General features: G+C 51.9%; 55 protein-coding genes and 2 tRNA genes (1 of these 57 running past the window's edge). 33 read left to right on the top strand and 24 right to left on the bottom strand.

What is annotated here, in order from left to right:
• The first annotated feature begins 108 nt into the window (after positions 1–108).
• From MWU63_RS17170 to MWU63_RS17195, 6 genes are all read left to right on the top strand, one after another.
• Positions 109–657 (top strand): hypothetical protein, encoded by a 549-nt coding sequence (locus MWU63_RS17170; protein WP_247078964.1) that lies wholly within the window; start codon positions 109–111, stop codon positions 655–657.
• Between the two features lie 389 nt (positions 658–1,046).
• Positions 1,047–2,372, top strand: a complete 1,326-nt coding sequence (locus MWU63_RS17175; protein ID WP_247078966.1) for a HEPN domain-containing protein — start codon at positions 1,047–1,049, stop codon at positions 2,370–2,372.
• 247 nt (positions 2,373–2,619) lie between these two features.
• Positions 2,620–2,856 carry a DUF3489 domain-containing protein gene (locus tag MWU63_RS17180; protein WP_247078969.1) on the top strand — a complete coding sequence of 79 codons (237 nt, stop codon included), beginning with the start codon at positions 2,620–2,622 and terminating at the stop codon, positions 2,854–2,856.
• On the top strand, positions 2,856–3,293 hold the full coding sequence (locus MWU63_RS17185) for a DUF2924 domain-containing protein (protein ID WP_247078971.1): 438 nt from the start codon (positions 2,856–2,858) through the stop codon (positions 3,291–3,293). Before MWU63_RS17180 ends, MWU63_RS17185 begins: the two co-directional genes overlap by 1 nt.
• On the top strand, positions 3,290–4,969 hold the full coding sequence (locus tag MWU63_RS17190) for a recombinase family protein (protein WP_247078982.1): 1,680 nt from the start codon (positions 3,290–3,292) through the stop codon (positions 4,967–4,969). The genes MWU63_RS17185 and MWU63_RS17190 overlap by 4 nt, the downstream gene beginning before the upstream one ends.
• 528 nt (positions 4,970–5,497) lie before the next feature.
• A complete protein-coding gene (locus MWU63_RS17195; protein WP_247078985.1) occupies positions 5,498–6,973 on the top strand; it encodes a pentapeptide repeat-containing protein in 1,476 nt (491 codons plus the stop codon).
• Between the two features lie 445 nt (positions 6,974–7,418).
• On the opposite strand, the gene MWU63_RS17200 is transcribed toward MWU63_RS17195, so the two are convergent.
• From MWU63_RS17200 to MWU63_RS17215, 4 genes are all read right to left on the bottom strand, one after another.
• A tRNA-Gln gene (locus MWU63_RS17200) sits at positions 7,419–7,493 on the bottom strand.
• A gap of 92 nt (positions 7,494–7,585) precedes the next feature.
• On the bottom strand, positions 7,586–9,094 hold the full coding sequence (locus MWU63_RS17205; RefSeq protein ID WP_246531810.1) for a phosphomannomutase/phosphoglucomutase: 1,509 nt from the start codon (positions 9,092–9,094) through the stop codon (positions 7,586–7,588).
• A 145-nt stretch (positions 9,095–9,239) separates the two neighbouring features.
• Positions 9,240–10,838: a capsule biosynthesis protein gene (locus MWU63_RS17210; RefSeq protein WP_213890690.1), complete on the bottom strand. Its 1,599-nt coding sequence runs from the start codon at positions 10,836–10,838 to the stop codon at positions 9,240–9,242.
• On the bottom strand, positions 10,816–11,475 hold the full coding sequence (locus MWU63_RS17215) for an ATP-binding cassette domain-containing protein (RefSeq protein WP_213890689.1): 660 nt from the start codon (positions 11,473–11,475) through the stop codon (positions 10,816–10,818). The genes MWU63_RS17210 and MWU63_RS17215 overlap by 23 nt, the downstream gene beginning before the upstream one ends.
• 390 nt (positions 11,476–11,865) lie before the next feature.
• Between MWU63_RS17215 and MWU63_RS17220 the strand changes: the two genes are divergently transcribed.
• From MWU63_RS17220 to MWU63_RS17275, 12 genes are all read left to right on the top strand, one after another.
• Positions 11,866–12,348 (top strand): Na+/H+ antiporter subunit E, encoded by a 483-nt coding sequence (locus MWU63_RS17220; RefSeq protein WP_246531809.1) that lies wholly within the window; start codon positions 11,866–11,868, stop codon positions 12,346–12,348.
• The gene (locus MWU63_RS17225) at positions 12,345–12,641 is read left to right on the top strand and encodes a monovalent cation/H+ antiporter complex subunit F (protein WP_246531808.1); all 297 of its coding nucleotides are present in this window, start codon (positions 12,345–12,347) and stop codon (positions 12,639–12,641) included. Before MWU63_RS17220 ends, MWU63_RS17225 begins: the two co-directional genes overlap by 4 nt.
• Positions 12,638–13,003, top strand: coding sequence for a monovalent cation/H(+) antiporter subunit G (mnhG, locus tag MWU63_RS17230; protein WP_213890688.1), 366 nt, complete (start codon positions 12,638–12,640; stop codon positions 13,001–13,003). The genes MWU63_RS17225 and mnhG overlap by 4 nt, the downstream gene beginning before the upstream one ends.
• A 36-nt stretch (positions 13,004–13,039) precedes the next feature.
• Positions 13,040–13,588 (top strand): DUF4040 domain-containing protein, encoded by a 549-nt coding sequence (locus MWU63_RS17235; RefSeq protein WP_348646250.1) that lies wholly within the window; start codon positions 13,040–13,042, stop codon positions 13,586–13,588.
• A complete protein-coding gene (locus tag MWU63_RS17240; protein WP_246531807.1) occupies positions 13,588–14,028 on the top strand; it encodes a Na(+)/H(+) antiporter subunit B in 441 nt (146 codons plus the stop codon). Before MWU63_RS17235 ends, MWU63_RS17240 begins: the two co-directional genes overlap by 1 nt.
• Positions 14,028–14,465, top strand: a complete 438-nt coding sequence (locus MWU63_RS17245) for a cation:proton antiporter subunit C (RefSeq protein ID WP_213890686.1) — start codon at positions 14,028–14,030, stop codon at positions 14,463–14,465. Before MWU63_RS17240 ends, MWU63_RS17245 begins: the two co-directional genes overlap by 1 nt.
• Positions 14,465–15,991, top strand: coding sequence for a monovalent cation/H+ antiporter subunit D family protein (locus MWU63_RS17250; protein WP_213890685.1), 1,527 nt, complete (start codon positions 14,465–14,467; stop codon positions 15,989–15,991). Before MWU63_RS17245 ends, MWU63_RS17250 begins: the two co-directional genes overlap by 1 nt.
• A 12-nt stretch (positions 15,992–16,003) precedes the next feature.
• Positions 16,004–17,470, top strand: a complete 1,467-nt coding sequence (locus MWU63_RS17255; RefSeq protein WP_247078988.1) for a monovalent cation/H+ antiporter subunit D family protein — start codon at positions 16,004–16,006, stop codon at positions 17,468–17,470.
• 10 nt (positions 17,471–17,480) lie between these two features.
• Positions 17,481–17,828, top strand: a complete 348-nt coding sequence (locus MWU63_RS17260) for a hypothetical protein (protein ID WP_247078991.1) — start codon at positions 17,481–17,483, stop codon at positions 17,826–17,828.
• The gene (locus MWU63_RS17265; protein ID WP_213890683.1) at positions 17,821–19,518 is read left to right on the top strand and encodes a Na(+)/H(+) antiporter subunit D; all 1,698 of its coding nucleotides are present in this window, start codon (positions 17,821–17,823) and stop codon (positions 19,516–19,518) included. The genes MWU63_RS17260 and MWU63_RS17265 overlap by 8 nt, the downstream gene beginning before the upstream one ends.
• A 111-nt stretch (positions 19,519–19,629) precedes the next feature.
• Entirely contained in the window at positions 19,630–20,238 is a 609-nt protein-coding gene (locus MWU63_RS17270; RefSeq protein WP_213890682.1) for a uracil-DNA glycosylase family protein, read from the top strand.
• Positions 20,231–21,016, top strand: coding sequence for an SseB family protein (locus MWU63_RS17275; protein WP_213890681.1), 786 nt, complete (start codon positions 20,231–20,233; stop codon positions 21,014–21,016). The genes MWU63_RS17270 and MWU63_RS17275 overlap by 8 nt, the downstream gene beginning before the upstream one ends.
• 18 nt (positions 21,017–21,034) lie before the next feature.
• Here MWU63_RS17275 and MWU63_RS17280 read toward each other — a convergent pair whose 3' ends face one another.
• The 7 genes from MWU63_RS17280 to MWU63_RS17310 all read right to left on the bottom strand — a co-directional run bounded on the left by MWU63_RS17280 (position 21,035) and on the right by MWU63_RS17310 (position 29,437).
• Positions 21,035–21,967: a glyoxylate/hydroxypyruvate reductase A gene (locus tag MWU63_RS17280; protein WP_213890680.1), complete on the bottom strand. Its 933-nt coding sequence runs from the start codon at positions 21,965–21,967 to the stop codon at positions 21,035–21,037.
• 96 nt (positions 21,968–22,063) lie between these two features.
• Positions 22,064–23,203, bottom strand: coding sequence for a rod shape-determining protein RodA (gene rodA, locus MWU63_RS17285; RefSeq protein WP_213890679.1), 1,140 nt, complete (start codon positions 23,201–23,203; stop codon positions 22,064–22,066).
• The gene (gene mrdA / locus MWU63_RS17290; protein ID WP_213890678.1) at positions 23,200–25,119 is read right to left on the bottom strand and encodes a penicillin-binding protein 2; all 1,920 of its coding nucleotides are present in this window, start codon (positions 25,117–25,119) and stop codon (positions 23,200–23,202) included. Before mrdA ends, rodA begins: the two co-directional genes overlap by 4 nt.
• Before the next feature lie 12 nt (positions 25,120–25,131).
• Positions 25,132–25,644, bottom strand: a complete 513-nt coding sequence (locus MWU63_RS17295; RefSeq protein WP_247078994.1) for a rod shape-determining protein MreD — start codon at positions 25,642–25,644, stop codon at positions 25,132–25,134.
• A gap of 4 nt (positions 25,645–25,648) precedes the next feature.
• A complete protein-coding gene (gene mreC, locus MWU63_RS17300) occupies positions 25,649–26,557 on the bottom strand; it encodes a rod shape-determining protein MreC (RefSeq protein ID WP_213890676.1) in 909 nt (302 codons plus the stop codon).
• A gap of 23 nt (positions 26,558–26,580) precedes the next feature.
• Entirely contained in the window at positions 26,581–27,621 is a 1,041-nt protein-coding gene (locus MWU63_RS17305; protein WP_213890675.1) for a rod shape-determining protein, read from the bottom strand.
• Positions 27,622–27,862: 241 nt separating this feature from the next.
• Positions 27,863–29,437, bottom strand: a complete 1,575-nt coding sequence (locus tag MWU63_RS17310) for a 2-isopropylmalate synthase (RefSeq protein WP_213890674.1) — start codon at positions 29,435–29,437, stop codon at positions 27,863–27,865.
• Between the two features lie 293 nt (positions 29,438–29,730).
• Between MWU63_RS17310 and MWU63_RS17315 the strand changes: the two genes are divergently transcribed.
• Positions 29,731–30,396: an SDR family NAD(P)-dependent oxidoreductase gene (locus MWU63_RS17315; protein WP_213890673.1), complete on the top strand. Its 666-nt coding sequence runs from the start codon at positions 29,731–29,733 to the stop codon at positions 30,394–30,396.
• Between the two features lie 68 nt (positions 30,397–30,464).
• Here MWU63_RS17315 and MWU63_RS17320 read toward each other — a convergent pair whose 3' ends face one another.
• Positions 30,465–31,934, bottom strand: a complete 1,470-nt coding sequence (locus MWU63_RS17320) for a 2-isopropylmalate synthase (RefSeq protein ID WP_247078995.1) — start codon at positions 31,932–31,934, stop codon at positions 30,465–30,467.
• Positions 31,935–32,132: 198 nt separating this feature from the next.
• Between MWU63_RS17320 and MWU63_RS17325 the strand changes: the two genes are divergently transcribed.
• Entirely contained in the window at positions 32,133–33,791 is a 1,659-nt protein-coding gene (locus MWU63_RS17325) for an NAD+ synthase (protein ID WP_213890672.1), read from the top strand.
• 11 nt (positions 33,792–33,802) lie between these two features.
• Here the strand turns inward: MWU63_RS17325 and soxR are convergent, their stop codons facing one another.
• On the bottom strand, positions 33,803–34,267 hold the full coding sequence (soxR, locus tag MWU63_RS17330) for a redox-sensitive transcriptional activator SoxR (RefSeq protein WP_213890671.1): 465 nt from the start codon (positions 34,265–34,267) through the stop codon (positions 33,803–33,805).
• 100 nt (positions 34,268–34,367) lie between these two features.
• Between soxR and MWU63_RS17335 the strand changes: the two genes are divergently transcribed.
• The 3 genes from MWU63_RS17335 (at position 34,368) to MWU63_RS17345 (ending at position 37,757) form a co-directional block, all read left to right on the top strand.
• The gene (locus MWU63_RS17335; protein WP_213890670.1) at positions 34,368–34,760 is read left to right on the top strand and encodes a VOC family protein; all 393 of its coding nucleotides are present in this window, start codon (positions 34,368–34,370) and stop codon (positions 34,758–34,760) included.
• A 183-nt stretch (positions 34,761–34,943) separates the two neighbouring features.
• Positions 34,944–36,266, top strand: a complete 1,323-nt coding sequence (gene gltX, locus MWU63_RS17340) for a glutamate--tRNA ligase (protein ID WP_213890669.1) — start codon at positions 34,944–34,946, stop codon at positions 36,264–36,266.
• Positions 36,267–36,359: 93 nt separating this feature from the next.
• Positions 36,360–37,757, top strand: a complete 1,398-nt coding sequence (locus tag MWU63_RS17345; RefSeq protein ID WP_213890668.1) for an MATE family efflux transporter — start codon at positions 36,360–36,362, stop codon at positions 37,755–37,757.
• Here the strand turns inward: MWU63_RS17345 and MWU63_RS17350 are convergent.
• Entirely contained in the window at positions 37,731–38,228 is a 498-nt protein-coding gene (locus MWU63_RS17350; protein WP_348646249.1) for a gamma-glutamylcyclotransferase family protein, read from the bottom strand. The genes MWU63_RS17345 and MWU63_RS17350 overlap by 27 nt on opposite strands.
• Positions 38,229–38,548: 320 nt before the next feature.
• Between MWU63_RS17350 and MWU63_RS17355 the strand changes: the two genes are divergently transcribed.
• Positions 38,549–38,827: a hypothetical protein gene (locus tag MWU63_RS17355; RefSeq protein WP_247078998.1), complete on the top strand. Its 279-nt coding sequence runs from the start codon at positions 38,549–38,551 to the stop codon at positions 38,825–38,827.
• Here MWU63_RS17355 and MWU63_RS17360 read toward each other — a convergent pair.
• A complete protein-coding gene (locus MWU63_RS17360; RefSeq protein ID WP_213890665.1) occupies positions 38,824–39,189 on the bottom strand; it encodes a hypothetical protein in 366 nt (121 codons plus the stop codon). The genes MWU63_RS17355 and MWU63_RS17360 overlap by 4 nt on opposite strands.
• Before the next feature lie 122 nt (positions 39,190–39,311).
• The gene (gene ettA / locus MWU63_RS17365; RefSeq protein WP_213890664.1) at positions 39,312–40,967 is read right to left on the bottom strand and encodes an energy-dependent translational throttle protein EttA; all 1,656 of its coding nucleotides are present in this window, start codon (positions 40,965–40,967) and stop codon (positions 39,312–39,314) included.
• Positions 40,968–41,193: 226 nt separating this feature from the next.
• Between ettA and MWU63_RS17370 the strand changes: the two genes are divergently transcribed.
• Both MWU63_RS17370 and dacB read left to right on the top strand, forming a co-directional pair.
• Entirely contained in the window at positions 41,194–41,796 is a 603-nt protein-coding gene (locus tag MWU63_RS17370) for a nicotinate-nucleotide adenylyltransferase (protein ID WP_213890663.1), read from the top strand.
• 37 nt (positions 41,797–41,833) lie between these two features.
• A complete protein-coding gene (dacB, locus tag MWU63_RS17375; protein WP_213890662.1) occupies positions 41,834–43,327 on the top strand; it encodes a D-alanyl-D-alanine carboxypeptidase/D-alanyl-D-alanine-endopeptidase in 1,494 nt (497 codons plus the stop codon).
• A gap of 200 nt (positions 43,328–43,527) precedes the next feature.
• Here the strand turns inward: dacB and MWU63_RS17380 are convergent, their stop codons facing one another.
• Complete coding sequence (locus tag MWU63_RS17380; protein ID WP_213890661.1) at positions 43,528–43,950, bottom strand: tellurite resistance TerB family protein; 423 nt, start codon at positions 43,948–43,950, stop codon at positions 43,528–43,530.
• Positions 43,951–44,080: 130 nt separating this feature from the next.
• Between MWU63_RS17380 and MWU63_RS17385 the strand changes: the two genes are divergently transcribed.
• The 4 genes from MWU63_RS17385 (at position 44,081) to MWU63_RS17400 (ending at position 49,041) form a co-directional block, all read left to right on the top strand.
• Positions 44,081–45,661 carry a lysine--tRNA ligase gene (locus tag MWU63_RS17385; protein ID WP_213890660.1) on the top strand — a complete coding sequence of 527 codons (1,581 nt, stop codon included), beginning with the start codon at positions 44,081–44,083 and terminating at the stop codon, positions 45,659–45,661.
• A gap of 55 nt (positions 45,662–45,716) precedes the next feature.
• The gene (locus tag MWU63_RS17390) at positions 45,717–46,127 is read left to right on the top strand and encodes a DUF4864 domain-containing protein (RefSeq protein WP_247079001.1); all 411 of its coding nucleotides are present in this window, start codon (positions 45,717–45,719) and stop codon (positions 46,125–46,127) included.
• Positions 46,128–46,305: 178 nt separating this feature from the next.
• The gene (locus MWU63_RS17395) at positions 46,306–48,597 is read left to right on the top strand and encodes a glycosyl hydrolase family 28-related protein (RefSeq protein WP_247079003.1); all 2,292 of its coding nucleotides are present in this window, start codon (positions 46,306–46,308) and stop codon (positions 48,595–48,597) included.
• Positions 48,598–48,723: 126 nt separating this feature from the next.
• Positions 48,724–49,041: an antibiotic biosynthesis monooxygenase gene (locus tag MWU63_RS17400; protein WP_213890658.1), complete on the top strand. Its 318-nt coding sequence runs from the start codon at positions 48,724–48,726 to the stop codon at positions 49,039–49,041.
• 63 nt (positions 49,042–49,104) lie between these two features.
• Here MWU63_RS17400 and MWU63_RS17405 read toward each other — a convergent pair whose 3' ends face one another.
• From MWU63_RS17405 to uvrB, 3 genes are all read right to left on the bottom strand, one after another.
• The gene (locus MWU63_RS17405) at positions 49,105–49,764 is read right to left on the bottom strand and encodes a hypothetical protein (RefSeq protein ID WP_247079005.1); all 660 of its coding nucleotides are present in this window, start codon (positions 49,762–49,764) and stop codon (positions 49,105–49,107) included.
• Between the two features lie 308 nt (positions 49,765–50,072).
• Positions 50,073–50,546 carry a hypothetical protein gene (locus tag MWU63_RS17410; RefSeq protein WP_213890656.1) on the bottom strand — a complete coding sequence of 158 codons (474 nt, stop codon included), beginning with the start codon at positions 50,544–50,546 and terminating at the stop codon, positions 50,073–50,075.
• An 86-nt stretch (positions 50,547–50,632) separates the two neighbouring features.
• Positions 50,633–52,807 carry an excinuclease ABC subunit UvrB gene (gene uvrB / locus MWU63_RS17415; protein ID WP_213890655.1) on the bottom strand — a complete coding sequence of 725 codons (2,175 nt, stop codon included), beginning with the start codon at positions 52,805–52,807 and terminating at the stop codon, positions 50,633–50,635.
• 362 nt (positions 52,808–53,169) lie between these two features.
• On the opposite strand from uvrB, the gene MWU63_RS17420 reads away from it, so the two are divergent.
• Together MWU63_RS17420 and MWU63_RS17425 are read left to right on the top strand one after the other, a co-directional pair.
• Positions 53,170–53,481 (top strand): ETC complex I subunit, encoded by a 312-nt coding sequence (locus MWU63_RS17420; RefSeq protein WP_213890654.1) that lies wholly within the window; start codon positions 53,170–53,172, stop codon positions 53,479–53,481.
• A gap of 106 nt (positions 53,482–53,587) precedes the next feature.
• Positions 53,588–53,664: transfer RNA gene (locus MWU63_RS17425), tRNA-Arg, on the top strand.
• Positions 53,665–54,053: 389 nt separating this feature from the next.
• Here MWU63_RS17425 and MWU63_RS17430 read toward each other — a convergent pair.
• The 4 genes from MWU63_RS17430 to MWU63_RS17445 all read right to left on the bottom strand — a co-directional run bounded on the left by MWU63_RS17430 (position 54,054) and on the right by MWU63_RS17445 (position 57,441).
• Positions 54,054–54,728: an ankyrin repeat domain-containing protein gene (locus MWU63_RS17430; protein ID WP_213890653.1), complete on the bottom strand. Its 675-nt coding sequence runs from the start codon at positions 54,726–54,728 to the stop codon at positions 54,054–54,056.
• A 54-nt stretch (positions 54,729–54,782) separates the two neighbouring features.
• On the bottom strand, positions 54,783–55,265 hold the full coding sequence (locus MWU63_RS17435; RefSeq protein ID WP_213890652.1) for a heme-binding protein: 483 nt from the start codon (positions 55,263–55,265) through the stop codon (positions 54,783–54,785).
• Positions 55,266–55,354: 89 nt separating this feature from the next.
• Positions 55,355–55,963: a response regulator gene (locus MWU63_RS17440; RefSeq protein ID WP_213890651.1), complete on the bottom strand. Its 609-nt coding sequence runs from the start codon at positions 55,961–55,963 to the stop codon at positions 55,355–55,357.
• Positions 55,960–57,441, bottom strand: coding sequence for an ATP-binding protein (locus MWU63_RS17445; RefSeq protein WP_247079009.1), 1,482 nt, complete (start codon positions 57,439–57,441; stop codon positions 55,960–55,962). Before MWU63_RS17445 ends, MWU63_RS17440 begins: the two co-directional genes overlap by 4 nt.
• Before the next feature lie 101 nt (positions 57,442–57,542).
• Between MWU63_RS17445 and MWU63_RS17450 the strand changes: the two genes are divergently transcribed.
• On the top strand, positions 57,543–57,671 hold the 5' portion of the coding sequence (locus MWU63_RS17450; RefSeq protein ID WP_213890649.1) for a hypothetical protein. The gene runs 21 nt beyond the window's last position; only the first 129 of its 150 coding nucleotides appear in the window; its start codon is at positions 57,543–57,545; the stop codon falls past the right edge of the window.

A 57,671-nucleotide genomic window follows, 5' to 3' on the forward strand; every position in this document is an offset into this window, starting at 1 on the left:
AATATCTTCAGCGCATCCTCATCCGAATACCGTTTCCGAGCCATCCCTTCTTCCTCCTGTGACACTCAAATAGTGGCTCAGTTTTAGGGGGCTAGACACGGTGATCAGTTGTCTTCCGACCCTCTTCCGCTGGGTCCACTTCCCACATTTGATCAGCCACGAGCAGAAGCACGCTACGATGATCTGGTCGTAGGTGTTGGATTTGCCCCGCTTGGTCTGAAGGACCTATTTGAAGCCGATATCGAGAAAATACGATATCTCTTTCCGTTTCCGCCGGGCCCCCCAAACTATTTTCGCAATTGGGAGTTTCTCAGGAGTCTCGAAAGTGAAGTTGAGAACCGAAATCTCAGAACTGAAGATCGTTGGCAAGTTCACTCCTTTGATGTTCCGGACGCATTTGAAGCTCTGTGCCGCGTTACAAACGGAGGCGACCGCGCCTGTGCACTTGCGCCACTTGGACCGAAAACACATTCACTAGCAATGTGCCTTTTTGCTCTTGCTCTAGAGAGAGCAGGGCGTCAGCCCGCTCATGTGTATTACACCCAGCCAAGACGATATGCGTTGGACTATAGCGTTGGGACGGCAACATTTGATGGAGCGCCAGACATAAAGGCTTATTGCATAAAGCTAGATGGCCGCCATTTATATGAATTGTAGGTTGGCTTACATACTCACATTTTAGTCGAGGCCACATACCGATGGCTAGGCCAGCTAAGCGAAGAGCACCTCAAGAACACATTGACGCCCAGATCATCAGAAACTGCTTACGCGTCAGCCCACTGGTCAATGCGATACGCATCGCATCTTGGCGGAATTCGTCCGTCCGTTTCGTTCCCATAGTTCGTCTCCTTTGCTGCAATAAATGCTATCAAAGGAGCGGCATCAAACCGCGACAGGTCCACAATGTCTGTTGTTAGATAGTTGCAACACAGAAATTCGTTGGAGGGCAGTCACCGGATTGGGCCGATGTCAACTACAACAATCTCGGTTATACGAACCTGATGAAGTTTTCTTTGAAGTCATGGTGCGACCGCCTAGCACCATTGTTGAGCCAACTCGCAAAAGTTCAAGAACCCTTTCTTGAAGCATATTGGCAGACGGGTTCTTACCCGACCCGCGTGTCATTCAACGGAAAAGATGAAACGCCTTTTCCCAAGGATGACTTGGTCCATCTCTATGATCTCGCGCGCCGTTCCTGCCGATCGGTTGAGAAGAAATACTACAAACCGCTTCTCGATGTGCTTGATCCAGTAAGGGGTATCCTGAGGTCACATCCCTCGCTTTCCAGGGCGCTTGGAACGTTAGCCGGAAATGATGAATTTCATGTCAGGATCTTGAATGGGACATCGCTCACCTGGCTGACACAAATCGTTGCCGGTTTGCTGGAACGTGCGGATGAACACGGCGACGGCGGTATTGTAAGAGCTGCGGACGAACTTGGATCTCTCCTTGAATTGAATTTGACGACCCTAGCAGTTGATGTCCCAAGTGGGCTCGATCAGGGCTATGATCTTCTGCTTTTCCATGGACCCGAAATTCGCAACGAATTTGAGGTTCGAGAAGGCTTGATCGTCAAACCAGCGGCCGAACTATCGGACTATTTGGATCGCGAGTGGATCCGAGATTTTGTCCCAGATGAGATGGACAAGCGTGATTGGCGGCAGATTGGCGCTGTGGTTCAACCGTTCCGTTGGCGTCCATCGTTTCGAAGGAAGACGGATTTTCGGGAAGAGCCACCAAATTGGCCGGCAAGATTTGAGGATGACGCACTCACGTTCTTGGAGATTCTGTCCGTTGCGAACCAAACACCTGTCCTGCCATTTGCACTCATACATGAATGTGTGCACCGATCTGCTTGCGGTTTGCTGGGCTTGGCCCACAGCCACGGCGGCTTGCAGCCAGTACGGCAGGTCGGGCGTCGGCATGACCCATTTCGGACCCCTCCACAGCTACAGACAAACTCAATCGATCTGGCCAAACAGGCCTATGAAAATCGAAAAGATGAGGAATTCGAGCGTCTTGCACCGATCATTCATCGGCTCTCAGAAGCTTTGGCGCGCGTCGGACGTTTTGGAGCAAACGACCGAGTGTTGGATATATCGCAGTCATTGGAATTGATGTTCAAACCCAAAGGCGCTGGTATCAGCAGGCAACTGCAAGATGGGATGGCCGATTTGTTGGGTATCGATGAACCGCATAAAGACGAAATCCGCGCCGCTATCAAACAGGTCTATGATGTCCGTTCAGCAATCGTGCATGGCGCAACTGACGCCAGGCGCAAGCGGCATTTGGAAGGCCGCCAAAAGGCATTTGTCAGCGGCTTCAATCTAACCCAGCAGGCGCTGTTCAAGATGATCGTGGGTGATACCTGATATCTTTCCTGGTCTACACATCAACGAATGTCCGGAATGCATGCTGCTTCCGCAGCAATCGAATTCCCGGCCCAAGGACCGCTTTAGGCCGTTTCTCCACAAAATGACTGGACTAGTGCGGCAAGCAGAGCAGTACTGTCGTAGCGACACACCTTAAGCGTGCGCATAAACTTCTCCGCCCGGACCTCCGGGCTGTGGTCAGTAGCAGAGCCATTTCGGCTCTGTGTGGTCTGAACAGGAGAACCCCATGACCCAGCAAACAAAACCGCGAACCAAGAAAGCGCAACTGATTCAGGTGCTGAGCCGGAAAGCCGGGGCTGATGTCGTCACCATCAGCGCAAAATTCGGCTGGCAGCCTCACTCTACACGTGCCGCACTGACGGGCCTGCGCAAGTCAGGATACGTACTGGAAGCTGAAAAGCCGGGCAGCGGCAAGCCCTTGCGATACTGCATTGTCAATAAGCCCGCGGTGGATTCTGTCTGATGACTACTGAGAGCGCGGTAGAAGCTCGTTGGGCAGAACTAGCTGACATGGACCGTTCCGCCCTTCGAGTGGCCTGGAGGGGGGCTTTCGACAACACACCACCTCACTTTTTGTCGATGACCTTCATGCGCAAGGCTCTGATCTGGCATGCTCAGTGCCGCCGGTTTGGCGGGCTGTCCCCGGACATGAAGCGAGCTCTCAATTCCGCAACCGCAGGTAAAACCGTGAGGAGCAAACCGGCCGCAATCAGGCCTGGGACGCAGCTTGTCAGGGAATGGAACGGGCGGCGGTATCAGGTCGATGTGAGCGATGATGGATACGTAATGAATGGTGAGCGGTTTAAGTCGCTGTCGGCCATTGCACTTCACATCACCGGTACAAGCTGGTCCGGTCCGCGCTTCTTTGGATTGAACAGCAAATCGGGCAGTGGCACATGAAGAAGACCCGCTGCGCGATCTATACCCGCAAATCCACGGAAGACGGGCTGGAACAGGAATTTAATTCGCTGGATGCACAGCGCGAAGCCTGTACGGCCTTTATCGCCAGTCAGAAGATTGAAGGCTGGGTTCTGGTTCCTGATTCTTATGATGATGGCGGGCTGTCGGGCGGGACACTGGAGCGTGCCGGGCTGCAACGGTTGATGGCAGATATCCGGTCCGGCAAAGTGGATCGGATTGTTGTCTACAAGATCGACCGGCTGACACGATCGCTGGGGGATTTTGCCAAGATCGTCGAGGTTCTGGATGAGGCTGGCGCGTCGTTTGTATCTGTGACCCAATCGTTCAACACCGCCACAAGCATGGGGCGGCTGACGCTGAACATGTTGCTCAGCTTCGCCCAGTTTGAGCGGGAAGTTACGGCTGAACGCATTCGCGACAAGATCACAGCCTCCAAGAAGAAAGGCCTCTGGATGGGGGGCAATGTGCCGCTGGGCTATGAACCACATGGCAGAACGCTAAAGATCAAAGAGCCGGATGCACAGATTATCCGAACGATCTACGATCTCTACAAAAAACATGGCTCGGTTCGGGCGGTGAAAGATCAGGCTGATAAGCTGGATTTGAAGACAGCCATCCACACATTGTCATCGGGCCGGTCGAAGGGTGGAACGCCCTTCAGTTTTGGTCACATCTACTACATCCTGACCAATCCGGTCTATGCGGGCCGCATTCGCCATAAGGCAAAAGTGTATCCCGGTCAGCATCCACCACTCATTGAGCCAGAGTCTTGGGATACGCTGCAGGACCAGCTGATGGGCCGTTCGGTCAGCGACCGCCTCGGCAAAGAAAGAGGAAAGGGAAGAGGTGGTCGAAAACAGGTCTCGCTTCTGATTGGCAAACTGTTTGACGAAACCGGTGACCGTCTGACCCCGAGCCATACAAAGTCCTCGAAAGGACACCGGCTCAGATACTATGTCTCAAACCGGCTGATCCGAAGTAAAAGTGCCAAAGATCCGTCGGGTTGGCGATTGCCTGGACCTGAGTTGGAAGCATTGGTCAGCAAACTGCTCCGCAAGCATCTGAGCACCCCGTCCGTGATGGCAAACATCGTGAGCGAAGCTACGACGGAAGAGATCGCAACTATTGCTACGCAATTGTCAGACATCACCAGAAGCGAACCTGATGAGCAGAGCGAGAAGCGCAACCAGATTTTGCAACTGTCGCAAAATATTCAGCTCGCACCGGGAAGGATCAGAATCACCATATCAGAGAACGGCTTAGCTGAGATGTTAGGTGTTGATCGCGAACGAGTATCTGAGGAACACCTCGAGGTAGAGGCCGGGTTCCAACACCGGAAACGGGGTGTTGAAACGAAACTTGTCCTGGCCGACACAGCCAACCCGCGCGATGAAACCTTGTTCAAAAACATCGCCAAGGCACATCACTACTTTGACCTGATCCGTGCCGGGCAAACCTATTCGGAGATTGCCGCATCTGAAGGCGTATCAAAACACCGGGTTTACAAGCTGGTCGATCTGGCCTTCCTGGCACCGGATATTGTGCGTGATGTGTTTGCGGGCTCTCAACCAACAGGCCTGACAACTGAATGGTTGCTGCGCCACGCTATCCCCGCGCTTTGGTATGAACAAAGAGAAACGTTCCGCACCCTGTAAAAAGGCACGGGCTCTGAACGGGCCAGCGCCGCGCGATCCCAGCAACATCAAACATACCCAACCGTCGACCGTGCAAATGCAGTTCCCAGACTTTTGGTGGAATCTTACCAGTTAGCGGCATTTTACGGGTCTGGGGTATCCGGACACCCTGAAATGTCCCGGAAAACACGGAGGAAAACACGAAATCTCGTACTGTTAGAAAAATGTAATGAGTGTTGGCTGGGGTGGTAACGGCCACATCCATTGAAAACATTGAATAAATTGTGTCTCGTACCAACAGATGTACCAACATTTTGTGGGTCGAACTGGGACGCATCAGGGGCTTTTATCGCGATTTTTCGTTGGTTCGAAGCGCGGAAAAAAATAGTCTTGGATTGGGAATGAGACGGAGATTAGGGGATGTCAATCGCACGATTGGGAGGGTGACTGAACGCAAACCGTTAGACTATCTTTCAGATCAGATCAGATCAGTTTAGAACTTACACTGGAAGCAAAGGATGCTCCTATGTTCCAGCGATTGGAAAAAATGTGACCCATCGAAACGAAGCAAACGAAAATCCTTGGTACGTTCTGATGACACTATTTGGTGAGCAGAACGAAAACCATGTCGATCTAGAACTTCACAAAAAGAATAGGCAAGTCTGGAACTCATGGGCTGGATCGCGCCTATCTCCAGAAGAGCAAGAAGAATACACAGCTTTTTCTCAAATTGACATAGCCGAACTAAAAGATTGGAGCGCGCGATCTGTAGAAATTCAGAGGCTTCACAAAAGGGCGATGAAAAATCGGAATAACTCCCATTTTGTGTACCCAGGTTTTCCAAATCCAAATTCAAATGTGGATTTGAGCGAAACGGAGTTCTTCAAACTAGTAGTTCTTGATGAATTAGTGTTCCCTCAGCTCGGGAATTTCAATTCGTCAGTCTTTAATCATAGCGTGTTGGGTAGCAAGTCGTTTTATTTTCAAGGAATGAGCTTCGTTCGTGCCAGATTTCTCAAGCTGGCACAGTTTACCCACGTTTGTGTAAAGAGAGATGCTGATTTCAGGGACGCCACTTTTGACGCTTTGACGCATTTTGACGGCTCACACATACGCCGTGCTCGATTTTCGAGAGCAATATTTGGACAAGTTGCTAAAATAGATAAATCAGTATTTCTAGGTCCTTCATCTTTCGACCAAGCCAAGTTTCTAAACGACGTTGTTTTTGAAGACTCCGTTTTTGAAGACGCTAACTTCCAGAAAGCTGAATTTAGTAAAACAGTAAGTTTTAATAGGGTGAGTTTTCAAGGAAACGCAAAATTTTCATCCTCGGTGTTCAATGGTTTCACCTATTTTGTAGGTGCAAGTTTTGAAACGGTCAGAAACAGGACCTGCATAAGTCCGAATTTTTCGGAATGTCAGTTTGAAAAACCGACAGATTTCAGAAAAGCAATCTTTAAAGATTTCTACCCCGTCTTCACTGGAGCAACTTTACATGAAAAAACGAGCTTTACCGCCAATCCTGAGAATTGGCCTAGTAGTCTAGATAGCAATTTGGATGAAGCTCGAGAAAATTGCGAAATAATTCGGCATTTGCTATCCGGGCAGGGTTTGCATGAACAAGCACATTTCTTCTATCGACGAGAAATGGAGTTTGCCGGGCGGATCGGAAATTTTTGGCAAAAACTACCCTATAAAATTTTCAGAATTTTGTCTGACTACGGCTACTCGATTGCACTGCCACTAAAATTTTTAGCAATAGTTTTGATTGCTCCACTTGGTGCCTATACGGCCATTCTGGAAGGTCCAGACGAAGGATTCAGTTTTATAAATTTTTTTAAAGCTATCGGTTTTAGTTTTTCGAACACATTCAAATTCTTTGGTTTGCAGAAGGTCTATTTTTCTGAGTTGTTAGATCAACTCGATATGGTTCTTTCATTTGTGACCGGAGCACAAACAGTGTCTGGATTTGTCTTGGTTTTTTTCTTGGGCTTAGGCCTCAGAACGAGATTTAGATTGCGGTAGTCGTTGACTCCCAATTGTAACCCGCAGCTTTTTTTCTGTGCGCTTTTGTCAGACGTGTGGTCCGTAACCGTTGAGTTTTTTTGGCTCCTTTTCCGGATTGTCAGGTGTCATTTCCGGCATTTCAGAAAATGGAAAAGACCAAATAATACCAACATATTTGCAAACAATCTGTCGGGTGTGACGGAACGTACCGATAATCATCCGAGCAGTGCCCGTATGTCATCCGAGAGTGGCCACTAGCTACTCGCCCAATGTTGAGAATCAACTGTTGGTATCAATCAAATGTTGGCATCAGCGTTCCGTGAGATACCAACAAATCGGTACCAACAACACTGGGACGCATGGGGTCTCACTGGCAGCAACAGGTAGCAAGAAGTTCAATTTCCTTAACTTACTATCTGTTTGGGACGTATGAGGACGTATTGGGACGCATTGGGACGTATTTTGGCTGGGGTGGTAGGATTCGAACCTACGATCTGCGCTACCAAAAAGCGTTGCCCTGCCACTAGGCCACACCCCAACAGTGAGCGGCTATTTACGCCGGACGGCGGTACAGTTCAAGCCCTCAATCGTGAAAAATTACCGAATAAGAGTCCTAAAACAATTCCAACCTCAGATCGTCTGGTCATACGCACCAACCGCATCTTCGGTTCGGATGACCGCATCGATATCGTTAAAGATAGCGCGCATTTCGGCGTCGCTTTCCGGGCTTTCACAAACGACCACAAGATTGGGCGTGTTAGAAGACGCACGCACCAACCCCCATGCACCGTTGTCCAGAATGACGCGCGCTCCATTTACGGTGACAACCTGTGCGATCTTGCGACCAGCTAATGTGCCTCCGGCGTCGTGCAAGGCGACCAGTTTGGCGACAAGCCGCTCTAATACTTCGTATTTTTCAGTGTCGGCGCAATAGGGAGACATTGTTGGTGTTGCATAGGTTTTGGGTAACGCGCGGCGCAGGTCAGACATTGATTTGTCAGGGTTCCGATCGAGCAACTTGAAGATTTCGACAGCCACGCGCAGCCCACAGTCATACCCGCGACCAATGGGTTCTGCCAGAAAATAGTGGCCAGATTTTTCGAATCCGGCCAAGGCGCCAATGTCGCGCACGCGACGTTTCATATGGCTGTGACCAGTTTTCCAGTAATCAGCCTTTGCGCCATACGCTTGCAACTCCGGGTCAGAAGCATAAAGACCAGTGGATTTTACATCTGCGACAAATGTTGATCCGGGGTAAAGTTTTACCAGATCCCGGGCCATGATGACGCCAACCTTATCGGCGAAAATCTCTTCGCCTTCGTCATCGACAAGACCGCAACGGTCGCCATCCCCGTCAAAGCCAAGCGCGAGGTCGGCACCCGACGCTTTTACAGCATCTGACATATCATGCAGCATTTCCATGGCTTCGGGGTTCGGGTTGTAGTTTGGGAAGGTGTAGTCAAGCTCTGTATGCAGATCGACAACCTCGACACCGAGACGCTTGAAAAGCAGCGGTGCAAAGGCCGACGCTGTCCCATTGCCTGTTGCGCAAACGACCTTTAGCGCGCGCGTCATGCGAAAATCACCAACGAGGTCGTCAAGGTAGGCTTCCATGACGCCGTCGACGCGTTCGTATCGGCCACCAACGTGCGCCTCACCCAGCCCGTTCAGCACGATGTCGCGCAATTCGGCCATCTCGTCCGGCCCATGGGTCAGTGGGCGGTCAAAGCCCATTTTAACGCCGGTCCAACCGTTTGGATTGTGGCTGGCTGTGACCATGGCGACAGCAGGCGCATTGAGATGAAACTGACTGAAATATGCCATCGGCGAGAGCGCCGGGCCAATATCACGCACATGAATTCCGGCCTGCATAAGCCCGATAATCAGGGCATTTTTTATCGCAAGCGAATAATCACGATAGTCGTTCCCAACAGCTATGACGGGTTCGATACCACGTTTGCGCATCTGCGTCCCAAGGCCAAGCCCCAATGCTGTCATCCCCGGCAGGTTAATTTCTTCGGGGTATTTCCAACGCGCATCGTATTCCCGGAATCCGGTGGGAGCGATCATGGGATCGCGTAAAAACTCCCAAGTGTTGAGATGCACGGTTTGATCCGGTTTGGGTGTCTTGTTAGCCATAGGAAATCTCTTTTTCGTTCAATATTGTTTTGCGAAGCAATGCCCGGATTTGAGGGTTTAATCCAAATACTGGTCCGCCCCAAAGGATAAGGGGTAGGGTGTTTGTATGTCAGGTTTGATACACCGTTTCAAACGCAGTTCCTTATCAGGACGTCACCTGCTCGCGGAGGATTGAGGCCGTGATGGAAACCATGAGGTATATGCCAGAAAAGATGAGAAACGCCAACAGCGTGTTCTCGAACTTGCGCGGGTAGGTGGCTTCATCGGGGGGAGTTGGGCTTACGCCGGTTGACAAGTATCGCGTCTGGCGGTTGGCCTCTATGCGCGCCGATTCAAGTTGTTGCAACGACTGCTGCATCATCAAGTTCCGGGTTTCAAGATCTGCCTGAGCCACGGCAAGCTGGCTTTGTACCTCTGCAAGCGAGGTGCCGTCTTTCGCGCCCTCTGTAAGCAACGAGCGCATCTCAGCGATCGCGTTTTCCAGATTTTCTATCCTCCGCTTTAACGGATCAACTCTGGCCGGGTTCGGGCGCGAGTTTGACATGAGCTCGATCAGCTGCAGTCGGTTTTGCGTCAATTCTGTTTCAAGTGTCGATATTTGCCCTGTCAGCAAACTGATTTCGACGTCACTGCTGATAACTTCGTAGTCCTGTTGCAGTTCGATGACCCTGCGCTGCGCCTGACCGCGTTTTGCCTCTGCATCTTCAAAACTCTCTCGTGCGCCGCGCATCTGATCTTCGCGAAGTCTTTGAGACAGGTTATCAACAATGCTTTCAGCATACCCAAGCAATGCCTCTGAAAAGGCTGCGCTGACTTCTGGGTCAGCTGCGGCAACCTCCATTTTTATGATGCCTTCAGTCGGGTCAAAGGAGATCACTACGTATTTACTGTAAACGCGATACGCTGCTTCGTTTGTCGCGTCTGGCGGTAAGCGAAGTATCGGGTCCAGATCTGGCTGGCTGAAATGTTCCTTAAAACCAAGCTCTTCATTCAGCCGCAGCATCGCGTCACGCGATTGAAGATAACTTTGGACTGTTATTGAGTCCTGAGAGGTCGCAAATTGTGGCCCCAATATACTGCCCAATCCAGTGGCGGAGGCTGATTCAGATTGCTGGATAACAAATTCAGATTTCGTAGCGTAAATCGGCGTTGCGATTTTGTAATAGTAATAACCTGCGATAAGTGTCGGCAATAAAACGAAAAATGCCAGGCGGGTCATTAACAGCGCCAGCTTCCGGCGACGCCGTCGCACAATATCCTGCTGGATCTTGCGAATTTCTCTGGCGCGCGTGTCTTCGTCTAAGACTTTGGTTGATGGGAGCTGTTGCTGACCTTGCTGAACGGTCTGTGGCAAGTTGTCCTGTGCTTGTTGTTGATTGCTTTCCGCAACAACCAATTCAAGCATATTTGACCGCTGGAAGGGGTCAATGCCGCGGGCACGTAACAGGCGTACGGCATCATAATCGGACGTCGCGGCGATGCCGTGTCGTTGAGCGACACGTCGCGCCATACGTAATTGCCGACCAGTAAGTCCTTCTTTCCTGATTTCGGCAAGCGCCTCTTCGCCAGAAACTTCTGCTGCGCTCGAAATTTCGCCTTGCATAACCTGTTGTTGTCCTGCTCCTGCGCCCATGTTTGGAGACGCTGAACCGTCTTGCGGGCTGGATTCCGGCGCGGTGTCGCCTCTTCCCAGCGAACCGGCGCGCCGGATGCGGAATTTTTTAGCCTTGGGTTTGGTAGTCATAAAGCTTTCTTGCCTCCTCCAAGGTGTCGAACATATAAATCCTGCCATCGCGCAGGACTGCTGCTGAACGGCAGAATTTTTCAAGTGTCTTAGCTTGATGCGACACGATCACGATCGTCGTGTTTGCAAGCCGGTCTTTTAGGATCGCACCTGCCTTTTTGTTGAACTCCACATCTGTTGTGCCTGGCATGCCTTCGTCTATCAGATAGATGTCAAAATCCAATGCCAGTAAAAGCGCAAAATTAAATCTTGAGCGCATCCCCGCACTGTACGTGCCAACAGGCATGTCAAAGTATTCTTTCAGGCCGCAAAGCCAACGACAGAATGCTTCAATATAATCGGGGTCCAGACCGTATAAACGTGCGATATAACGGGAATTTTCCTTAGCCGTGTGTTTGCCTACGACGCCCCCCATAAATCCAAGAGGGAAAGAAATTCGCGATGTTCGTGTTATGATGCCTTCGTCTGGCTTCTCAAGCCCTGCCATCATATTAATGAGCGTCGTTTTACCCGTTCCGTTAGGAGCAAGAATGCCGAGCGAATTTCCGATCTCGACACGAAAAGACGCGCGATCAAGTATTACCTTGCGCTGTGTCCCGGTCCAGAAGGACTTACTCACATCTACAAACTCGAGCATCACTCGCCTCAGCACTGCCTGATGGGGCCTGCTACCCTTAACGGATTATTGTTAACGACACCTGTAAGCGCCATGTTTGTTCGCATTATGTCCGATCTTCACAAAGATTTACACTGTAACCGTGAGTAAACCACCCTAAAAACCCGCAAAAACAGTCATAATGCATCAATTGTGAGAAAGAAGTTACAATTTATCCCCTCACAAGGTTTTGTAGGCCTTACAATGTGCAATCAGAGGTATATGGGTTTCCGTATTCCCGACTTTTTCAGATCGAATTTATTACCGATAGTTGCAATTTAATGAAACTGCCATTAGGCAAGAAAAGGCGAACGGGGCAGGATGTTTTTACACTTCTTGCGCAGCGGCGGTTAGACGTTGAAGGGGCGAAATTTGCGATTTTTAGGTTCTTTCGTGGTTTTGCTTGGCCTTTGGCTGCTGCTTTCGGGCATTTACCAACCCCTTATCGTCGGATTTGGCGTTGTTTCCGTCCTGATTGTCATCTTCGTTGTGAAGCGAATGGATGCGCTTGATGAAGACCGGGTTGCGTTGCGACTGAGCCCAGTTGAGGTTCTGAAATACATGCTTTGGCTTTTTGTCGAGATTGCAAAAGCGAATTGGGCCGTTACCAAAACAATCATGTCACCCCAAATGCCTTTGCGGCAGCATCTTTTTTCTGTGCAGAACACGCAGAAAAGCGATCTTGCACAGGTGATTTATGCAAGCTCAATTACACTGACGCCAGGGACAATCACCGTTGAAACGGAACCGGGGCATTTTCTTGTTCATGCTGTTGCCTATACGGACGAGGACATTGACGCCCTTGCCGATATGGATAGGCGTGTAAGCGCCATTGAAATGAGCGAAGCCCAATGATGTTTTCTGTCGCAACAATTGCAGTTTTTATGGCAATGGTTTTGGTTCTGTTCCGGTTGTTCGCTGGTCCGACGCTCTATGATCGTGTTCTTGCGGTGAATTCCTTTGGCACACATACGGTGCTGCTGATAGGGATCATGGGGTTTCTGTTTGGGCGGCCGGATTTTCTGGATATAGCGCTTCTCTACGCTCTTATTAACTTCGTTGGCACAATCGCAATCCTGAAATTTTTTCGTTACCGGGCAATCGGCGACCATCTTCATATTGAGCCCGAAGAGGAGCAGAGTTCATGAGTATCGGGGAGATTGTCGTCTCCGGCTTAAGCTGGTTCTTTATACTTTCAGGCTCATTCTTTGTGATCGTCGGCGCGTTTGGAACATGGCGGTTTCCTGATTTCTGGTCGCGCCTGCACGCGGCATCGATTACCGATTCAGCGGGCATGATTTTGCTTCTTGTTGGGATGTGCCTGCAGGCAGGTTTTACACTTGTGACCGTAAAGCTGATTATCATCGGTATATTTCTTTTTATCACTGGTCCGACTTCCACACATGCAGTTGCAAATGCGGCGCTTGTCTCAGGTCTTCGTCCCAAAGAGGCCGAAGGGCTTCGAGGTACAGAGCCAATGGTGAGCTCTGAACCCGATTCAAAAATTTAAACGCGCGGCAGGTGAGTTATCGAAACCTTTATTAACATTACGCTTTTCACGATGCTGGTTGCAACGGCAATTGCGATCGTACGCATGCAACGCCTGTTCGCAATTGCCATGCTATCGGGTGTATTCAGCCTGTTGTCGGCCCTGTTGTTTGTTGTGCTTGACGCGGTTGACGTTGCCTTTACCGAGGCCGCTGTTGGTGCCGGTATTTCTACAGTTCTGGTCCTTGGAACGCTGGCGCTTACGTCGCGCGTTGCCAAACACTCAACCCATTCACCTGCAATACCGTTACTTGTGGTTTTGGTTACGGGTGCGACACTGATGTACGGCACGCTTGATATGCCGAATTTCGGGTCGCCGGACGCACCAGCGCAAACCCATGTCTCGCCAGATTATCTGGAGCGTAGCCCACATGAGATTGGCGTTCCCAACGTCGTTACAGCAATTTTGGCGAGCTATCGGGGGTATGACACGCTTGGCGAGACAGCCGTGGTCTTTACCGCCGGAATCGGTGTTTTGCTTTTAATCAGCGGGTTGCATCGACGGCGCGAGGATGAAGACGAAGAAGAAGAAAGTGGGGAAAGCTGATGCGCCATCACCTTATCTTACGTGTCGTCACCAAACTTTTGGTCGGAACCATAATTCTTTTTGCCTTCTATGTTCAGTTTCACGGAGACTTTTCACCTGGTGGCGGGTTTCAGGCTGGTGTGATCATGGCGGTTGCCTTCATCCTCTACGGTGTTGTCTTCAGCTTGCGTAAGGCACAGAAGGTATTTCCGCCCTGGTTGGTGCACAAGTTGGTCGCGCTTGGTGTTCTGATTTACGCTGGTACCGGAATTGTTAGCCTGTTCCTTGGGTACGAATATCTCGACTACGGCGCATTTAGCCCACATCACCCCGAGCATGGCCAGCATTATGGAATTCTGATCGTTGAATTGGGTGTCGGTATTACCGTGACCGGTGTGATGGTCGCAGTTTATTACGCATTTGCAGCGCGCCCCCCCCGTATCAGCGACGAGGAATGGTAATGAACGGAGAATTCACCTGGGATTTTATCGTCGGACACATGAACTATTGGCTGTTTATCGTGTTGATGATGACCGGGCTTTATATTGTTGTTGCCAAAGGTAATCTGGTGAAAAAGATCGTTGGGCTGAACATTTTCCAGACCTCCGTCTTCATGCTTTACATTTCGATGGGGAAAGTGACAGGTGGAACCGCCCCAATTTTCCCGGCAGACATGATTATTGACCCGGATGTAGTGTATTCGAACCCGCTGCCGCATGTTCTGATCCTGACGGCAATTGTTGTTGGCATTGCGACAACGTCTTTGGGTTTGGCGCTTATCGTCCGTATCCGGGAAGAGTTTGGCACGATCGAAGAGCACGAAATTCTGGAGATTGAGAAAGCGATCGCCGCTGCCGAAAACAAACTCCACGGCGAAGCGATGGGCGGGCGCGCATAATGGCAACTGAAACGACCCATCACGTTGCGATGACGCTGTCAGATCATCTGCCTGTGCTTGCAATCCTCGTGCCGTTTGTTGCAGCACCTTTGTGTGTATTACTCGGCAGTCGTAGCCTGACGTGGCCAATCACCTTTCTGGCAAGTGCAGCGTCTTTCGTAACTTCATTTCTGCTACTGCTCAGCGTCATCGACGGTGGCTTTATTTCGTATCATATTGGTGGCTGGGCGCCACCGCTTGGGATTGAGTACCGGGTTGATGCCGCGAATGCTTTCGTTTTGTTTCTTGTGACGGGGATCAGCACGATTGTGCTGCCATACGCGCGGGAAAGCGTGAAATCCGAAATACCTGAGCGCCATCACACGTTGTTTTACGCCTGCTTTCTGTTGTGTTTAACAGGTTTGCTTGGTGTTGCCGTTACAGGCGATGCATTCAACGTCTTTGTGTTTCTCGAGATTTCATCGCTCTCAACCTATGTTCTTATTGCACAGGGATCTTACCGGGATCGGCGCGCGCTGACCGCTGCATATGATTACCTGATCATGGGCACAATTGGTGCGACGTTCTTTGTGATTGGCCTTGGTATGCTTTACATGGCGACCGGGACGCTCAACATGGCTGATCTGGCTGATCGTATCGCGGATCAGGGTGCCAACCGGACAGTGCGTGCAGCATTCGCCTTTATTGTTGTCGGCATCGGACTCAAGGTTGCCATTTACCCGCTGCATCTGTGGTTGCCGAACGCTTACACATACGCACCCTCCGCTGTTACCGCTTTTCTTGCAGCCACGGCAACCAAGGTCGCTGTTTATGTTTTAATGCGGTTCCTGTTCTCGGTCTTTCAGCCAAGCTTTTTGTTCGAAGTGAACACGCTTGAATTCATGATTATCCCCTTTGCGATCCTCGCGATGTTTGCTGCGTCTTTCATTGCAATATTCCAGACGGATCTGAAACGGTTGCTTGCCTATTCCAGTATCGCCCAGATTGGCTACATGCTACTTGGCATTGGCCTGCTGAACGAATCCGGTGTCGCAGCAGCGGTTGCGCATCTGTTTAACCACGGGATCACCAAGGCGGTGCTGTTCATGGGGGTAGGGGCGCTGGTTTTGCGATCCGGTGGATCGTTCTTCGACAGGATCGAAGGTATGGGCAAGCTGATGCCCTGGACAAGTGCCGCAATTGTTATTGGCGGGCTCAGCCTTATCGGGGTGCCGGGAACCGCTGGATTCCTTAGCAAGTGGCTGTTGGTGCAGGGTGCTCTTGAAAAGGGCTGGTGGCCAATTGCAATTCTGGTCGTATTGTCGTCGCTTCTGGCGGTTATTTATGTCTGGCGTATTGTTGAGGCGATGTACCTGAGATCACCGGCCTCTGACATTGAAGCCAAAGAAGCACCTCTTTCGATGCTTGTCCCGATCTGGATTATGGCGATTGCCTGTATCTATTTCGGATTTGCAACTGATATCACTTTAACTGCGTCTCATACGGCGGCCCAAGGTCTGCTGGCTGGGCCAGTCGGTTTGCATTAGGTAGGGCGACAGGTGGAAACAAATACAGCCATATTGCTGACAATGCTGATCCCCGCGCTTGCGACGGTTACAAATATTGTGTTTCGCAAACAACCGAACCTGCGTGACGGCATTACGCTAGCGGCTGCAGTCGCAACATTCCTTACGGTGCTGACGATACTCAGCAATGTCGGAAACGGAACGACTGAACCGCTCGTGTTATTCGAAATTTTGCCGGGGATCGATATTGCGTTCAATGTTGAGCCGCTTGGCCTGCTGTTTGCCATTGTTGCATCCGGTTTGTGGATACTGACCCACATCTATGGCATCGGCTATATGCGTGGAAACAACGAAAGCCACCATGCAAGGTTCTTTGCCTGTTTTTCTTTCGCAATTTCATCCGTTATGGGCATCGCTTTTGCGTCGAACATGTTCACGCTGTTCCTGTTTTACGAGCTGCTGACGCTGTCGACCTATCCGCTGGTCGCCCACAAAGGCACCGAAGAGGCGATCCGCGGCGCACGTACGTATCTTGGCATTCTGATCGGCACCTCAATCGGGCTGCAACTGGTTGCCGTGATCTGGACTTATGCAATCACCGGAACGCTTGATTTCACCAAAGGTGGTATTCTTGAAGGCCATATATCCGGGCCGATGGTTGCCATTCTGCTTGCGCTTTACGCCTTCGGTATTGGCAAAGCTGCCTTGATGCCATTCCATCGCTGGCTGCCCGCAGCGATGGTCGCGCCAACTCCTGTCAGCGCTTTGCTTCACGCCGTTGCTGTTGTGAAAGCAGGTGTGTTCACCATGCTTAAGGTTGGTATCTATATCTTTGGCATCGATTTCCTGGCGGAAACAGGTGCGTCTGAGTGGTTGATGTGGCTGGCGGCCTTCTCGATCATTGCAGCTTCTGTTGTTGCAATGACGAAAGATAATCTCAAGGCAAGGCTCGCTTACTCCACGGTCAGCCAACTGTCCTACATTACGCTTGGCATGGCGCTGGCAACCTCGATGGGTGCGCTTGGTGGCGGGATGCATATCGCGATGCACGCGATGGGCAAGATCACGCTCTTTATGTGCGCAGGCTCGATCTACGTTGCGACACACAAAACAAATATCAGCCAGATGACGGGGCTTGGGCGCATCATGCCGATCACCTTCGGCGCATTTCTGATCGGGGCGCTTTCTATTATCGGCCTCCCACCGCTGGGTGGATCATGGAGCAAGTGGTTGCTGATCGTCGGGGCTGCAGACACGGGGCAGTGGGTGATGATAGGGGTTCTGATGGCGAGTTCGTTGTTAAACGTTGCCTATCTGTTACCGTTGGTTGGGCGCGGGTTTTTCCTAAGTGATCCGGATGCCGAACCAATAGAAGGAATGGCAGAGTCACCCCTTCTGGTCTGGCTGCCTCCGGCAATAACTGCCATTGGTTGTATTGTGCTGTTTTTCTTCGCTGGCGATTTGCAGGATTTCTTGTCGCCCATTGTTGTACCGAACTAGGGAACTGCGAATGAGCATCGATCAGAACGATAAGCCCGAAGACCTGCCGACACTCGGTCGCGCGCTGCTGTGGCTCGACACGAAGAAGAATGTCGATCGGATCGTCTATGGGCTGTACATAGTCTGCGCAATTCTCTTCGCCGCAGACTTTCTGTACCATAAACACGTATACCTCGGTGTGGAGGAGTTTCCGGGTTTTTACGCGCTTTACGGATTCTTCATGTGCGCAGCACTTGTAATCAGCGCCAAAATCATGCGTTTATTTCTGAAGAGGCCCGAGGATTACTACGCGCCCTATGATGTGGAATCCGAAAAGTATCCGGAAGATCAGCTGGAGAGGAAAACTCACGATGGCTGAAACCTTCCCAATTGCTTTTCTTTTCTTCGCGGGCGCAGCTGGACTTCTGGCTTTGCCCAAAGGTCATGCCCGTGCAGCATTGCTGTTGGCCGTTCCTGTTGTTGCGTGTCTCTTCGTGTGGTCATTGCCGGAAGGCAACTTGTGGACCGTACGCTTTTTCAATCTTGATCTGGAATTTATGCGCGTTGATCGCCTATCGCGTATCTTTGCGTTGATTTTCACAATCGCAGCATTCCTCGGCAATCTTTATGCTTGGCATGTTCGCGATACGGTTCAGCAACTCGCGGCGCTTTTGTATGCGGGCTCGGCTATCGGCGCGGTTTTTGCGGGCGACCTGATCACGCTCTTCTTTTATTGGGAGGGCACTGCAATCACGTCCGTCTTCCTGATCTGGGCGCGTCGCACAGAAGGTGCCTATCACACCGGTGTAAGATACCTGATCGTGCAGGTCGGTTCAGGTGTTCTTCTGCTGGCGGGGGCGGCGCTTTTTTATCGAGAGAGCGGATCTATCGCATTCGATAAAATGACCCTTGGTTCAATTGGGACATGGCTTATTTTTCTGGCTTTCGGAATTAAATGCGCTTTCCCGTTGCTGCACAACTGGCTTCAGGACGCTTATCCGGCAGCTACTGTTACCGGAACCGTGGTCCTTTCAGCCTTTACCACCAAGCTTGCAGTTTATGCTTTGGCTCGCGGCTTCCCGGGGACCGAGATGCTCATTTATATCGGCGCGGTCATGACGCTGTTTCCAATTTTCTTTGCTGTAATCGAAAACGATCTTCGTCGGGTGTTGGCGTATAGTCTGAATAACCAGCTCGGTTTTATGGTGGTGGGTATTGGAATCGGCACTGAACTCTCGCTCAATGGTACTGCAGCGCATGCCTTCGCGCATATTCTCTACAAAGCCCTTCTTTTCATGAGCGTTGGGGCTGTGCTGTTCCGTACCGGCACTGCCAAAGGATCTGAACTTGGGGGGCTATATAAGACAATGCCGCTTACCATGATCTTTTGTGTGATCGGGGCTGCATCGATCTCGGCGTTCCCGCTTTTTTCAGGTTTTATTTCTAAATCACTTATCCTGTCAGCTGCGTCGCACGACGGATATTACATCGTATGGGCGATCTTGCTCTTTGCTTCGGCTGGTGTGTTCCACCATTCCGGCATCAAGATTCCGTATTTTGCTTTTTTCGCTCATGATAGCGGACTACGTCCGAAAGAGGCTCCACTGCACATGCTGCTTGCTATGGGCCTCACTGCGTTTTTATGCGTTGCCATTGGCGTGTTTCCGGGGCCACTTTATGCGCTGTTGCCTTTTGATGTGGACTACGTGCCCTACACAACGACCCATGTCGTCACCCAACTGCAGCTTCTGTTCTTTTCTGCACTGGCTTTCACGGTACTGATGCGGACTGGTATCTATCCGCCAGAATTAAAATCGGTCAATCTTGATACGGACTGGACCTACAGGCGCTTGATGCCAGTTTTAATTGGCAGTGTTTCAGGTGTTCTTTCAAAGGTATGGGCGGCGCAATCAAACTTTACTCAAACCAGGATCAGGGCTGTGATTGCGCGTCTCTATCATTCTCACGGGCCAGAAGGACGAATGGCGCAGTCGTGGCCGACAGGGTCCATGGTTATATGGATTGCGGTATTACTTGGGTTCACGCTGATTGTGAACTTTTTGAGCTAACGCAACGCGATACAACTGCTAAACCCTTATCACAGCGTCGTTCGCTGGAAATTGATTTTCCGGCATTGCTATGCGATTGCGGCAATGCTTTGCGCTCGTTACATTCTCTGGATGACTGATGATCTTGCCCGTTTGCAATTTGAAATATCGACTTGCCAGCTTTGTGCTCAGCGTTTCTCTGCAACAGAAACGCAGCATCGACCTAACCCTGTTGTCTGGTTTGACGCGGCACCCCGCATTCTGATCGTAGGTCAGGCGCCGGGCGCGCGCGTCCATCTTTCAAATATTCCATTTTCAGACCCGTCCGGGGACCGCTTGCGCAACTGGCTGGGTGTAACGGATGAAGAATTTTATGATCGTTCGCGCGTATCGATTTTGCCAATGGCTTTCTGTTTTCCGGGGTACAACGCGAAAGGCTCAGATTTGCCGCCGCCAAAGCTTTGCGCAGAAACCTGGCGCAGCAGGGTGATGAACCTTTTTGGAGAAGTTCCTCTAATCCTTGCGATCGGGGGGTATGCACAAAAATGGCATTTGGGTACGGCTGCGAACAACGGCGTAACTGCGACAGTTTCGACGTGGCAGGACTATGCACCTGCCGTCTTTCCCTTGCCCCATCCGTCCTGGCGCAATACTGGTTGGCTCAAGAAAAACCCATGGTTTGAGGCAGAGCTGATACCGGCTCTCAGAACCCGAGTACGAAAAGTGTTAGATGATGACTGAGAAGACCCCTTTGGACGCTGCCCATATCGCAATGGAAGCAGACAAGACCAACGATGTGGCGCGCCTGAAGTTCTTTGAACGTCTGGCAGACAGTGAACTTTTCCTGTTGTTGAAAAAAGAGCCAAGCGATGATCAGATTCTTCCAGAAATCTTCGAAGTCGAAGATGCCCATTTTGTGCTGGTCTTTGACCGCGAAGCGCGGCTTTCGGAATTTGCAGAGGGTATTGCACCCTATGCGGTTTTGTCCGGACGTGCGGTTGTGGAGATGCTTGAGGGGCAGGGGGTAGGTTTGGGGGTAAACCTTGGTGTCGCCCCGTCGTCAATTCTGATCCCACCTGGTGCCGTTAGCTGGCTGAGCGAAACGCTGAGCCAAAAGCCAGAGGAAGTCTCTGAAAGACCGGAGTCGCTTGAACCACCCAAGGGGCTTCCGGAAAACCTGATAGTTGCGCTTGATACGAAACTTGCGACAGCAGTTGGGCTTGCTACTTCTGCCTATCTGGTTGCCGTTGTCTATGAGGACGGTCGACGCGGGCATATGCTTGGCTATATTGATCCGGTGCCGGGGGCGGAAACTGCGCTTGCTCAGGCGACAGGTGAGGCTCTGACGTTTAGTGGGGTAGAGGCTGGAGTTATTGACGTAGCCTTCTTTCGAGCGTCAGACCCGCTATGCGCACAGTTGGCGCGTGTCGGGTTGCGGTTCGACCTGCTAGAACCGGTCAAGACCGAGACGCCCAAAGCCCCGGGAACGGACCCCAAAAAGCCACCGATCCTTTGGTGAACGTGCTTTTTGCACAGGCTAGTATCCAGCGGTCCTGTTAACCAGATGCAGATACGGCAAACCTGCTTCGCCACGGCGTATGTTTTCTGCGATGACCTGACTGGCGGTATCGCTGCGCGTTTCTGAGGCGATGTGCGGGGTAACGGTAACGTTCGGATGTGCCCAGTATGGATGGTCAGCAGGCAAGGGTTCGATACGGAATACATCTAACGTTGCATGGCCGGTTTGCCCGCTATCAAGTGCGGCAAGCAACGCGTCATCATTAATCAGCGGGCCGCGGCCAGGGTTGATAATCTTAGCGCCTTTTGGCATGAGTGCCAGCGTTTCTATATTTAAGATATTCTCGGTTTCCGGGGTTTTGGGAAGCAAGAGAACAAGAATTTCAGAGGACCGCAGAACAGTTTTCAGACCCTCTTCGCCACTGTGGCACGTGATATTATCAAGCTGTTTTTTACTTTTGCTCCAGCCAAGGACATTGAAGTTGAGTGCTGAAAGGGCCTCTCCACAGGCTTGCCCCAATGCACCAAGCCCAAGAATGCCAACAGTTCTGGTTCGCGCGAGCGGTGGAACATAGTCGCGCCAAACTCCGTCCTGGCCATGAATATGCAGGTCCATCCCTAAATGGTGCCGTAGAACATGGCCTGTTACCCATTCGACCATGCCTTCGCTTAGCCCGCTGTCAACCATCCGGGCCAGCGGAATTTTCAATGTTGGATTGCCGACAACATCCTCAACCCCAGCCCAGAGGCTCAAGACGGCCTTTGCCCGGCTGAATGGCGAAAAATCTTTAAGCGGTCCGTTTGGAGCGTAGACAATATAATCAATGATCGAGGGGTCGTCGCATTTGTCTGACAGAGAGTAGCTTAGCCCTTTTTCATCCAGCGCCTTGCGGAGGGGAGCCTCATATTCATCCCATCGCACGTCTTTTGCCGCAAAATAGATATGGATCATCGTATGAAACCCCGCGTCTTAAGTTATCCGTTACTTGTCGCACCAACGATCTAACGTGAGAAAGAAGCAGGGACCAGCGTGAAGTCGCGTCAAACATTAGCGAGGCCTGTGGACATGTGCGCTTTGGACGAGACCAAAAGCCACAAGAATAACAAGCATGGCAGAACCGCCATAAGACACGAGAGGCAAAGGCACACCAACAACAGGTGCGAGCCCCATAACCATGGACATGTTCACCGCGAAGAACAAAAAGAAAGTCGCCGCTATTCCCAGCGTAAGCAGAGAGGAAAACCGATCCTTATTGCGAAGCGCAGAAACAACACAAAAGAAGATTATCAGTGTATAGAGCGTGAGCAGTGAAACCCCGCCCACAAAGCCGAACTCTTCGGCGAGTGTCGTGAAAATAAAGTCTGTATGTTTTTCGGGCAAAAAGTTCAGCCGACTTTGCGTACCCTGCATGAAGCCGCGCCCGGTCCACCCGCCAGACCCAAGCGCGATCTTGGATTGCGTAATATGGTAACCCGCCCCTAGCGGGTCGCTTGAAGGATCAAGAAAGGTATCAATCCGGCGATACTGATAGTCTTTCAGGAATTGCCATTCCGTCCCACGCAGTTTGAAAACAGCTGTTATCGCGCCAACGCCGCTCGCAACGACGCCTGCAAAATAGTACCAGCTGACACCGGCAAGAAACATAATGATCCCCCCACCTGCTACCAAAAGGATGGCTGTTCCGAGATCAGGTTGGCGTAACACAAGGTAGGTTGGGACAAGGATCAGCAATATTGGGATGATTACCCAAAAGGGTCGGGATGTTTTCTTGACGTCAAGCCAGTCGTAGTAGGCAGCGAGGATCATCACTAGTGTAAATTTCGTTAATTCCGAAGGTTGCAGGCGCATGAAACCGAGGTCGATCCAGCGCTGAGCCCCCATGCCAACGGCACCAAACAGCTCTACCAGCAGCAAGAGCGCGAGCGAGCCAAGATATGCGACGCCAGCCATGTTGCGCCAAAACCAGATCGGGACCATTGCAACGAGGAACATCAAGACCATTCCAAGAGCAAACCGTTTCATCTGCGGTTCGACCCAAGGTGTCAAAGAGCCACCTGCAACAGAGAACAGCATCAGGAAACCAACACAGCTCACGGCCGTCAGCAGCAGGATCACAGGCCAGTTCAAGTGAAAAATCTTGCTTAGCCCGGTTGGCGCTGTCTTTAGGTTGTACTCCAGATAACTCATGCCTGATCTTTTCCGTCCTCGGCAGAACTGGGGTTGCGAAGCGGAAGTTCACGTTGCATCTCGCGTATTCGCTCGTGGTCTGCGGCGGGATAAGCTGCCAGAGGTGGTAATCCTCCGTAGAGCGCCTGCAGAACAATATCACGCGCGACAGGGGCTGCTGCTTTGGAACCGCCGCCGCCATGTTCCACCACAACAGATACCGCGATTTTTGGCGCATCAAATGGCGCGAAACATACGAACAAAGCGTGGTCGCGCTGCTCCCAGGGAACATCCTGATTTCGAACAACAGCACTGCGGACCTGGCTGGTGCCGGTTTTGCCGGCCATCCGAAATGCATCTTCAACGATACGTGACCTGAACGCGGTTCCACGCCGACTGTTAGAAACATCAAACATCGCGCGCCGTACCTGACGCAGCAGGTTTTCATTCAGACCCAAAGGCGTTCCGGCGTGGCTGGGTTGCTCAACACCATTGATTGATTTTACAAGCCTGGGCGTCACTGTCCTGCCAGTCGCCAAACGCGCTGCCATGATTGAAAGCTGTAGGGGCGAGGCCAACACAAACCCCTGTCCAATTGCTGCGTTCAGTGTATCGCCAACCTGCCATCCTTCGCCGTGTCGCTCTCTTTTCCAGTCCTTTGTCGGGGCAAGCCCCTGGGCAACAGCTGACATAGGCAGGTCGTGCCGTTCGCCGAGACCAAGAAGCCTTGCCATTGCCGAAATTTTTTCAATTCCAACACGCTGGGCAAGCTCGTAATAGTAGACGTCGCAAGATCGCATCAAGCTGTCGTGAAGGTTTACATTGCCATGTCCACCCCGCTTCCAGCAATGAAAACGGCGGCCACCGAGGTAGGTGTACCCAGGGCAGTAAACTGTATCTTCCGGCGACACTACGCCGTCGTGAAGTGCGGCGAGCGCAGTGACCATTTTAAACGTTGAACCCGGCGGGTAGGTACCCTGAACTGCCTTGCCTGCCAGTGGGCGGTATTTGTTTTCAGTCAACTCCGAATAGTCGGCGACGGAAATCCCACGAACGAATTTATTCGGATCGAACGACGGTGAAGATGCGATTGCAAGCAGGTCGCCCGTTTCCGTGTCAATGACAGATGCGGCAGCACTTTCGCCCGCAAGGCGCGCCTGTATGAAATTCTGCAAATCAGCGTCCACCGAAAGCTGGATATTCGCACCGGGTTCACCATCTATCCGGTCAAGTTCACGCATGACGCGGCCAGTTGCATTGACCTCAATACGGCGATGACCGGCTTTGCCGCGCAGTTCGTGTTCGAGTTTCGCCTCAACACCCGATTTGCCAATTTGAAATTTGGGAATCTGTAACAGCGGATCGGGGTCGTTCAACCGTTCAAGATCATAGTCGCTGACAGGTCCGACATAGCCCACAACATGGGCAAAATCCTGACCACGCGGGTAGCCCCGCGACAAACCAACCTCGGGCGTTACGCCGGGCAGGGCGGGTGCATTTACTGCAACGGCAGAGATATCTTCCCATCGCAGACGATCTGCAACAGTTACCGGTACAAAAGGGCTTCGGCGATAAATCTCGCGCGTGGCACGCTCAAGATCCTCTGCGGTAAGAGGCACAAGTTGCGCAAGGCGTGCAAGAACTTCTTCCACATCGCCTGCATCTTCACGCACCAGAACAATTTTGTAATTTTGTTCGTTAGCGGCCAGCAACGCGCCGTTGCGGTCGAACATCAGGCCTCTGGCCGGAGGCAACAGGCGCACGTTAATCCGGTTTTCTTCGGCCAACATGCGAAACTGGTCGGCCTGATCAACCTGCAAATACCGCATTCTGAGGCCGAGTGCACCGACAAAGGCCAATTGCGCCCCACCCATAATCAGACCACGCCGCGAAATCTTTCGCGAACTGAACTCTGAATCTTTAGCGGTGCGTTTCATCGAATTATGTCTCTATCTGTTCAGTTCTGCCGGGGTGATTTTCGAAACGCCAAGAGCGTATTTTGAGAATAGCACAGTCAAGGGATAGGCCAAACTGGTTGCAAGAAATTGCAGGATTGAAAGACCGAGAACGGGTGGATCAACCATCAGGATCAACAGGATCAGTCGGTTGCCAAGCAAAACACCCGCGATGACGACGGTTACAACTGCCCATTCCAAAAGAAATGGAAATTCACGAATGAAATGACTGCGCGCGCGCAAAAATTCGGTTCCCAATACAGCGAGCGCGGCCATTAACCCTGGTGGTCGCAAGAAAAACATATCCGAAATCAGAAAGACGATCCCAACCGAAAGCGCCGGAAGGTAGTCAGGCCGCCGCACCACCCAGCAGAATGATAAACAGATCAGCAGATCAGGCGCAGACCATTGGGTCGGAATAGTCTGCATCGGCAGAAGGTGGAAAAAAATAATGATGGCACAAAGACCCAGGAAAGCGACCCGATGGACCCAAATACGAGATGTCACCGGGTTAATCACTGGCTTCGACCCCGGTTGTTTCTGTTGTGTTTTCGGTGGTGGCAGGTGGTGCCAGCAAACCACCCGGGTCATGTATCTGTTCATGATCACGGCTGCGCAGAACACGTAAAAACTCAAGGCGCTCATAATCAGCTGCCAGTCGCACCCGCAATCGGCCATCTGTTCCAAGCGCGACTTGCCCCACAAGCAATCCGGCGGGAAAGACACCTCCGTCGCCGGAAGACACAACCCTGTCGCCGGGGCGTATGAGTTCCGGGTTTTCCAATAGTTCAAGGGGCGGTGCTGCGGTGTTGTCTCCTGTTAAAAGCGCGCGCTGGCCCGTTGGTTGGATCGCAACCGGGATTCGGCTGTTTGAATCTGTAAGCAAGATCACCCGGGCGGTGTTACGTCCGACACCCGAGATACGCCCGACAATTCCAATTCCGTCCATTGTTGCCCAGCCGTCTTTGATGCCGTCGCGTTTCCCAACATTCACCAACACGGATTGGCGAAAGGGTGACCCGCTGTCTGCAATCACAACTCCGGTAACATAAGTCAAAAGTGGGTCCAGCCGGACATTGTTCAGGTCAAGCAATCTCGCATTCTTTTGTTCTAACTGGAGCGCGGCCTCTTTCCATGCTTTCATCTGCTGGAGTTCGCGGCGCAGTTCCTGATTTTGTTCATAAATCCGTTGGTAACTCTGAAAGTCTGAAAACATCGATGTCGCGGCTGTTACAGGGCGCAACGCCCAATCAAAACTTGGCATAACCCTGTCGACCAGATTGGCACGAAATCGTTCGACCCGCGGGCTATCAACCCTCCAGAGTAAAAACAGACCGATAAGAACGAAAATCAGCAGACCGACCAGGATACGTCTGACCGGGCGGACGTATTCGTCGCCTGAATTTCTGTCCTTTGCCACGGCAATTCTCCGTGTCGCCTCATTCAGCTATCGTAATCGATCACATGGCGCAGCTGTTTTTCATACTCGAGTGCCTTGCCTGTTCCAAGCGCCACACAATTCAGAGATTCATCTGCGACCGAGATTGCAAGCCCGGTCTGTTCGCGCAAAGCCAAATCAAGTTCACCAAGTAATGCGCCACCACCGGTGAGCATAACGCCTCTGTCAACGATATCCGCCGCCAGATCAGGAGGCGTGGCCTCGAGCGCGATCATCACAGCCTCACAAATCTGCTGGACGGGTTCGGCCAGTGCTTCGGCGACCTGCGCCTGATTGATCTCGATTTCTTTTGGCACACCATTCAGCAAATCGCGTCCGCGAATTTGCATGGAGGCACCCCGCCCGTCATCCGGCATCCGTGCGGTCCCGATAGAGGTCTTGATGCGTTCGGCAGTGGATTCACCAATCAGAAGGTTTTGCTGACGGCGTAGGTAATTCACAATTGCCTCATCCATCCTGTCGCCACCGACACGCACGGAGCGGGCATAAACGATATCGCCAAGCGAAAGCACCGCAACTTCGGTTGTGCCGCCACCGATATCAACAACCATATTCCCGGTCGGGTCAGTGATGGGCATACCAGCGCCAATCGCAGCCGCAATCGGCTCAGCAATCAACCCCGCGCGGCGTGCGCCCGCAGACATAACTGACTGTCGGATGGCGCGCTTTTCAACGGGGGTCGCGCCATGTGGGACGCAGACGATAATTTTTGGTTTTGAAAACGTTGTTCGCTTGTGAACTTTCCGAATGAAATGTTTGATCATTTCCTCGGCTGTGTCAAAATCGGCAATCACGCCTTCGCGCATCGGCCGGATTGCCTGAATGCTGCCCGGAGTACGGCCCAACATAAGTTTAGCGTCTTCGCCGACCGCTAAAACTTTCTTAACACCATCCTTGATGTGGTAGGCGACCACAGAAGGTTCTGAAAGGACGACACCCTTGCCTTTCACGTAAACCAACGTATTGGCCGTGCCGAGGTCAATTGCCATATCGGAGGAAAAAAGGCCTCTGAGAAAATCTACCATTTTGTTTCGCAAACCTTCTAAATACAAAAATACGGTACAAGACTCATAGCCTCTTGATTGCTAAGACTTATGGGCTTTGCGTCGTCTACAGTAAAGGGGACTATACACAGAATACTGCGCAAAATCCTGCTGATTTCTGACTTTTTTAGGGTATTTGATAGCACAAATCGAACATTTTGCCAGAATCGCACTAAATTGGATGGTGTTGCAAGAGCGGGGGTTAGCCGCTCTTGCCAGAGGATTAATTCAAAGCTGCTGGTGCTGTTTTTTGACGGCGCACAAGCAAGCGGTTCAACGCGTTCACATATGCTTTGGCCGAAGCGACAACTGTATCAGTGTCAGCGGCCTGGCCCGTAGCGATTTTTCCGTCTTCTTCCATCCGCACGCTAACGGTTGCCTGAGCGTCCGTACCTTCGGTGACAGCGTGCACCTGATAAAGCTGCAAGTTCACGTTATGCGGAAACAGCGCCTTTACGGCGTTGAATGTTGCATCAACCGGACCGTCTCCGTGGGCAGTTGTGCTGGTTTCGCTGCCGTCGATTGACAGGGTAAGATCTGCTGTTTGAGGGCCTTCCGTTCCACAAACCACGCGAAGGTGTTTTACCTGAATATAGTCGTTTTCCGCGTCCGACGTACTGTCACGCATCAGCGCCAAAAGGTCGTCGTCGAAAACTTCTTTCTTACGATCAGCAAGCGCCTTGAAACGCACAAAGACATCTTTCAACTGGTTGTCTGCCAGGTCATAGCCAAGATCGCTAAGTTTAGAGCGCAATGCAGCGCGGCCGGAATGTTTGCCCATAACGATATTGGTTTCAGATAAACCGATGTCTTCGGGGCGCATGATTTCAAAAGTCTCGGCGTTCTTGAGCATTCCATCCTGATGAATGCCGCTTTCATGCGCAAAGGCGTTTTTCCCGACGATGGCCTTGTTGTACTGCACCGGAAAGCCAGACACGGTTGCGACACGGTGACTGATGTTCATGATACGGGTGGTATCTATGCGGGTTTGATAAGGCATGATGTCGTTGCGCACTTTCATTGCCATCACGACTTCTTCCAACGCAGTATTACCCGCACGTTCGCCAAGCCCGTTGATCGTGCATTCGATTTGCCGAGCGCCTGCGTCAACAGCCGCAAGCGAATTAGCTGTCGCCATGCCAAGGTCATTGTGGCAATGCGTGGCAAAAATGATATCGTCGGCACCTGGCACATTTTCGATCAACATCCGGATCAGTGCGGCGCTTTCACGTGGTGCAGTGTAGCCAACGGTATCCGGTATGTTGATGGTTGTGGCGCCAGCCTTGATCGCAATTTCAACGACGCGGCAAAGGTAATCATCTTCTGTCCGTGTTGCGTCCATTGGGGACCACTGCACATTGTCACACAAGTTGCGGGCGTGGGTTACCGTTTCGTGGATACGCTGGGCCATCTCATCCTTCGTGAGATTCGGGATGCCACGGTGCAGTGGGGACGTGCCGATAAACGTGTGAATCCGGGGCCGTGCCGCGTGTTTGACCGCCTCCCAGCACCGGTCGATGTCTCCAAAGCTTGCACGCGCAAGCCCGCATATAACCGCGTTCTTGGCCTGCGCAGAAATGGCACTGACGGCTTTGAAATCGCCTTCGGATGCAATTGGAAAACCGGCTTCGATAATATCGACGCCCATTTCGTCCAGCATTTCGGCGATTTCAACTTTTTCATCATGCGTCATTGTTGCGCCGGGGCTTTGTTCGCCGTCTCGCAACGTTGTGTCGAAAATCATGACGCGGTCCTGTTCGGATGCCACGTCAGCGGTCTGTTTGCCTTGGTCTGTCATTTTGATGATCTTTCGTCTTTGTCCTAAACCTAATATTTGGCGCGCTGCACATCCTCTGAGCGGTCGCGCCCAAGGGCACGCTCAGAGGCGGCTTAGGGGTAGGATAGCGCACAGACGCAAAGCGCCGCTTGAACGGCGAAGCGTGGAAGACATGATATGTGCGTTGGTCGTCATGAGAGCGGATAATAGAAGCTCTTTTGCAGATGAAAAGCCCCAAAATGGAATAAATCTGGCCATTTGTGATCCGGGTCTGCACGCGCGACGTAATACCTTTGATGCGCGAGGGAGCGGTCATGAGGCGGGTTTTGATTATTGGTGCCTCCGGAGGGATTGGCAGGGCTGTTGTTACAGCCTTGCGGGTCCAAGGTATTGTAGTTGTCGAACTCTCGCGCAGCACCGACGGTTTGGAAATTTGCGACGAAATCAACGTCGCGCAGCAATTTTCCGAATTAGACGGTCATTTCGATATGATTTTCGTTGCAACAGGCGCATTGGAAATCGAGGGGCAGGGGCCTGAGAAAACACTTATGTCTGTTACCCCGAGTTCTTTAAGGCGGCAGTTCAACGTAAATGCTATTGGACCCGTTATTTTGCTGAAACATGCACTTCGGCTTTTACCGCGTGACCAACGCGCGGTATTCGCGGTGCTCTCAGCCAGGGTTGGTTCTATTAGCGATAACCGTTTGGGCGGGTGGTATTCTTACCGCGCAGCCAAGGCTGCGCTTAACCAGCTTATTCACACGGCATCGATTGAAACCGCCAGAACACACCCGAAACTGATTTGTGCAGTTCTGCACCCTGGCACTGTCCAAACGGCTCTGACGAAGAAATACGCTGGTGGCAACCCGTCTGTTCCAGCAGAAGAAGCTGCAGATAATTTACTGCGCGTGATAGGCGGGTTGAGGGAGAAAGATAGCGGTGCATTCTTTGATTGGGCCGGGCATAAAATAGAATGGTAGCCGCGAAGATTACGGCTATTTTTGTTCAATCTTCAAGATAAAAACTTCTTTTAAATACTCTAAAGATGTTAGTCGTTTGTTTCCGTAGACGTTCCATCGTTGGTCGCATCTGACTCAACATCCGACACAAGCGCACCGTTTTCCCAATTGCCCTCTCTGACTTCGCCGCTCGCATAGCTCATGGTCCCCACGCCCTGGCGTTTGCCTGTCCGGAAACTGCCTTCATAGATATCACCGTTGCTGTAGGTCACACGACCTTGGCCATCTATTTCGCCGTTGACCCAGTTTCCGACATAGAGAAAACCATCCGGCATTGCGATTTCGCCCTGTCCATTTGGCTTTCCGTTCAGATGGTTTCCGGTGTAAACCGTGCCATCTGCATAAGTGGTTGTACCCATGCCACTGCGTTGGCCTTCAACCCATTCGCCCGTGTAGGTGAATCCGTCCGGGTAGGTCATTGTGCCCTGACCGTGGTTTCGCGCGTCGTGGAATTCGCCGTCGTAGACAAGGCCATTAGCGTAACGTGCGACACCACGCCCCTCAATTATGCCCGCGCGCCATTCACCCTCGTAGGTGCTGCCATCCGGATAGGTGATTGAACCGGTTCCATCGACCAGATCGTCCTTGAACGTACCGGCGTAAACAGACCCGTCAGGGTAAGTGACTTCACCTTCGCCTTCGATGCGCCCTTCAACCCAGCTTCCAACGTAGCTGTAGCCATCAGTGCTGGTCAGCCTTCCCTGACCGTGGCGCTGGTCGTTTTGGAAACTGCCTTCGTAAATATCCCTGTTGGCGTATGTCATGACGCCCTTGCCATCGCGGGCACCATTGGTCAGATCACCAACATAGACATCGCCATTGGGCTGTATCAGTTTGCCTTCGCCATTCATCTGGCCTTCGCGCCAAGTGCCTTCATATTTCAGACCATCAGGAGAGGTTAGTGTCCCCGTGCCCTCGCTGACACCACGTACCAGCGTTCCGGTGTAAACCGAGCCGTCAGGGTAGGTGATTGTACCGACACCTTCTTTGACGCCGTTGATCCATTCACCTTGGTAGACGTATCCGTTTGGGCTGCGCATCGTGCCAACACCGTGGTGCATCGCGTTTCTGAAGCCGCCTTCGTACTGAACACCATTTACATAAATCGCGATTCCGTTACCGTTTATTTCGCCAGCAACCCAGTCACCTTCATATGTCCCACCGTCAGCGAAGATAATTTTCCCAAAACCATCCGGTTTACCGGCAACAAAGCCGCCCTCATAGACAGAACCATTGGTAAAGCGTGCTATTCCCTGGCCGAGAATTTCGCCTTCAAACCATTCGCCGCTGTACTCATAACCGGAAGGCAACCGATATGTGCCGCGGCCATGCTGCAGACCATCCTGAAACGTTCCCTCATAAACGCCGCCTTTGTTGTCTTCAACGCGTTGAACATCTTCGTCTGTCTGGGCAAGGGCGGCACCGGAACCGAGAGCTGTAATTATAGCCGCAACCAGAATTGCACGTGTGTGTGTCTGTGCTCTTAGTAAGAACTGCACGGTATGCTCCCTATTACTTCATAAGAAAAACGCTCTGTATCGGGGACAGAGCCTACTCGGGCCAGCCGAGGCTTTCAACGAGTTTTGCAACCAGCGGACATAACTGGCCGAGCAACACCGGCGGGTTTTGGCAGCCATTGGCTTTTCCTCCGGCGTAACTCTGCTAAGAACGGCATACGAATTCCTTTGGGGGCAGATATGGCCGACACTTTTCGCCTTACACTGGCGCAGCTCAATCCAACGGTAGGCGCGCTAAGCGATAACGCCGCGAAAGCACGTGCAGCCTGGGAGGAAGGTAAGGCTGCAGGTGCCAATATGGTTGCGCTGACCGAGATGTTCATCACCGGCTACAACACGCAGGATCTGATAATGAAACCTGCGTTTATCGAAGATGCAACGCGCCACATAATGGCGTTGGCAAAAGACTGTGCAGACGGCCCGGCGCTGGGCATCGGTGGTCCGTTTCTGGAAGATGGCAAACTTTACAACGCCTACTTCATCCTGAAAGACGGCAAGGTTAAAAGTCGGGTTCTGAAACATCATCTGCCCAATGAAACAGTTTTTGACGAGGTAAGGCTCTTTGATTCCGGGTCGCTAGGCGGACCTTACAGCGTCGGGGAAACCCGCATCGGCAGCCCGATCTGCGAAGATGCATGGCACGAAGACGTTGCTGAAACGCTGGAAGAAACCGGCGCCGAGTTCTTACTGATTCCCAATGGGTCGCCCTATTTCCGCAATAAGATGGACGTGCGCTACGGGCATATGGTGGCCCGTGTCGTCGAAACTGGGTTACCGCTTGTTTATCTGAACATGATCGGGGGGCAGGATGATCAAGTCTTTGACGGGGGAACATTTGTGCTTAATCCCGGCGGTGAGCTTGCGGTGCAGATGCCGGTCTTTGACGAGTCGGTTTCGCATGTTGATTTTAAACGAACCGATGACGGGTGGCGTGTGGTTCCCGGTGAAATCGCAACCTTGCCCGATGAGTGGGAACAGGACTATCGCGCAATGGTCGAAAGCCTGCGCGATTATCTGCGCAAGACGGGCTTTGAAAAGATTCTACTGGGTCTGTCCGGCGGAATCGACAGTGCAATTGTCGCCACGATCGCGGTGGATGCGCTGGGTGCTGAAAACGTACGGTGTGTAATGCTGCCGTCCGAGTACACGGCGCAATCGTCGCTGGATGACGCGAAAGACGTCGCTGAGAACCTTGGCTGCCGCTATGATTTCGTTCCGATAGCCGAAGGACGCGCGGCGATCACAAACACGCTCGCACCATTTTTCGAAGGTATGGCACCCGGGCTGACAGAGGAAAACATCCAGTCCCGGCTACGTGGTTTGCTGCTGATGGCGATGTCGAACAAGTTTGGCGAAATGCTTCTGACCACAGGAAATAAATCTGAGATCGCGGTAGGATATGCGACGATCTACGGCGATATGGCGGGCGGCTATAACCCGATCAAGGACCTCTATAAAACGCGCGTGTTTGAGCAATGCCGCTGGCGCAATGCAAATCACCGATCTTGGATGGCGGGTCCAGCCGGTGAGGTCATTCCGGTGTCGATTATCGACAAACCCCCCACGGCCGAACTGCGCGAAGACCAGAAGGACGAAGATTCGCTACCGCCCTACGATATTCTCGACGCTATTTTGACCGGGCTGGTGGATGAGGAAAAATCGGTTGCCGAGCTGGTTGAGGCCGGATTTGAGCGCGAAACAGTCAAGAAAGTAGAGCATCTTCTCTACATCAGTGAATACAAGAGGTTTCAGTCAGCACCGGGAACGAGGTTGACCAAACATGCTTTCTGGCTCGACCGCCGCTATCCGATTGTGAACCGGTGGCGCGACGATAGCTGATATCGCGTTTGCTAAGACGAATTGCTTTCTGGCGTATCCCCCATCAAGTAGCGTGGGCCACTGCCTTTGCGTCGCGCCGTATCATCAGGGTTGTACAAGCGGCATTTTTTAAGTGACAGACACCCGCAACCGATACAGCCATCCAGATTGTCGCGCAGTTTTGTCAGTGTCTCGATGCGCGCATCCAACTCTGCGCGAAACACAAGGCTGATCTTGCTCCAATCCCCTTTGGTGGGTGTGCGGGATTCTGGCAGAAGCTGTAGCTGTTCGGCGATCTGTTCAATGGTAAAGCCAAACTGCTGTGCAATCCTAACGAAACTAAGACGCCTTATGTCAGAGCGTCGAAACCTGCGCTGACCGCCGTCATTTCGGGTTGGCCGCACCAAGCCTTGTGTTTCATAGTATCGGATAGCGGACACGGCGAGCCCGGTACGCGACGCAAGCTGGCCGATCGAAAGTACGTCAGAAGGGTGCATTCTGGTCTCCTGAATAAAAATCTTGACCTCAAGTTAACTTGAGCAATTACGCTAGACAAATCAAAGACGAATCGCAAAACAAACTCAAAGGAAAGATTCTATGGCACAGGCCGTCTTGGAACACGCGAACATAACCGTAACCAATGTGCAGAAAACCGCAGATATGCTGTGTAAACTGTTCGACTGGAAAATTCGTTGGGCGAGTGAACCCGGTGAATCAATGGATGGAGGGACGTCTTTCCATGTGGGATCAGACGAAAGCTACCTTGCGCTTTACACGAAAGGGGGCAAAGGCAATCCCGGCGACACCTACACGACGATTGGAGGATTGAACCATATCGGGGTCGTTGTAGATGATCTTGACCTGATTGAAGGTCGCGTACGAGAGATGGGGTTTGTTCCGAACAGTCACGCTGACTATGAACCGGGGCGGCGGTTTTATTTTGACGATCTTGACGGAATCGAGATTGAAGTGGTGTCTTACAACACCTGAGGACGAGCCGTTTTGATTCGTTGCCATCGCTTGGATGTGGTTTTGCGACTTCAACACGCAATGGCCAGTCAGTTCCGCCCGCGCGGACAGACGGGTAATTGCTGACATAGTCACCTTTGATGCAAGGCCAATCTGGACAAACCCGCGCGGCTGTGGAAAACGGACCTGATCAAGGAGTTACCCATGACCGTCACCCGTTTTGCCCCATCTCCCACCGGCTATATCCATGTTGGAAACCTGCGTACAGCGCTGTTTAACTATCTGATTGCGCGCAAATCCGGTGGGCAGTTTATTCTGCGCCTGGATGATACCGATCCTGAAAGATCCAAGCAGGAATATGCTGATGGCATCATGGAAGATCTGGAATGGCTGGGCCTGACGTGGGATCGCTTAGAAAAGCAGTCAGAACGGCTCGACCGATACGAAGCGGCTGCTGACGAATTGCGGACGATGGGGCGGTTTTATGAGTGCTTTGAATCGCCGACTGAGCTGGATTTAAAGCGCAAAAAACAGCTTAATATGAGCAAACCGCCGGTCTACGACCGCTCGTCCTTAAAACTTACCGAAGAACAAAGAGCGGAGTTTCGCAAAGAACGGGACGGGTATTGGCGTTTTCTGCTCGATCAGAAACGGATTGAGTGGACCGATGGCATTCTGGGAGAGATATCCATTGATGCCGCGAGCGTCTCTGACCCTGTGTTGATCAAGGCAGATGGTCAGTTTCTTTATACGTTGGCCTCTGTCTGCGATGACATTGACTTTGGCATTACGCATGTTGTGCGCGGCTCGGATCACGTCACAAACACGGCGACGCAAATTCAGATTATCGAAGCACTTGGTGGAAAAGTTCCAAGTTTCGCGCATCATTCCCTTCTGACAGGTCCGCAAGGCGAAGCGCTTTCGAAACGGCTTGGCACACTTGCCCTGCGTGATCTGCGCGAGCGAGGTGTGCAGCCAATGGCGCTTTTGTCACTTATGGCGCGCTTGGGGTCTTCTGACCCTGTTGAATTGTGCAGTTCAGTTGATGAGCTTGTAGAAGGTTTCGATCTTTCGAAATTCGGTGCAGCACCGACCAAATTTGATGTTGAGGACCTGTTCCCGCTCACCGCTCGTTTTAACCATGGGCTTGATTTCGCAGCGGTTTCTGAACAGGTCAGAGCACTTGGCGTGCCGGATCAACTAGCGCGGCAATTTTGGGACGTGACGCGCGAGAATATCACGGTTCTAGCGGACCTGGAGGAATGGTGGACCCTGTTTTCCGAAGGGGCAGAACCGGTCATTGATGATGAAGACGTCGAATTTGTTGCGACTGCAATGACATTGTTGCCGACTGCGCCCTATGACACAACAACATGGTCAGAATGGACCGCTGCTGTGAAAGCCGAGACAGGCCGCAAAGGCAGGGGCTTGTTTATGCCGCTGCGAAAGGCGCTGACGGGACAAAGCCATGGGCCCGACATGTCAGCCATGCTGCCATTGATGCAGGTGATCCGCGCAAAAATCTAAACGCCTGTGCGTAGATACCGGGCGTGTGTGCGTTCCGACCCCTAGTGTTTCCGCGGTTTTTTTCGCATGATGCGTATGAATTGAGGGGCGCAAGTGGCTGAACAGCAAGCTAAGTTTTTAAAAGGAAATCTGTTTCGCCACGTGTCTGTGATGTCTTTGACGGCATCTGTCGGTCTGATGGCGATTTTCCTGGTCGATTTCGTCGATATGGTTTTCATTTCGATGCTCGGAAAAGCAGAGCTAGCCGCGGCAGTCGGTTATGCTGGTGCTATTCTGTTTTTTACTTCGTCCTTTGGCATTGGAATGGCGATTGCTGCGGGTGCCTTGGTTGCCCGCGCTTTGGGTGAAGGCGACGCACATGTTGCGCGGCGTCGGGCAGCAACATCAATGATCTATGGTGTTGCTTTTGGGGCGGCTTTTTCAGCACTGGTCTGGTTCAATATTCGGCCTCTTGCAAAGCTGTTAGGTGCAAGTGGTGAGACATTGGATTTGGCAACCAGCTATCTGAGTATTATTGTTCCCAGTTTACCGGTTCTGCTGGTTGGTATGGTTGGCGGCGCGATCCTGCGCGCACATGGTGACGCCCGACGCGCAATGATGGCAACAATCTTTGGCGGGCTTGTGAATGCGATATTGGATCCGATCCTGATTTTCGGGTTGAATCTTGATTTGACTGGGGCTGCGATTGCAAGCGTTTTTGCGCGCGCGACAATCGCCGCGACGTCACTTGTGCCAATCTTGCGCTATTATGGTGGATTGGAAAAACCCACCGCAGCGGAGTTCCGGCAGGATTTTCCCACGATTCTTGCGATTGCCTTTCCAGCAATCCTGACTCAGCTCGCGACACCGGTCGGTCAGGCCTATGTCACCCGGTCTATGGCACAATTTGGTGAAGCGGCAGTTGCTGGAATGGCGATCACTGCAAGGCTCACACCCGTCGCCTTTGGTGTGCTTTTTGCGCTATCGGGTGCGATTGGACCGATCATCGGACAAAACTTCGGAGCGGGACAGCACGATAGGGTGCGAACGGCGTTTCGGGATGGCATCCTTTTTACTGCAATTTTCGTGACCAGCATGGCCGGTTTACTGTATTTGCTGCGCCCGTTTATCGCGGGTTTGTTCAATGCTGACGGTCTAACGCTGGACTTGGTTTACATGTTTTGTGGTCCTCTGGCGCTGGCCTTCTTTTTTAATGGGGTGATTTTCGTCAGCAACGCGTCGTTCAACAACCTGGGGCATCCGTTCTATTCGACATGGATCAATTGGGGACGTCATACGCTGGGAACAATTCCTTTGGTTATGCTTGGCAGCGCGTTGTTCGGAGCGAAGGGGGTTCTCATTGGGCAGGCCTTGGGTGGGGTAATTTTTGGCCTTATGGCAACCCTGATAGTAAGGCGCGTCATGCAGAAAAGTATCGATAAAACAGATATTAAAACGCCGTTGTTCCAGCGTCAGGCGCGGCTGTTACAGCTTTTTAATTACCGGAGATAGAGAACTGAGATAATCGTTTACCAACATCGTTTCAGAAGATGTCAATTTCTGGTGGCGGGAATAAATTGGTGCATCACGATCATCCAGAATTGGGGCCTCCCAACCATCGGTTGTTTCAAAAAAATGCTGAACGCCGCTTTCTCCGAACTCGGTCAAATATCCCTGAACAACGACATCAATGTAACTTAGCAAGATCGGGTTGTCTGATGTCGGTGCATAGTGACGTTCTGGGGGTATGGCATAGATCACAACATCTGCAGGGTGAGGGATCTCATGCTCGACGGCTTCCGTGGCATCAATTCTGTCATATGCTCTTTCGCGTTCATCAAGCGCGTTCCATTCGCTGATGGGTACACCCGCGACAAGGCCTTCAATGTAATCGCCCGGGGCTTTAACCGCAGTCAGGAAACTGACACGTCGCACAGGCGAATGACGCCACGCCCTGCGCCAACCGTTTACACGCGCTGGCATAGGGTTTTCATATTCATGTGTTCGTCGGTTCACGAGAGACCCGTAACCGAAAAAGTAGGGATAACGCATTTGCGAATACTGTAGATTTTGCTGATCAGAGGCAATCGAATTTGAGGCATAATGGGGTTTGTTAACCGTTTTGTGTAAGAAATAAATATTTTGTTAAGAAAAAAACAATTTAATAACAACGTTTTGCTACCTAAGTTTGCGTGTAATCCTATTCATTTCAACACCATGTATTTCCAGAAAGGAGATCTTGGCATATTGTGTTGACGTCACGTAAACTTATTTTTGCTATTCATGCGCCGATTGGAAAATTAATGGATGAAAAAAAGGTGCATACAACATCTATTCGGGAAAACCTCAGGACCAGGTATAAAGATTTAACTTTAGAAGCGCTCACGGTTCGCTACGCCGTGCTGAAATCGCTTCAAATGTTGGACGAACTGTCACCTGCTGAACGGGCACAAGTTTCGATCATGTTAGCGCGTGATCTGGTTCAAACAGCTGAAAAAGCAGTTGAAATTTCCGACAGAGAACAATTGCAAGTTTTACAGTCGAGCCTTATTGACCTGATCGCCAACGTACAGAGTGTTTAACGGGATAGCGCCGTGCTGATCAAAGCGGCAAGTGCTGCGACTGAAGCAATCCAACCGAAAAACCAGAACTTTCCAGCGATAACATCCTCTGCATATGAAGCAGCGAATTGTGTCTTGCCATAATGCGCCAGAGAAAACGCAGCAATAAGGGCTGCGCAGAGAAGTAAGTACCTTTTTAGTCTTCTGGTGCGGATCAGGTGGAAGACAACCGATACGGAAAGACCCAGTATCAGCCCGATTAAAACAACTTTCATTGCCCAAAGTGGGTGTGCGCCCAAAACAACCGGGACATTCAGAAATTGCATGCCAAACAGGTAAGCCGAAGTAAGAACTGCCGGTAAACCGAACTTCTTAACAATCACTGTTAACCCTCCGTAAGATCATCATAACACATAATAATATCATACGGATATGCTCGAAATCCAAACAGAATTTCGTTGCCCAAGGGGTTATGGTCAGACACCCCGATGGTTTTTGTTACCTGCTAGCGGGTGAATTTTTTGTATTTGATCCGCTTTGGTTCCAGCGCATCAGCGCCCAGGCGACGTTTCTTGTCCTCTTCGTATTCTTCAAAGTTTCCTTCGAACCATTCAACATGTGCTTCGCCCTCAAAGGCCAGGATATGGGTGCAAATCCGGTCGAGAAAAAAGCGGTCGTGGCTGATGACGACTGCGCAGCCTGCAAAATTCACCAATGCGTCTTCAAGCGCCCTTAGGGTTTCGACATCAAGATCGTTCGTCGGTTCGTCGAGCAACAGCACGTTGCCGCCCGCGCGCAGAAGGCGTGCCATATGAACCCGATTCCGCTCACCCCCTGACAGTAAGGAAACTTTCTTTTGCTGTGTTGAGCCTTTGAAATTAAAAGAAGAACAGTAGGCGCGTGCGTTCACTTCGGCGTCGCCAAGCTGAATCACGTCAAGACCGTCTGCGATCGCTTCCCAAACGGTTGCATTGGGCTCCAGATCATCACGGTTCTGGTCGACATAGGATAGCTGAACGGTATCGCCGTATTCAATCGTGCCTTCATCGGGTTGAATTTCTCCGGTCAACATACGGAACAGTGTTGTTTTACCAGCACCGTTTGGCCCAATCACACCAACAATCCCACCAGGCGGTAGGCTGAAGGACAGATCTTCAATTAATAGCTTGTCGCCCATGTGTTTTTTCAAACCGTTGACTTCGATCACCTTGTTTCCAAGGCGCGGTCCGTTCGGGATGATGATCTGGGCCCGGCCGAGTTTTTCCCGCTCGGACTGATTTGCAAGGTCGTTATAGGAATTGATCCGGGCTTTGGATTTTGCCTGACGCGCCTTAGGCGACGCACGCATCCATTCAAGTTCGCGCTCAAGCGTTTTTTGTTTGGATTTGTCTTCACGAGCTTCTTGCGAAAGGCGCTTGGCTTTTTGTTCAAGCCAGCTTGAGTAGTTGCCTTCCCAAGGCACGCCTGCGCCACGGTCAAGTTCCAGAATCCAGCTTGTAATGTCATCAAGGAAGTACCGGTCGTGTGTGACGATCAGGATCGTGCCTTTGTAATCCATCAGATGCTGTTGCAGCCAGGCTATGGTTTCTGCGTCAAGGTGGTTGGTTGGTTCGTCAAGCAGCAGCATGTCGGGTGCGTCAAGCAAGAGTTTGCAAAGCGCAACACGGCGTTTTTCCCCGCCCGAAAGCGAAGTAACATCCGCATCATCCGGTGGGCAACGCAGCGCTTCCATGCTGACGTCGATCTGCGCGTCGAGATCCCAAAGGTTCTGCGCGTCGATCTCATCCTGAAGGCGGGCCATTTCATCTGCGGTTTCTTCAGAGTAGTTGATCGCGAGTTCGTTGTAACGATCAAGTATCGCCTTTTTGTCAGCGACACCAAGCATAACATTGCCGCGCACGTCGAGTGACGGGTCAAGCTCTGGTTCCTGCGGCAGATACCCAACACGCGCACCTTCTGCGGCCCAAGCTTCGCCGGAAAAATCGCTATCAAGCCCCGCCATGATCTTCAGAAGTGTCGATTTACCCGCGCCGTTCACACCAACAACGCCAATCTTTACACCGGGCAAAAAAGACAGGCGGATGTTTTCAAAACATTTTTTACCACCGGGGTAGGTTTTTGAAACTCCGTCCATGTGGTAAACATACTGATAGGAGGCCATGTGCATTTCCTTGAATAACAGATATCCGAGACTCGAGAGGTTCTAGAGTTTGGCCAAGGGTTTTGCAATCAGCTTAGAGAAGGTGCAAAGCAGGAAACGCTGACCGGATCAAATCCGGCGTGTCTACGGTTTCACGCTGACGCAGCCCGCAATCGCTTCAGAGCAAATGACGTCAATACTATTTCTGCTCTCCTATCTTTCAGAACAATTGGTTAGAGAGGTCTTTATGCGCCACGGAATGCCATATGCACCAACCAATCAGGTGATCGGATTGCTGGGCGGATCATTTGATCCGCCTCATATGGGGCATGTCCATATTTCGCAGGAGGCAATGAAGCGATTCAGGCTTGACCGGGTCTGGTGGCTGGTCAGCCCCGGCAACCCTTTGAAGACGCGGGGGCCTGCGCCTCTTGAGAAACGCCTCGATGCGTGTCGGAAACTTGTAAAGCACCCGCGTATCGAAATCAGTGATTTTGAGGCGAAGATCGGAACGCGGTACACGGCTGAAACTCTGGAAGCTCTGTTCCAACATTATCCACAGCAGCGGTTCGTTTGGCTGATGGGGGCGGATAATCTGGCGTCGTTTCACAAGTGGGATCGATGGCAGTGGATTATGGAAAATATTCCGGTTGGCGTAATCGCGCGACCTGGCGACCGTATAACAGCCCGGCTTTCCCCGGCAGCAAAGCGATATGCCCGTTTCAGACTGCGTGGGCGAGAGTCAGTGTACCTGTCACGGGCAGAACCACCGGCATGGTGTTTTATAAATGCACCAATGGTGGACATATCTTCGACAGATATTCGCGCAAAGGGACGATGGGCAGGATAGCCTTGCTCGGAACAAATTCTCGGGGTTAAATCTCTTTATGACCAAGGATTTTTCTCGCCGGTTCGTTTTATCGGGACTAATTGCTGCTGCATCGGGACCCGCCTTTGCAGACGCGCCTTTGCGTTCGTTGCGCCCCGCTGTGCGCCCAGGTGTCATTCAGAGGGCAGCAGGACCATCAGCTGACCGTCTTGTAAGGGCGGCGGAGCTTGGAACAGGTCGGGTTGGTTATGTTGTGGCTGATGCGCACACCGGGCAAATGCTTGAAACGATGAATCCGTTGCTGCCGCTGCCACCGGCGAGCGTGGCAAAAGCCATAACAACGCTTTACGCCTTGGACCGGCTTGGCGCTGGGTATCGGTTTCGCACCAGGCTTTACGCAACAGGCCCGATACGGAACGGCAAGCTTGAGGGTGACTTGATACTGGTTGGCGGTGGTGATCCGGTGCTCAACACAGACATGCTTGGCAATATGGCGCGCGATTTGAAAGCCGCGGGCGTTAACGAAATTACCGGTCAGTTTCGGGTTCATTCGGCCGCTTTGCCTTATGTCAGAGCAATTGATGCCAGCCAGCCCGAACATCTGGGATACAACCCATCGGTTTCTGGTTTAAATTTGAATTTTAACCGCGTTCATTTTGAGTGGAAGCGACAGTCAGACGAATATGAAGTCATCATGGACGCCCGCGCCGAACGGTTTCGTCCGCGAGTTCATGTGTCCAGCATGCAGGTGGTGAACCGTTCTTATCCAGTTTATACATATACTGACACGCAGGGCAGCGATAGCTGGACCGTCGCGCGCGGCGCCTTGGGAAATGGCGGAAGTCGCTGGCTTCCGGTGCGCAAGCCCGAGCTTTACGCCGCCGAGGTTTTTCAGACGCTGGCCCGTTCGCACGGGATCGTTTTGCCAAGAGCGCGAACGATTGCCTCGACAACAACTGGAACGATTGTTGTCGAGCACAGTAGCACCGAACTGCGCCTGATCCTGCGTAATATGCTAAAATACTCTACAAATTTAACGGCAGAAGCCGTGGGGATGACCGCGAGTTCTGTTTCCGGAGGCCGCGTTCATAGCCTGCGCGGCTCTGCACGTGAGATGGCGGCTTGGCTGACTGAAAACCTAGGTGCAAATCGCGCCCGGTTTGTAGATCATTCCGGACTTGGCGATGAGTCACAACTTTCGGCGCGTGACATGGTCCGCATGTTGTTAAAAACAGGCCCAGAGAGCGCGTTGCGGCCAATGATGAAAGATATAGCCATTCGCGACAATCAGGGACGAGTCGTTCGCAACCATGCAATTTCGGTAAAAGCAAAGACCGGTACGCTTAACTTTGTGTCCTCACTGGCGGGGTATGCCCGGACACCGCGCGGGCGTGATCTTGCGTTCGCGATATTTACGGCCGACACGGACAGGCGCGCGCAGGTGAGCCCGCCAGAGCGCGAAGTGCCACCCGGCGCGCGCAGTTGGAAAGGCCGGTCGAGGCGGCTCCAGCAGCAGCTTATCCGTCGCTGGGCGGATCGATACGAGCGATAAGCTTGGTAACATGTCAGCCAGCCCATTGGTCTTAGGCCCGAGGTTTTAAATTGAGACGCGTTCCGCGTCATTCTTTCTGGCACTTCGTGCGGTTTCGCGCGCTGCGCGGGGATATTTTAAGGATAAAGAAAGAACGGTTTGGGTGTTGTTTTGTGTCCGGTTGTCTTTGTGAAATGACTTAGTTTGAGAGTTGGAGAATACTAAAGAGTTTGATGTCTGGCGCGCGCACCACGTTCGATGGCTGCACCATGAAGACGATCAATGTTCAGCTCATAGCGAATTTCTTCGAGGAGGCGGAGTTCAGTTTCCTGAAGGCGGCCATCTGCAGCCGCGACATCACAGGCGAGGGCGTATGCGGTTTCATAAAGTTTTTCCGGCAGGTTATCTTTAACGAGACCAAAGAGCGCGTCCAGTCCATCTTCTTCTTCGAAGAGGTCAAACACAGTTTGGCTTATCGTCGTTATACGATCCTGATCATAGTCGCCAAAAACGGGTAAATGATTCATAATACGTTGGATCGTGATAAGTTCCGATGTGCGTATGTTTTCATCTGAGGCAGAAACGGCGATCATCAGAGCAACAAGACTGTCCTGAGGGGTCAGAGCATGTGGGGCTTGGGTCACGTTATTATCCTTATTGGGCCCAAAGAGGGCATGTAACTACAGATCAATTTATTGACGTCAGCGAGGGGGAGCAATAGGAGACATCAGGTGTTACGGCGCAGGGCCGGAAGACGTTAAGAAGTGAGCCGATATGTCTGAACTACGCGATGCTGCAATGAACTCTAAAGCCTGGCCCTTTGAAGAAGCGCGCCGGCTGGTGAAACGTTATGCCAAGCAGCCGCCTAAAAAGGGCTATGTATTGTTTGAAACGGGGTATGGGCCAAGCGGTTTGCCGCACCTCGGGACATTCGGCGAAGTGGCGCGCACAACGATGGTGCGACGCGCATTTGAGGCGATCAGTGATATTCCGACCCGGCTTATCTGTTTTTCAGACGACATGGACGGGATGCGCAAGATTCCCGACAATGTCCCAAACCCCGATATGCTGCATGAGCATCTGCAAAGGCCGCTCACTGCAGTTCCGGATCCGTTTGGTGAATACGAAAGTTTTGGGCATCACAACAATGCAATGTTACGCCGGTTTCTGGACACTTTTGGATTTCAATACGATTTTATCAGCGCGACGGATTTTTACAAAACCGGCCAGTTTGATGAAATTCTGCTGCGGGCCACCGAGAAATATGACGCGATCATGAAGGTGATGCTTGCGAGCTTGCGCGAGGAACGCCGTGAAACCTATAGCTGCTTTCTGCCCATTTCACCGATTTCAGGTCGCGTTCTTTATGTTCCGATGAAAGACGTGAATGCCAAAGACGGTACAATTACCTTCGAAGACGAAGATGGCAGGGACTGTACGTTAGCAGTGACGGGCGGGCAGGTGAAGTTGCAGTGGAAGCCCGACTTTGGCGCGCGCTGGGCTGCGCTGGACGTCGATTTCGAGATGTACGGCAAAGACCATTCAACCAACACACCGATTTATGACAAGATTTGCGAAATCCTGGGGGGCCGCGCGCCTGAACATTTCACCTACGAGTTGTTTTTGGATAATAACGGCGAGAAAATCTCGAAATCCAAAGGGAATGGCTTGTCGATTGACGAGTGGCTTACCTATGCAACGCCTGAAAGCCTCGACTACTTCATGTATCTGAAGCCTAAGACGGCAAAGCGGATGTATTTCGACGTTATTCCGCGGGCGGTGGATGAATATCATCAACAGTTGCGAGCCTTTCCAACGCAGGATGTTGCTGCGCAGGTCGCTAATCCCGTCTGGCATATTCACAACGGAAAGCCGCCGGAGTCCAAACTGGTTGTGCCTTTCTCAATGTTGCTCAACCTCGCATCTGTGGCGGCAGCGGAAGAGAAAGAAACGCTTTGGGGGTTCATCAAGCGTTACGCGCCAGAGGCATCCGCAGAGACGCATCCAGACCTTGATCATGCTGCGGGCTTTGCCGTGCGCTACTACAATGACTTTGTGAAGCCAGCAAAGACTTACCGGCTTGCGAATGATAAAGAACGTGCAGCACTTGAAGACCTCTTAGCGCGTCTTAAAGACTGGGACGGCGGTTCTGATGCAGATGCCTTACAGACGATGGTATTTGCTGTTGGGAAAGAACATGAGTTTGAGCCGCTTCGCGATTGGTTTAAAACACTTTACGAAGTTTTGCTTGGGGCGTCACAGGGGCCGCGTTTTGGCGGGTTCATCGCGCTTTTTGGTGTCACTGAAACGATCGAGCTGATTGAAAACGGATTGGCGGGTAAACTCGTAAATTGATCCAAACCCCTTCGCAGGCAGTATACCATAGAGGTGGCGAGGGGAGGTTTGAGTCGTGAGACAACTTATTTTAGGATGGGTGTTTGCTTGTTTATCAGCGAGCTTTGCTTTTGCTGATGAGCCAGCGAATCCGGCTATGCGAGGTGTCATCACGAGCCAGATAGAGGCGTTCCGGTTAGATGATTTTGGCCTCGCATTCGGCTATGCCTCGCCAAATATTCAGAATTATTTTCAATCCCCTGAACGATTTGAAGCAATGGTTCGAAATGGCTATCCGATGGTCCACAGGCCAGCGGAGGTCCGATTTCTGGAATTGCGGGAGATTGCCGGCGCATTTTGGCAAAAAATGCTGATCCGTGATCAGGCGGGTTTTGTGCATATTCTGGATTACCAGATGGTTAAGGGCGACGATGGCTGGATGATAAACGCCGTACAATTGCTTCAGCAATCAGAAACAGGCGTTTAACAAAAGTTAAGAACGGTCGCTTAGGCCGCGATTAAGGGCTGTTTGTTAACTACTTTCACATCTGGGTTGAGCGCCGGAATTCTTTCTACTTGATATCAAAGAATTGAGAACCGCAGACCAATGAAAATTGGGCCGTGGAACTGGGGTGCGCACAGTAGCAATTGTGAATGGGGTTCTAATGAACAAAGCGATTACCGAAGGGTTGGTTCTGATGCCGCCTAAGTTTGAAAACGGGTTGGACGTTTGGTCCAGCCAAGATGGGACACTGGGTTCTGACACCTATGAAGGAGATCCAAACGCCGCCTTTGTTCCGGCGGATCAGGATTTCGGTGGATGTCTGGAGCTTTTGAAAACCCAGGACACACAAAAACTGCGCTGGATGGGACAATCGCCATTGTTGCCTGGCTGCTACCTTAGAATTTCTGCACGCGTTAAGGCGATGAGTGGCAATCTGCCGGATGTGCAAATTGCCGGATGGGCGGGCGGCGCTGGCGATACCCATGTGACGGGCTTGCCCGAAACCGGACCACACGTAACTCTGCAATCTTATGGTGACGTTGTGACGGTAAGTGCGATTGTTGGAACGGGTGCGTGCAATGGCGTTGATATGATTTGGGGCAGCACGCCGCTATATGGACATTTCGGTCTTGATCTGACTGGCCTGAATGGTGGTGTCGTACGCATTGACGACCTGCAAATTGAAGATATGACAAGCCTGTTTCTACGCACCATGATGGATTGGGTTGATGTCCGCGACTATGGCGCGATTGGTGATGGTGTGACCGACAACCGGGCAGCATTTGAAGCGGCAGACGCTGCGGCCAACGGACGCGAAGTCCTAGTTTCGGAAGGCGTATATTTCCTGAATGATCACGTAACCTTTGAAAATAGCGTGCGGTTTGTTGGCACCGTAATCATGCCTCAGGACAAAAGGCTCTCGCTGACGAAAAATTTTGATTTACCCGCTTACATTGATGCCTTTGGCGACGAACTGCTTGCGTTCAAAAAGGCTGTGCAATCGTTGTTCAATTTTTCTGACCACGAGTCGCTTGATATGAAAGACCGACAGATTACGATTGACGAGCCGATCGATATTCATGCCACCGTTGGAAACAAGGATTCCTATGCTAACCGGAGAGTCATTCGGAATGGGCAGTTCGACGCGGTTGATAGTGCGAACTGGAACAGCGATGTTTTCACATCGCAAGCGACATATTCAACCAGTAACAACAAGCAATTGACCGGCGTTATTAATGTTGCCCAGATTCAAGTTGGATCGCTTGTCCAAGGATCTGGGGTTGGTCGTGAAGTCTATGTTGAAAGCGTCAATATCGGTGCGCAAACCGTTAATCTAAGCCACCCGCTTTACGATGCAGTCGGGACTCAGGTTTTCACATTCACCCGCTTTAAATATATTCTGGATTTTCACGGGTTCAGCTCTCTCTCGCGGTTTGTGCTCGATGAAGTGGACCTGAAATGCAACGGGAATGCCAGCGGTATCATGTTGGCGAAAAATGGTTTGATTTTCCACGTGCGCGATTGTTTCCTGACCAAACCTAAGGATCGCGGAATTACGTCGATCGGAACTGGCTGTCAGGGTATGCTGGTAGATCGTTGTCAGTTTTTGTCAAACGAGCAACCATTGCGTGCGCAAGACCGTAGATCCATAGCTTTGAATGTAAATGCGAATGACACAAAGATCAGAGATAATCGTGTTGTGAAATTCGGCCATTTCGCTGTCGTTCACGGGGCAGGGCATATTTTCACCGGCAACCATTGGTTTCAGGGGGACAATGAACCCAATGGACTAGTACAGGCGGGCATTGCCTTTACGCAAACCAACGTAAAATCAACCGTGACAGGCAACTACATTGACAACAGTTTTATAGAATGGACGAATGAGCATGACTCAGAGCCGGGGTTTTCCAATGAATCTTCCTTTGGCGGTCTGACAGTCAACAGCAACATCTTTACCGCGAATGATGTGGCCCCCTGGTTCAACTGGATTGTTATCAAGCCCTATGGGTCTGGTCATTTCGTGAGTGGCATGAACGTTTCCGGTAATACCTTCAAATCGTTAAACGGAAATATTGACCGGGCCGACTATGTTGACGATTCAATTGCCGGGCTTGATTTTGGACGAATGCGCAACATTGTTTGGTTGGGAAATATTTACATTGCCGTAACCAATCAAACACACAACCCCGTCACATTACCACATACGCAGGTAACAGACGCGAAGACCTGGGATGTGGATTTTTCTGCGCATTTGCCATTTGAGGGCCGCGCACGCCGGGTGACAGGTTTAGTGGCTGAGGGGCAAATCAGCAAAGGGCTGAACACGCAGGTAACCGACATGCCTTTTGTTTCGGTCGAGCAGGGAGCCAACAAAAACCACATTCACCTGACTTGGGCAGAAGCCTGTAAAGGCACGGTGCAATTGACAGCGCGCGTGGATAATCCGATCTAACGGTCTAATTGAACTTTATTTTGAAACGGGATGCGATTTTCGTGTCCCGTTTTTTAAGTCGGCTCACGTTCTTACAGCCTGTGCAAAAAACAGAATTGCGTTAGACTGAAGCAAAAGGAGGAGCGGATGCCAAGAATTTCAAAGACCACCGAGCTTCAGACAGTAATCACGACATTTGAGATGACGCCAGGTACCTGTCAGGACCTTTTGGACGCGCTAACCGATGCCTACGAGAAGTTTATTAGGCACCAGCAAGGGTTTATTGCTGCGGGACTTCACGTCAATGATGCACAAACCCGCATCGCGAATTACTCGCAGTGGCAGCGACGCGAAGATTTCCAAGCTATGCTTCGGACGGATGAGATGCGGAAGCGAAACCGTGAAATTTCAGCCCTCTGCAAAAGTTTTGAACCTGTCATGTATGAGGTTTCTGAGGTTTTTTAAATCCGGCCAAGAGGTAGCCAGCGATAGGCGCCTATTCCCGACCGGGTGAACACCTGTTCCGGCTTAAAACTCTCTGACGGTTCCAATTTTCAAACCGTACTCTCGGTGTTCAGCTGCCCCGATGCTTAACCCGACTTCGATCCGATTGCCGACACCAGTTTGCCAGGTCAACCCGGGCGCAATTTCGATTTTGTTTGTGGCGCCGTCGTAAGTTTCGGCTCGCAGGTTGAGCATCAGGTCTATATGGTTACTGAAGTGATAACCCCAGGTGGCGTCGAGTTTGAGTAACGGGGTATCAGACGCTTTCCTGAAAGTTGCAAAATTATTGATCGCGAGCCAGCTACTGCCAATATTCCTCCCCCAGTTAAGACCGATGCGCAGCGCCGGGGCTGGGGCTCCAGTAAGGTCGGCGTGTTCACCGAGCGCAAAGGTGAGCGCGTAGTGGTTTCTTGGATTGTTGGTGTGAAGCGGAAAACTCAGGAACAAAAATGTTTCCGAACTTTCCCCCGATCCACTGCGAAACCCATCAAACCCAAGCGTCAATTGTGGGGACAAGCCGTATTCCGCGTATAGGGATAGAAAACTACGGGGGACACCGACTGAGTTCACAGTAAAAGTTTCAGAGAACGCAACGTAGACTGTTCCGTGTTCGCGTGGCCAAGCTCCTGAAAACGCTGGGAACGGGATAATGATGGATAGAACGAAAACAATGAAGCGTGTCATTTGTCCCCCGGATTACCGGAGAAGATCACCAAGGGTTGGTTAAGAGAGCGTTAAAGACACTCAAAATCAATGCAGACAAGTGGCCCTACTTTCAGTTTCGGCCCAGTATTTGCGAGTTTTAACTTGGGCCATTGCTAGAACGATGCCCTAAGAAAACCATTTGCAGCTCGTAAATAGACTACCAAAATCCTTTTACGATACTGAGATATCGGGATTAAATACAGGTCTCCGATGGGTTGCGATGCGGCCGGACAACAGTATTGCTCTGATTTAGAACAGACCCCTTTGTTGCTCAGAAAACCCTTCATTTAAAACAGATAGGCACGCTTATTTTTTGATTTACTCGCCAATAGATAGATACCCAAGGTTAAAAATATCACGCTTAGCGCCGATCCAAGAATAGTCGAATCTCCAACCATCAAACTGGCGTCGATAACGATGCTTGAGAAAGAGTAAGCCGTATCAGGAACGGGTGTTGGACCAGCGGTAGCGAGTTCACCAGGCATGGTCCGTTGTGCAAGATTCAATACTGGGGCAATCACAGTTGAGAAGAACGACAAGCCAATCCAGGACAATCCGTAACCCCAGATTTCACGCTTTGTCTCTGCCCAACTCACCAAAATTATGACAACCCAGGAAATGCGAAAAGCGAGATGGATAAAATTCGCATCAGAGAGTTCGCCTGCGTCAAACAGCGGGACTATTGCGAATGTGCCAAGCAAGTTGGCGATCACGACCACGAACAATTTAAGCACGATGTGCGAAACAAAATTCACTAACATCCCTTTATCCCCTTAAACAACTTAAGGTTGTCTTAAAGAGAGGATGGTATCTCAGAAAATTCTCTAAGTGTAAATAACCAGTTTCACTACGCTTTTTTCTGTGATTTTCCGCGATACATTCTTGTTCCGGCCTTACCTGCCGTCGAACGCCCGCGTGTTTTCACTGCGGCTTCTGAAGCTGCGTCTATAGCAGACTGCCGGGCAAGCGGGTCGTCTGCTATGGCGAGCTCAACCGCTTCAAGCCGTTTCACCTCGTCCCGGATGCGCGCGGCTTCCTCAAACTCAAGATTCTCGGCAGCTTTACGCATCTCTGTGCGCAGACCATCAAGATGCGCCTGAAGATTGGCTCCAACCATCGGTTTTTCGAGCTTGGCAGTAACGCGCAACATATCAACGTCGCCCTCGTAAAGCCCGGACAGCACATCACCGACGTTCTTCTTGATCGTTTCGGGTGTGATGCCGTGTTTTACGTTGTAATCAACCTGACGTGCGCGGCGGCGGTCTGTTTCGGCGAGGGCCCGCTCCATGCTGCCGGTGATCCGGTCAGCATACATAATAACACGGCCTTCGGCGTTCCGGGCGGCCCGCCCGATGGTCTGGATGAGCGACGTTTCAGAGCGCAGAAAACCTTCTTTGTCCGCGTCCAGAATGGCCACCAATCCACACTCAGGTATGTCGAGCCCTTCGCGCAACAGGTTGATGCCAATCAATACGTCAAAAGCACCTAGGCGCAGATCACGCAGAATTTCGATACGTTCCAGCGTATCGATGTCTGAATGCATGTATCGAACGCGAATGCCTTGTTCGTGCAGGTATTCGGTTAAATCCTCAGCCATACGCTTGGTCAGCGTGGTGACCAGAATACGCATGTCTTTGGCCGCGACGTGCCGGATTTCATCGAGCAAGTCATCAACCTGCATTTCGACAGGCCGAATCTCGATCTGCGGATCTATCAGACCTGTCGGACGAATAACCTGTTCAACAAACACACCGCCGGATTGTTCGAGCTCCCATTTAGAAGGCGTGGCGGACACATAAACAGATTGTGGACGCATCGCGTCCCATTCCTCGAACTTCAGGGGACGGTTGTCCATACAGGACGGCAGGCGGAAGCCGTGTTCCGCCAGTGTAAACTTTCGGCGATGGTCGCCTTTATACATGCCACCGATTTGCGGGATCGAAACATGCGATTCGTCCGCGAAAACAATTGCGTTGTCGGGAATATATTCGAACAAAGTCGGGGGGGGCTCACCCGGTGCGCGGCCTGTCAGGTACCGCGAATAGTTTTCGATACCGTTGCAAAACCCGCTCGCCTCAAGCATTTCCAGATCGAACTTGGTGCGCTGTTCCAGCCGCTGCGCTTCAAGCAGTTTGCCCTCGTTTTCAAGCTGCTTCAGACGAACTGCCAGTTCTTCCTTGATCCCTTTGATCGCCTGTACCAGCGTCGGTTTTGGCGTCACATAGTGCGAGTTCGCGTAAACGCGCACCTTTTCCAACTTGTCCGTTTTTTTACCCGTCAGCGTGTCAAACTCGGTGATTGCCTCCAGTTCGTCACCAAAGAAGGATAACCGCCAGCCGCGGTCTTCAAGGTGTGACGGCCAGATTTCAAGGCTGTCGCCCCGGACCCGGAAAGAGCCGCGCACAAACGCGTTGTCATTGCGCTTGTATTGCTGTGCGACCAGCGCCTGCATGATTTCGCGTTGGTTGTAGTTTTCACCCGTCACAAGGTCGAGCGTCATTGCAGTATAGGTTTCGGGCGAGCCGATACCATAGATGCAGCTGACAGAGGCGACGATGATCACGTCATCCCGTTCCAACAAGGCGCGGGTCGCCGAATGACGCATCCGGTCAATCTGTTCGTTGATCTGGCTTTCTTTTTCTATGTAGGTATCAGAGCGGGCAACATATGCTTCGGGCTGATAATAGTCATAGAAACTGACAAAATACTCGACCGAGTTTTCCGGAAAAAAGTTTTTGAATTCTCCGTACAACTGTGCGGCAAGCGTTTTATTGGGGGCAAGGATTATTGCGGGCCGCTGGGTCTCTTCGATCACCTTGGCCATGGTAAAGGTTTTTCCGGTACCGGTTGCTCCCAGCAACACCTGATTGCGTTCATCGTCATTTACGCCCTCTACCAGCTCCGCTATTGCTGTTGGCTGATCGCCAGAAGGTTGAAACTCTGTATGCATGACAAAGCGTTTGCCACCCTCCAGTTTCGGGCGCACCTGTGCATCAAGTTTCGGGGCAGACAACAAAGACATTGGGCTGATTCCTTCCGCCCTGTAGATTTGATCTGTTTTTGTTCTTGTTCAAGGGGCGCGGCGATACCATTCATAGGTAAATGGCGCATTGCACGGTAAGGACGTATTAATTAAAATAAAAAACAACCTATAGATGTTTTTTCTGTTGCGATGTTAACCATGCTCGCGTAACGTGCACTGACAAGCAGCACTTGGTTGTCGGTTCTGGCGCACCACCTACTCACCCCTCACTCCTCGTCATGAACCGGCAACCGCCCCTGCGGCAATTGTTGCTTAGGTAAACCACGCGCATTCCTGTATTTGTAGGCTTGAAATTACGGTGTGAATTCCCGATAACGGGGCACCGACGATAGGAGAGGTCCATGCAAGCGCGCATTTACAAGCCAGCTAAAAATGCCATGCAGTCCGGCACTGCAAAGACCAAGGAATGGACGCTTGAATTCGCTCCGGCTTCGGCCCGCGAGGTTGATCCGCTCATGGGGTGGACAAGTTCGTCTGATACGCAGTCACAGGTCCGTCTGAAATTTGCAACCAAGGACGCTGCCCTTGAATACGCGGCGGAAAAAGGGCTCGACGTTGTCGTGATGGAACCTAAAGTCCGCAAACCAGTCATCCGCAAAGGCGGGTATGGCGAAAATTTCGCCACCAATCGCCGGGGTGCTTGGACCCACTAATTTTTTTCGCCTCAAATAGTGTTTGATGCGAAAAGCAGTTTCGCTTTAAACAATGGGTGCTTGCCACTTGCGTTTTAGCCAGAGTCAAAGCAAAAGACGGCCCAGTGGTCCCATAGCTCAACTGGATAGAGCACCTGCCTTCTAAGCAGGGGGTTTCAGGTTCGAGTCCTGATGGGATCACCATAAATCTTTAAATAGTAATATAAAACAAATAGGTAGCTTAACTGGTCGGTTTCATTCCCACATATTCCCCATTTTTTTGGCTGAACAGCTGACTAGATTGGCGTCGAATTCTTTATTTTAAAGACCGCCTACAGAAAACCATCAAAGACAAACACACCATGAAGCTCCGTTAAACAAAGCGGCCTTTCGCCCCAACCGCAGCGAACTACCGCTTTGAGTCCTTAATGCCCAATGCCGCGCGGTGTTCGAACGGAAGTGATTTGCGCAATGCCGTCATTACTGTCTGTAAGGGCATTTTTTTGTTAAACTTATTGTCCGAGGAGAGGGCCGGTAGAAGAACAACTCTGCCATAAATAAGAAACCGCTATCTCGTTGTTTTTGAATGGCAATCATTTACGCTGCTCCAGCATCTCAACAATCTCAGTATAGTTATTGGCTTTGGCGTGCTCCAGAGGGGTTACGTGGTCACCATCGGTAATTGTTTTATCTGCACCGGCATCCACCAGCAGGCGGACAACATTCTGATGGTCAGGCCCACCGTCGCCCAGGACAACCGCTTCCATCAATGCGGTCCAGTGCAGGTTGTTGATATGGTCCAGCGGAGCGCCCGCATCGATCAGCCTGCGCACGATTCCAACATGACCAAGGTGCGCGGCGGCGATCAGCGCGGTACCGTCGTAGGGGCTGGTGGTCAGGCCCGGATCGTTGCCCAGTTCCAGGGCCAGGGCCATCAGTTCCGGGTCGTTGGCAACTGCGGCGATTGTCACAACGTCGTAAGCCTGGTTCTCAAGCGCGTTCATATCGACGCCGGCTTCGGCCAGCGCCTGCAGAGCTTCATCCTGTGAGGCAAAAGCGGCCACATGGGCAGGTGTCCGGCCACGCCTGTCACGGGAATTGACGTCTGCACCTGACGCAGTAAGACGCTGTATCGCTTCAACGTCACCATGATGGGCGGCCTGGTGCAGACCCTGATAGGCTGCGACTTCAGATGAGGATGGTGCCATTTGCGCATGAGCCATTGATGCAAATCCCAGAAACACCGGCATCAATACAAACCTGAACATCAAAAATCCTCCTGGTAAAGTTGTGGCCCGCCAAGATGACGGACCACGTGTCTGTTATTCTGCGCCGATCGCATCCAGACCGGCACGCGCGCAGGCAGCATCAAGATGGCCGCCGGGAGCGCCGCCGACACCAATGCCGCCAACCAGTGCACCACCGATCTTGATTGGCAGGCCACCGCCCTGGATTACCATACGGTCATCCATGTAACGCAGCCCGTCGTGCATCGGGTTCTCTCCGATGAACTGCGCGAGGCCCGCGGTGTCGCGCCCCATCGAAGCTGACGTAAACGCTTTACCCTGGGCGCTGCCAACGGTGTGCGGCCCGGAGTTGTCAGCTTTCAGGTGCACTTTGACGGCGCCGTCGCGGGCAACAATGGCGACGCTGACATTGTAACCATCAGCGGCGCAGGCCTGAAGCGCGGTCTGAGCGGCCTCTGTTGCAAGGTCGAGCGGCAGGTAAGGGGCGGTTGGCAGTTCCTGCGCAGCAACGGCAACTGGAGCCAAGAAAGCGGCAGCGAGGGTAACTTTGCGGATCATATCTTGTTTCCTTCGTATTGTGATGAAGGCAAAATATTCGTCCCCGCCCTGCGGCGGTATTCGTATGCATTGCGGGGATATCCGTAGTTCTACGGAGTTCCGCACCCGTCCAGCCAGATCCGCGTCAGCTCGGCCTGAGAGGTTGTGCCAAGCTTTGCTCCGATAGCAGCACGGTGGCTTTCCACAGTGCGCGGCGACAGGCCAAGTCCTTCGGCGATCTGACGCGAAGTGAAACCCTCTGCGATCAAGTTTAGCACTTCGCCTTCCCGTGCAGTCAGGGATCCGACAAGAGCGCGGGCCTCGGCCTTTTCAGCCGCTACCTGCAGTTGTCGTTCAAGAGCGTCGCTGCCTTTCTGGATGGCATCGATCAAATCCTGCTCGTCAACGGGTTTGGACAGAAAATCCACCGCACCATTGCGAAACGCCCGGCGGCAGGCCTCAATGTCGCCGTGACCGGAAATAACCACGGTTGGCCAGTCGACACCCTTTTCGTTCAGACGTTCCTGCAACTTCAATCCTGAAAATACCGGCATTCTGATATCGAAGATCAGACAGCCGGGTTGCAGGTTTTCAAGCTGCAAAAGAAAGGACTGCGGATCTGCAAATGTCGTAACGTTTACTCCGACCGTCGAAAGCAGAAGTTCCAGCGCCCGGCGCACGGCTTCATCATCGTCAACCAGATAGACGGGATGAGTCATTGTGTTGCCTCCCGCTGCGTTTCCGCCAGAGGAAGAACGACACGGAACGTCGCGCCGGATGGGGTCGGGACATACGAAATCTCGCCACCTGCTCTCTCGACCAGCCTTTGGCTGAGCGCGAGCCCGAGACCGGTCCCGTCTTCTCTGGTGGTCAGGAACGGCGTGAATAGTTGTGGGCGTATATTTACGTCGACCCCGGGGCCATTGTCAGTCATTTCAAGCACAACATTTTCTGCAGACAATATCACCGCTACATCGACTTGCCCGCCCTGCACTCCATCAAGCGCGTCAAACGAGTTGCGCACCACGTTATAGATCACCTGCTCCATTTCGACCTGATCGGCCTGCACCATGACCGCCTGGGGCTGGATGTCAAAGCCAAGCTCCACGTCCCGCCGCAGGACTTCTGGCGCCAACAAAGCCTGCACATTTTTCAAAACGTCCCGCAGATCAAATCGTTTAATAGACGCCCGTTGTGGTCGCGACCAATTACGAAGCCGTTCAAGAATTGCTGACGCACGTTTACCCTGCGCCACCGTATCTTGAAACACGGGTCCGAGCGCGTCGGTTTCTCCCCTTGCCAAAAGGCGCAAACCAGCTTGGGACTGAGCAAGTATTGCAGTTAGCGGCTGTGTCAGTTCATGCGCCATGCCGCTTGCCATCTCGCCCATCGCGTTCACCCGTGTCGCGTGGGAAAGTTGCGCTTCCATCGTTCGCAGTTCGGCTTCCCGCTCCGCCGCCCGGGTCCGCCCGCGTTGCCGCAAACCCGTGAGCGCAATCAGATACAACAGACTGATCGCCACGGTTACACCAATGACCCGTAATGGCGGCAACAGGTCCAAAATCCCGAAGCGAGCTGTCGTTTCCAACAACAGAGGTTGTGATGCACTGCCAAGAGGTCTCGAATACTGGGCGCGACCGGTTTCGCCGGTTCCTATGAGGATGTGCCCGTCCGGCAATACCAGTCGCAGACCTGCGTTCTCACCCGACCAGAACTCCCCGTCGCCTGCCAACAACTGTCCGGCGTCTATTCCGAGAGCAAGCGCATTGGTTGCGGTGTCGTTGTTTGGACTTCGCTTCACCAACAGATAAAATCCGTCTCGGGTCGGATGAGGCAATAGCACTGGCGCACCCGTCGAACCCAGAGCGGCTGCACGGATCAGTTCAGAGCCTTCCGGACCGAGCGGAACCGTACTGACAGAATTCCGCGACGGGTCGACCGGGACAAGATGCACTTCGTCGATGCGCGGGTAAAATCGGCTGATTGTCGCTGCCACACCCAAGAATAAGTCTGACCGCTGCCCTTCCCCTGCGACCGCAATTGCTGACAACGCGGTGAGGTGCGCATCATGTTGACCTGCCCGTTGCGAAGCGGCGCGATGAAGTGCTGCGCTTTCGCGTTCCAGCTCAGAAAGATGAAGCCTGTCCTGAACAAACGCGAGTGCAGCGACGCCCAAAATAACGAGACCTAGCCACAAAAATTGCTGCCTGCGGATTGTCAGCTGTCGCGGAATTGATTGAGTCCGGGTTTTCATAAAGTGGTACTATATGTACTTACGTGCCGCGCCGGAACAGTGAAATGACTGACGTCAGCGCTTATGGCGCCAATGTAGAGATGTGCCGGAACCTGACATTAAGCATGTTCTACTTAGTGACGGAAATGTCCGTTGAGCAGACGGTGGCTAAGATTGCGGCGAAGGTCCGGATC

Origin of the sequence: Pseudohalocynthiibacter sp. F2068 (assembly GCF_023015645.1) — a bacterium.
GTDB classification, from domain to species: domain Bacteria; phylum Pseudomonadota; class Alphaproteobacteria; order Rhodobacterales; family Rhodobacteraceae; genus Pseudohalocynthiibacter; species Pseudohalocynthiibacter aestuariivivens.

What these genes read in the sequence shown, in the direction of transcription:
- MWU63_RS17395 (WP_247079003.1), top strand. Translation starts at nt 46,306, where the DNA reads ATGAACAAAGCGATTACCGAAGGGTTGGTTCTGATGCCGCCTAAGTTT.
- MWU63_RS17185 (WP_247078971.1), top strand. Translation starts at nt 2,856, where the DNA reads ATGACTACTGAGAGCGCGGTAGAAGCTCGTTGGGCAGAACTAGCTGAC.
- MWU63_RS17245 (WP_213890686.1), top strand. Translation starts at nt 14,028, where the DNA reads ATGAACGGAGAATTCACCTGGGATTTTATCGTCGGACACATGAACTAT.
- MWU63_RS17250 (WP_213890685.1), top strand. Translation starts at nt 14,465, where the DNA reads ATGGCAACTGAAACGACCCATCACGTTGCGATGACGCTGTCAGATCAT.
- MWU63_RS17385 (WP_213890660.1), top strand. Translation starts at nt 44,081, where the DNA reads ATGTCTGAACTACGCGATGCTGCAATGAACTCTAAAGCCTGGCCCTTT.
- MWU63_RS17305 (WP_213890675.1), bottom strand. Translation starts at nt 27,621, where the DNA reads ATGGTAGATTTTCTCAGAGGCCTTTTTTCCTCCGATATGGCAATTGAC.
- MWU63_RS17350 (WP_348646249.1), bottom strand. Translation starts at nt 38,228, where the DNA reads ATGCCAGCGCGTGTAAACGGTTGGCGCAGGGCGTGGCGTCATTCGCCT.
- MWU63_RS17270 (WP_213890682.1), top strand. Translation starts at nt 19,630, where the DNA reads ATGACTGATGATCTTGCCCGTTTGCAATTTGAAATATCGACTTGCCAG.
- MWU63_RS17280 (WP_213890680.1), bottom strand. Translation starts at nt 21,967, where the DNA reads ATGATCCATATCTATTTTGCGGCAAAAGACGTGCGATGGGATGAATAT.
- MWU63_RS17400 (WP_213890658.1), top strand. Translation starts at nt 48,724, where the DNA reads ATGCCAAGAATTTCAAAGACCACCGAGCTTCAGACAGTAATCACGACA.
- MWU63_RS17225 (WP_246531808.1), top strand. Translation starts at nt 12,345, where the DNA reads ATGATGTTTTCTGTCGCAACAATTGCAGTTTTTATGGCAATGGTTTTG.
- MWU63_RS17210 (WP_213890690.1), bottom strand. Translation starts at nt 10,838, where the DNA reads ATGACTACCAAACCCAAGGCTAAAAAATTCCGCATCCGGCGCGCCGGT.
- MWU63_RS17260 (WP_247078991.1), top strand. Translation starts at nt 17,481, where the DNA reads ATGAGCATCGATCAGAACGATAAGCCCGAAGACCTGCCGACACTCGGT.
- MWU63_RS17205 (WP_246531810.1), bottom strand. Translation starts at nt 9,094, where the DNA reads ATGGCTAACAAGACACCCAAACCGGATCAAACCGTGCATCTCAACACT.
- dacB (WP_213890662.1), top strand. Translation starts at nt 41,834, where the DNA reads ATGACCAAGGATTTTTCTCGCCGGTTCGTTTTATCGGGACTAATTGCT.
- MWU63_RS17420 (WP_213890654.1), top strand. Translation starts at nt 53,170, where the DNA reads ATGCAAGCGCGCATTTACAAGCCAGCTAAAAATGCCATGCAGTCCGGC.
- mrdA (WP_213890678.1), bottom strand. Translation starts at nt 25,119, where the DNA reads ATGAAACGCACCGCTAAAGATTCAGAGTTCAGTTCGCGAAAGATTTCG.
- MWU63_RS17315 (WP_213890673.1), top strand. Translation starts at nt 29,731, where the DNA reads ATGAGGCGGGTTTTGATTATTGGTGCCTCCGGAGGGATTGGCAGGGCT.
- soxR (WP_213890671.1), bottom strand. Translation starts at nt 34,267, where the DNA reads ATGCACCCTTCTGACGTACTTTCGATCGGCCAGCTTGCGTCGCGTACC.
- ettA (WP_213890664.1), bottom strand. Translation starts at nt 40,967, where the DNA reads ATGGCCTCCTATCAGTATGTTTACCACATGGACGGAGTTTCAAAAACC.
- MWU63_RS17430 (WP_213890653.1), bottom strand. Translation starts at nt 54,728, where the DNA reads ATGTTCAGGTTTGTATTGATGCCGGTGTTTCTGGGATTTGCATCAATG.
- MWU63_RS17370 (WP_213890663.1), top strand. Translation starts at nt 41,194, where the DNA reads ATGCGCCACGGAATGCCATATGCACCAACCAATCAGGTGATCGGATTG.
- MWU63_RS17240 (WP_246531807.1), top strand. Translation starts at nt 13,588, where the DNA reads ATGCGCCATCACCTTATCTTACGTGTCGTCACCAAACTTTTGGTCGGA.
- MWU63_RS17355 (WP_247078998.1), top strand. Translation starts at nt 38,549, where the DNA reads ATGGATGAAAAAAAGGTGCATACAACATCTATTCGGGAAAACCTCAGG.
- MWU63_RS17335 (WP_213890670.1), top strand. Translation starts at nt 34,368, where the DNA reads ATGGCACAGGCCGTCTTGGAACACGCGAACATAACCGTAACCAATGTG.
- MWU63_RS17325 (WP_213890672.1), top strand. Translation starts at nt 32,133, where the DNA reads ATGGCCGACACTTTTCGCCTTACACTGGCGCAGCTCAATCCAACGGTA.
- MWU63_RS17435 (WP_213890652.1), bottom strand. Translation starts at nt 55,265, where the DNA reads ATGATCCGCAAAGTTACCCTCGCTGCCGCTTTCTTGGCTCCAGTTGCC.
- MWU63_RS17265 (WP_213890683.1), top strand. Translation starts at nt 17,821, where the DNA reads ATGGCTGAAACCTTCCCAATTGCTTTTCTTTTCTTCGCGGGCGCAGCT.
- MWU63_RS17275 (WP_213890681.1), top strand. Translation starts at nt 20,231, where the DNA reads ATGACTGAGAAGACCCCTTTGGACGCTGCCCATATCGCAATGGAAGCA.
- rodA (WP_213890679.1), bottom strand. Translation starts at nt 23,203, where the DNA reads ATGAGTTATCTGGAGTACAACCTAAAGACAGCGCCAACCGGGCTAAGC.
- MWU63_RS17440 (WP_213890651.1), bottom strand. Translation starts at nt 55,963, where the DNA reads ATGACTCATCCCGTCTATCTGGTTGACGATGATGAAGCCGTGCGCCGG.
- gltX (WP_213890669.1), top strand. Translation starts at nt 34,944, where the DNA reads ATGACCGTCACCCGTTTTGCCCCATCTCCCACCGGCTATATCCATGTT.
- uvrB (WP_213890655.1), bottom strand. Translation starts at nt 52,807, where the DNA reads ATGTCTTTGTTGTCTGCCCCGAAACTTGATGCACAGGTGCGCCCGAAA.
- MWU63_RS17405 (WP_247079005.1), bottom strand. Translation starts at nt 49,764, where the DNA reads ATGACACGCTTCATTGTTTTCGTTCTATCCATCATTATCCCGTTCCCA.
- MWU63_RS17410 (WP_213890656.1), bottom strand. Translation starts at nt 50,546, where the DNA reads ATGTTAGTGAATTTTGTTTCGCACATCGTGCTTAAATTGTTCGTGGTC.
- MWU63_RS17215 (WP_213890689.1), bottom strand. Translation starts at nt 11,475, where the DNA reads ATGCTCGAGTTTGTAGATGTGAGTAAGTCCTTCTGGACCGGGACACAG.
- MWU63_RS17180 (WP_247078969.1), top strand. Translation starts at nt 2,620, where the DNA reads ATGACCCAGCAAACAAAACCGCGAACCAAGAAAGCGCAACTGATTCAG.
- mnhG (WP_213890688.1), top strand. Translation starts at nt 12,638, where the DNA reads ATGAGTATCGGGGAGATTGTCGTCTCCGGCTTAAGCTGGTTCTTTATA.
- MWU63_RS17190 (WP_247078982.1), top strand. Translation starts at nt 3,290, where the DNA reads ATGAAGAAGACCCGCTGCGCGATCTATACCCGCAAATCCACGGAAGAC.
- MWU63_RS17310 (WP_213890674.1), bottom strand. Translation starts at nt 29,437, where the DNA reads ATGACAGACCAAGGCAAACAGACCGCTGACGTGGCATCCGAACAGGAC.